The following is a 55,337-nucleotide window of genomic DNA, read 5'->3' on the forward strand; positions in this document are numbered from 1 at the left end:
CCGATCCGATTTCCTCGGCGCTTTCCAGGTTCTCGCTTTCGCGTTTCCCTTTCCGGCGGTTCCGACTCTATCAGATCCTTTCGGCCCTGATTCCCAGTCAGAGGGAGTTGCCGTGACCTTTGGGTTTTCGCCCGTTGGCCTTTCGGCATCCACTACTTTAGCCGATTCCTTCGTTGACTCATAATCGAGTCCTGCGAGTTTGAATTCGAGCGTGCGGACACGTCGAATTTACCCTCGCTAGAGGGGAAGTCGTAAGTAGTGGGTTGACCGCTTCCGGCTGCAGGCGATTGCCGTACCCGGGTCAAGCGGCTCGGGCTACATTACGTGTCTCCCCAGGGAGAGTCAACTGCGGCGTCGCCGCGGCACATGAGCCCGGTACGGACTGACCGTCGGATCGTCGGCGACCCAGTAGCGCCACGGCTGGACGGCGCCCTCGCCGCCCACGCCGGTGCGCGGACCGTTGCGTACCTGGTCGCGGGGGACCGGGGCGCCGGTCAGGATGCGCAGCGGGGTGTCCTCGGCCGTACAAGCGTCCGTGCCGTTCAGGGCGCGGTCCACACCCAGGGCGGTGGCCAGACGAGCGGGGCCTTTGGCCAGTTCCTTGTCATTGCGGGCGGAGAGCCGGCGGGAGCGGGCCAGTTCGGCGCCCTCGATGATCTCGCCGGCGCGGAGCAGAACAGCGCTCGCCCGGCCTTCAGGACCACACACCAGGTTCATGCAGAACCACATGCCGTAGGTGAAGTAGACGTACACGTGTCCGGGGGGACCGAACATCACGTCGTTGCGGGGTGTGCGACCGCGGTAGGCGTGGGAGCCGGGGTCGTTCTGGCCGTCGTAGGCCTCCACCTCCGTCAGGCGGAGGGCGATCGGACCGTCCGGGGTGTCACGGACCAGGATGCGGCCCAGGAGGTCCGGAGCCACCTCGAGGATGGGGCGGTCGAAGAAATCTCTGTGCAGAGGCGTACGGTCGGGGCTCGCGATCATGCCGTCCGAGCGTAACGCAGCCGGGATCGTGCACGGGGTGTTCAGAGGGCGTCCGCCTTGCCGGGCTGCGGGGCGCGGAACCGGCCACGGCCGAATCGCGTTTGTAGGGATCAAGGGTTCACACAATGCCTGGAGAGGGAGAGACATGCCGTTCAAGAAGCTGCTCGCGAGCCTGGGAGCCGGCGGGGCCTCGGTCGAGACCGTGCTGAGCGAGGTCAACGTCGTTCCGGGCGGTGTCGTCCAGGGCGAGGTGCGGATCCAGGGCGGGTCCGTAGACCAGCAGATCGAGGCGCTGTCGGTCGGTCTGCAGGCCAAGGTCGAGGTGGAGAACGGCGACCAGGAGTACAAGCAGGACATCGAGTTCGCGAAGAGCCGGCTCGGCGGTGCCTTCGAGCTGAAGGCGAACGCGGTGCACGCGGTGCAGTTCGGGCTCGAGATTCCGTGGGAGACGCCGATCACGACGATCGACGGGCAGTCGCTGCGCGGGATGAACATCGGCGTGACCACGGAGCTGGAGATCGCGCGCGCCGTGGACTCCGGTGACCTGGACGCGATCAACGTGCACCCGCTGCCGGCGCAGAAGGCGATCCTGGACGCGTTCATCCAGCTCGGCTTCCGCTTCAAGAGCGCGGACATGGAGCGCGGCCACATCCGGGGTACGCGGCAGAAGCTGCCCTTCTACCAGGAGATCGAGTTCCTCCCGCCTCAGCAGTACCGCGGGCTGAACCAGGTCGAGCTGAGCTTCGTGGCGGACGCGCAGGCGATGGACGTCGTGCTGGAGATGGACAAGAAGCCGGGGCTGTTCAGCGAGGGCAGCGACACGTTCCGTTCCTTCGAGGTGGGGCTGAACGACTACCAGGGCACCGACTGGGTCGCGTACCTCAACCAGTGGCTCTCCGAGGTCGGCAGCAAGCGCAACTGGTTCTAGGGGTTCTAGGCTCGGTCGTCTCTGCACCAAACGATCAGGAGGTACCGAGGTGACCGAGCTCAAGCGGCGTCCGCTCCCCCATGACTTCCACCCGCCCGTGCCGTCGTTCACGGTCACGAGCGAGGATGTCCAGGAGGGCGCGACGCTCAAGGACGCTCAGGTCCACGCGGCCGGCAACACCTCGCCGCAGCTGCGGTGGGAAGGCTTCCCCGCCGGGACCAAGAGTTTCGCCGTGACGTGCTACGACCCGGACGCCCCGACCGGCAGCGGGTTCTGGCACTGGGTGGTGTTCGACATCCCGGCCTCGGTGACCGAGCTGCCGGTGGGCGCGGGCAGCGGAGGGTTCGAGGGGCTGCCGGAGGGGGCCGTACAGGCGCGCAACGACTTCGGCAGCAAGGACTTCGGCGGTGCCGCGCCGCCGGCCGGTGACGGGCCGCACCGGTATGTGTTCACGGTGTACGCCGTGGACCAGGAGAAGCTGGGGCCGGACGCGGAGAGCACCCCGGCGTTCGTCGGTTTCAATCTGCGGTTCCACACGATCGGGCGCGCCCAGCTGATCGGCGAGTACGAGGTGCCCGCCGGGAGTTAGCGTTCCGGGCGTTCACGGAACGTTTGCCCGCCCCTGGTCTTGGAATGGATCAGGGGCGGGCATTTTTGTTGCGGGGGTGGTGGGGGCGTGTCCCCCGCAGGAGCAGCAGATATTGCGTTGTCCATCCCGGCGTGCCCGGCCAGAGTTGATCCCAGCCCGCCAGGGGGTGGGCCGGTGCGCACGGGAGGTGGGCTGGTATGCGGGACACGCTGGTACTCAACGCGAGCTTCGAGCCGTTGTCGACGGTGACGCTGAATCGAGCCGTCGTTCTGGTGCTCCAGGACAAGGCCGTCGTCGAACAGGCCCACCCCGAACTGCGGATGCGCGGAGCCGCCCTCGACATACCGGCGCCCCGGGTGATCAGGCTGTGCCAATACGTACGGGTGCCCTTCCGAAGACGCGCCCCGTGGTCGAGGCGTGGCGTGCTGGTCCGGGACCGGCACCGGTGCGCGTACTGCGGGCGGCGGGCGACGACCGTCGACCACGTGGTCCCGCGGTCGCACGGTGGGCAGGACACCTGGCTGAACACGGTCGCCTCGTGCGCGGAGGACAATCACCGCAAAGCGAACCGGACGCCGGAGCAGGCGGACATGCCGCTGCTCCGGGTGCCGTTCGAGCCGACTCCTGCTGACGCGATGTTGCTGGCATTGGGGCAGGACGACTTCAACGCTCTGCCGGAGTGGCTGGCCCAGCCGGCCGCGTAGCCCGCGTCCGCAGTCCGCCACGCGGGTGGGGGCGCACCTCCGGTGGGGAGTGCGCCCCCACCCGCGCAGTGGGTGATGCCGTCAGTCGATGGACGGCTTCTCGCGCCGCTCCTGGGCCGGGACGCTCGCGCCGCCGCCGCTGCCCGAACCGCCGCCCATGCCACCGAAGTTGCCCATGGCGCCGGACAGGCCCTTGAGGGCGTCGCCGATCTCGCTGGGGACGATCCAGAGCTTGTTGGCGTCGCCCTCGGCGATCTTCGGGAGCATCTGGAGGTACTGGTAGGACAGGAGCTTCTGGTCCGGGTCGCCGGCGTGGATGGCCTCGAAGACCGTACGGACGGCCTGCGCCTCGCCCTCGGCGCGCAGGGCGGCGGCCTTGGCCTCACCTTCCGCGCGCAGGATCTGGGACTGCTTCTCGCCCTCGGCGCGCAGGATCTCGGACTGCCGGACGCCCTCGGCCTGGAGGATCGCGGCGCGCTTGTCGCGGTCGGCGCGCATCTGCTTCTCCATCGAGTCCTGGATGGAGGTGGGCGGTTCGATGGCCTTGAGTTCGACGCGGTTGACGCGGATGCCCCACTTGCCGGTGGCCTCGTCGAGGACGCCGCGCAGGGCCGCGTTGATCTCCTCGCGGGAGGTCAGGGTCCGCTCCAGGTCCATGCCGCCGATGATGTTGCGGAGTGTGGTGACGGTCAGCTGCTCGATGGCCTGGATGTAGCTGGCCACCTCGTAGGTCGCGGCGCGGGCGTCGGTCACCTGGTAGTAGATGACCGTGTCGATGTTGACGACCAGGTTGTCCTGGGTGATGACCGGCTGCGGCGGGAAGGGGACGACCTGTTCGCGCAGGTCGATGCGGTTGCGGATGGTGTCGATGAACGGGACGACGATGTTGAGGCCCGCGTTCAGTGTCCGCGTGTACCGGCCGAAGCGCTCGACGATGGCGGCGCTCGCCTGTGGGATGACCTGGATGGTCTTGATCAGGGCGATGAAGACCAACACCACCAGGATGATCAAGACGATGATGACCGGTTTCATCGTGGTTGTCCGTCCCCTTCTCCGCCTCGGCGCTCTGGCAGATCCCGTTGGCCCTGACTGGCGACCCTGACTACTGCTGATCTTACGGCTGTTGAGGATCTTGCTGGTCGAGTCTGACAGACCGTCGCGTACCTCGGAGGGTGTTCGGTCCACTTTCGTCCGGCGCGGTCACATGATGATCGCCGTGGCCCCCTCGATGTCCACGACGTCCACTTCGTCGCCCGTCTCGTAGACGCGTCCGGTGTCGAGTGCGCGTGCCGACCAGACCTCCCCGGCGAGCTTGATCCGGCCGCCGGAGCCGTCGACCCGTTCCAGTACGACGGCCTGCCTGCCCTTCAGGGCTTCCGTTCCCGTGGCGAGTCGGGGCCGTTGGGAACGGTGCCGGGAGGCGATGGGCCGTACGACAGCGATGAGGGCGACCGAGACGACGACGAAGACCAGTACCTGGACGACGACGTCAGCACCGAACCCGGAGGCGACGGCGGCCGCGGCCGCGCCGACTGCGAGCATCCCGAACTCCGGCATCGCGGTCACGACGAGCGGGATTCCGAGCCCTGCCGCGGCGACGAGCCACCACACCCATGCGTCGATGTCGTTCACGTGGTCATGGTAGGTCCGCCGGACGTACCGGGGACAGGGCGCACGGGGGGCGGGTCAGGACAGAGGAAGCCCCTGAGCGGTCCAGCGGTCACCGACCTGCTCGACGACGAGCGGCAGCCCGAAGCAGAGGGACAGGTTGCGGGAGGTGAGTTCGAGCTCCAGCGGGCCTGCCGCCATCACCTTGCCCTGACGGATCATCAGGACGTGGGTGAAGCCCGGGGCGATCTCCTCGACATGGTGGGTGACCATGATCATCGAGGGGGCGATCGGGTCGCGGGCGAGGCGGCCGAGGCGGCGGACGAGGTCCTCGCGGCCGCCCAGGTCGAGGCCGGCGGCCGGCTCGTCGAGGAGGAGCAGCTCGGGGTCGGTCATCAGGGCACGGGCGATCAGCGTGCGCTTGCGCTCGCCCTCGGAGAGGGTGCCGAACTTCCGGTCCAGGTACTCGGTCATGCCGAGGCGGTCGAGGAAGGCACGGGCGCGCTGCTCGTCGATGTCCTCGTACTCCTCCTGCCAGCCGGCGGTCATGCCGTAGGCGGCGGTCAGTACGGTCTGCAGGACGGTCTGGCGCTTGGGCAGCTTGTCGGCCATGGCGATGCCGGCCATGCCGATGCGTGGGCGCAGTTCGAACACGTCGGTGCCGGGCTCGCCGAGGGTCTCGCCGAGGATGGTGGCCGTGCCCTTGCTGGGGTAGAGGTAGCTGGACGCGACATTGAGGAGGGTGGTCTTGCCGGCGCCGTTGGGGCCCAGGATGACCCAGCGCTCCCCCTCCTTCACCGACCAGGAGACCTGGTCCACCAGAGCCCGGCCCTCGCGGACCACGGATACGTCCTGAAGCTCCAGAACATCGCTCATGAGCGCGTTGTCTCCCCTTGCATTGTGGCCGGTCTCGGCTGTCGCGTACGCCTGTGGCTCGGGCCGCCGCGCCGGTGGGCGCAGGCCCTCCAGGAAATCTACGCCACCGGTCGGCTTCACCGTTCCATCGGTCCGGTCCTTAGGGTGGGGGCATGCTCTCGGAACCACGCGCAGGGCGCCTTGCCGCCTGGGGAAATGCCCTTATTGCCGGAATGGTCTCGCCGGACGACGCCGCGCTCGCCGTGGTCGGCGAGGACGCTGTGCACCGGGTGGAGGGGCTGCCCGGCGAATCGGCGCCGGTCGGTCTCACACTGGCGCTGGGGCGGCTGCGGGCGCTCGGGGCGACCGGGCTGCGGGTCGCGCTGCCCGCGCCCGGGCATCCGCTGGGGCTGAGCGGGCCGCCGGACTTCAACGCGCGGGCGTTGGAGGCCGAGGAGGCGGTGATCTGTCACGGTGCGGCGCTCGGGCTGGTGCCGGAGGTGTACGAGGCCGGGCCCGAGGGTGATGTCCACGTCGAGGTCGTCTGGCACTGCCTGCCGGTGCGGGAGGCGCCGCCGGCCGACGTGCCCTCGCTCGGGGAGGCGGAGCGGGAGCTGGCAGAGGCGTTGCGGGACGCGACGGAGGTGCTGACACGGCTGGATGTCGCCGGGTCGGGGCCGGTGGCGGAGGCGGCGATCGCGGCCTACCGGGCGCGAGTCGACGGGGCGGCGCGCAGCGCCTCGATGAGGGGCGGTGGCCGGGCGGCGGGCGGGCGGGGGCGCGAGGTTCTGGCGCCGGGGTATCCGCCGCGGGCGGTGCGGGTGCTGGAGTTGGCGCAGCGGGTGGGGGCGTTGGTGTCACTGGCGTACGAGAACGGGCACGGGGGTGCGGTGAGCGCGTCCGAGATGGCGGCGCGGGGGGAGGCGTTGCGGCCGGTGGAGCGGACGGCTCGGCGGGCGCAGGTCGCGGCGTACAACTCCGTCGTGGAGGAGCGGGAGCGGGGGGTGCGGTGACGTCCCTTGGTTGTACGGGGGCGTCGCTTGGTTGTGCGGGGCGATGTCGCTCGGGGTGCGGTGTCGTGGCTCGTAGGGGTGGCCGGCGTTTGCGTGGGCCGGGGGTGGGGCGCGCGGCCCGGCGCTGACGGGGTGCCGCTGCGCCCACCCGTGCCGCCCCAGCGGCACGACTGCCCGCAGCTGGGGGGCGGCGGGCGGCTGCACCCAGCCGGGGGCGGTTGGCCGTAGCTGGGGGGCTGGGAACGCGACCGGCCTCCCGGGGGAAGGCCCGGGAGGCCGTGGTTGGCTTGGTGGCCGGCCTGGGTCAGTGGTTGACGCCGAGGTTGCCGAAGGCCGGGTTCAGAAGGCCGACGACGTTGACGCTGTTGCCGACGGCGTTCACCGGGATGTGGACCGGCACCTGGACGACGTTGCCGGAGGCGACGCCCGGGGAGCCGATGGCCTCGCCGTGGGCGACGGCGCCGTCGGTGGCGGAGGCCATGCCCGCGCCGGCGACGATCAGTCCGCCGGCCACCATCGTCACGGCCGCTGCCTTCTTCAGGTTCTTCACTTACAAGCCCTCCTTGCGATTGCCGCGGCAGTCGCCGCAGCACGCACTGGAGAACGGCCGGACCCTTCGAAGGATGCGCCATATGGGGGACATTCCCACGACGGTATGAATCTCTGACCGGAGGGGAACCCTCCGGGTCGCCGCCGCGTACGGGGCGGCCCGTCACGGATCAGCCGGTCACACCGTGGCGCACCGCCCACAGCGCGGCCTGGGTACGGTCCGCGAGGTCGAGTTTCATCAGGATGTTCGAGACGTGGGTCTTGACGGTCTTCTCGGAGAGCACGAGCGCGCGGGCGATCTCCCGGTTGGAGCGGCCGTCCGCTATCAGGGCCAGTACCTCACGCTCCCGCTCCGTGAGGGCTCCGGCTCTCCCCTGGCCGGAATTGCCCTCGTCCTGGGAGAGCAGGGCGCCCGCGACCTCGGGCTGGAGCAGGATGTGGCCCGCGTGGACGGAGCGGATGGCGCCCGCCAGCGCGTCGGGATCGACGTCCTTGTAGACGTACCCGGCCGCACCCGCCCGCAGGGCCGGGACCACCGTGCGCTGCTCGGTGAAGCTGGTGACGACCAGCACCCGCGCGCGGTTGTCCAGCTCGCGGAGTCTGCGCAGCGCCTCGACGCCGTCCATGCCCGGCATCTTGACGTCCATGAGGATCACGTCGGGTTTCAGCTCCTCGGCGCGGTCGACCCCCTCGGCGCCGTCCGCCGCCTCGCCCACCACCTCGATGTCGTCCTGCACCTCCAAGAAGGTGCGCAGGCCCCGGCGGACCACCTGGTGGTCGTCGACGATCAGCACCTTGATTGCGTCAGCCACCGGGTACCTCCATCTCGATCGTGGTGCCCTTGCCGGGCGCCGATTGCACGCTCAGCCTGCCGCCCGCGCCCGCTGCCCGGTCCCGCATGGAGACGAGGCCCAGGTGGCGTCCCGCGCGGCGCACCGCGTGCGGATCGAAGCCGCCGCCGTCATCGGTGACGCGCAGCACGGCTCCGGTACCGCGCCGGTGCAGGGTCACGTCGACGTGTTCCGCCGCGGCGTGACGAAGAGCGTTGTGCAGCGCCTCCTGGGCGACGCGCAGCATCGCCTCCTCCTGCGCGGCGGGCAGGGCCTTGACCCCGTGGCCGGCGAAGGTCACGCGCGCGGTGTGGGCGCGGTCGAGTACCTGGATCTGGGTGCGCAGGGTGGCGACGAGTCCGTCCTCGTCCAGGGCGGCGGGGCGCAGCTCGACGACGGCGGCGCGCAGCTCCTCGGCGGCTTCCGCGGCGAGCGCGGCGACCTGTTGCAGCTCGCCCTTGGCGCGCGCGGGGTCGCGGTCGACCAGAGCGGTGGCGGCCTGGGCGGTCAGGCGCAGCGAGAACAGCTTCTGGCTGACCGCGTCGTGCAGTTCGTGGGCGAGGCGGGAGCGCTCCTCGGCGATGGTCAGTTCGCGGCTGCGTTCGTACAGGCGGGCGTTGGTGAGGGCGATCGCGGCGTGCTGGGCGAGGATGCCCAGCAGTTCCTCGTCGTCCGGGGTGAAACCGCAGGTGCCCTGCGGTTTCGGACACGGGGGGTGTGGGGGGCGTCCCCCCACAGGGCGCAGCTTGTTGGCGAGGAACAGGGCCCCGAGGACCTCGTCGCCGTCGCGGATGGGAAGGCCCAGGAAGTCGACCAGGTCGGGGTGGGCGGACGGCCAGCCGCCGAAGCGGGGGTCCTCGCGGACGTCGGCGAGGCGCTCGGGCGTGGCCTCGTGCAGCATCGCGGCGAGGATGCCGTGCTGGCGCGGCAGGGGGCCGATGGCCTTCCACTGCTCCTCGCTGACACCGTCGACCACGAACTGGGCGAAGCCACCGTGGTCGTCGGGGACGCCGAGCGCCGCGTACTGCGCGTCGAGCAGCTCGCGGGCCGAGGCGACGATCGTCTTGAGGACGTCGCGCACCTCGAGGTGCCTGCTCATGGCCAGCAGCGCGGAGCTCACCGCGGCGAGGCCGGACCGGGGGCCGTGACTCATGCCCTCACGGTACCGGCGGGGTGTGACACCGGGATCGGACCTGTGACCGCCGTTGCCTAGGGCGGCGGGCCTAGGACCGAGGTCCCGCCCGTCGGTCCTAGGGCGAAGGGCCCTGCCCGGTTGCGGCCCGTGCCCGAGGTGCCGGTGCGGCCCCGATTCCTACGTTGAGGACCACGCCGGGCCGATCAGGTGGCGTTGGACGACGAGGGGACGTGTGTCATGCCGGTTGCGATCATCACGGGGGCTTCGAAGGGACTGGGCCGGGCGCTGGCCGAGGCCCTGGCGGCACGGGGCTGGGACCTGGTGCTCGACGCCAGGACACCGGAGGTGCTCAAGGGGACCGCGGCGGCTGTGGGGGCGTACGGCACGCGCGTGACGGCGCTGGCCGGGGACGTCACCGACGCCGGGCACCGGGCCGGGCTGGTGGCGGCGGCCCGGCGGCTGGGTGGGGTGGACCTGCTGGTCAGTAACGCGAGCGCGCTGGGTGCGGAGCCGCTGGTGCGGCTGGAGGAGCTGCCGCTCGACGGCCTGCGGCGGGCACTGGAGGTGAACGTCGTGGCCGCGCTGGGCCTGGTCCAGGAGGCGCTGCCGTCGCTGCGGGCGGCTCCGGCGGGCGCGGTGCTGACGGTCAGCTCGGACGCCGCGGCGGAGGCGTACGAGACGTGGGGCGGCTACGGGGCGTCCAAGGCGGCTCTGGACCAGCTGGCGGCGGTGCTGGGCGCGGAGGAGCCGGGGCTGCGGGTCTGGGCGGTCGATCCCGGGGACATGGCCACGGACCTGTACGCGGCGGCCGTACCGGACGACGACGGTCCGCGGCCCGATCCGGTGAGCGTCGTCCCGGCGCTGCTCAGGCTCCTGGACGAGCGGCCGGCCGGCGGCCGCTACGGGGCTCCGGCGCTGCTGGAGGGAGTGCGATGACGCCGACGCTGCACGTTCCGAAGGAGCTGTCGGCGCGGGTGCCCGCCGAGCAGCGCGGGCCCGGACTGGACCGGGACGGCGTACGGCTGCTCGTGTCGCGTGGCACCGAGGTGTCGCATCACGTGTTCGGCGAGCTGCCGGGTCTGCTGCGGGCCGGCGATCTGCTGGTCGTCAACACGTCGGCCACGCTGGCGGCCGCCGTCGACGGGCGCGTCGGGCACGCGCGCGTGGTGGTGCACTTCTCCACGCGCGGGGACGACGGCCGGTGGGCGGTGGAGCTGCGGGATCCCGACGGGCGGGGCACCACGCGCGCGCGTGCGGAGACAGGGGAAGCGGTAGGGCGGGACGTGCTTCCTGCGAAGGGGGGCGGGAGACGGAGGGGAGGGCAGCAGGGGACCGGGGTGCGGCTGCCCGGCGGTGCGCGGCTGGTGCTGGAGGAGCCGCTGAGTACGCGCGGGGACCGGTTGTGGTGGGCACGGGTGTCGGGAGCGGAGGTGCCCGTGCTGCTGCGGGAGCACGGGCGGCCGATTCGCTACTCCTATACGGAGCGGGACCAGCCGTTGTCCGCGTACCAGACGGTGTTCGCGCTGCCGTCCGCGGACGGGTCGGGCAGCGCGGAGATGCCGAGCGCGGCGCGGCCCTTCACCGCGCGGCTGGTGGCGGAGCTGGTGAGCCGGGGGGTGCAGTTCGCGCCGGTGACGCTGCACACGGGGGTGGCTTCGGCTCAGGCGCACGAGCCGCCGTATCCGGAGCGGTTCTCCGTGCCGGAGGCGTCGGCGCGCCTGATCAACGCCGCCGGGGCCGGTGACGGGCGGGTGGTGGCGGTGGGGACGACGGCCGTGCGGGCGGTGGAGTCGGCGGCCGGTGCCGACGGGGTCGTACGGGCCCGGGCGGGGTGGACCGATCTGGTCGTGACTCCGGAGCGCGGGGTGCGGGTGGTGGACGGGCTGCTGACGGGGCTGCACGAGCCCGAGGCCTCGCATCTGCTGATGCTGGAGGCGGTGGCGGGGCGGGCGGCGATCGACCGTGGGTACGAGGCGGCGGTGCTCGGTCGCTACCTGTGGCACGAGTTCGGGGACGTCCATCTCCTCCTGCCGCAGTGCGGCACGCAGGCCCTCACGGATTGCATTGCTCCAGCAACCAACGGTGAGAACAGCGGGGGGTCGATGTGAGCCCCCGCATAGGGCGCACGTCACGTACGAAGAAGAGTAGGAGAACGACTCGTCCGTTTTGACCGGGGCAGACAGTCCTATCTGCCCCGTTTCACCCCTCCCTGATCCACTACCTCGGATCGTACGTCACACCTTTGCCTCCGGATTTTGCGGCCGCTAAGAATTGCTCTCGTCGCTCAACGCGGCGGGTGTCGTCCCGCGGCGTTTGTGCCGGAAGCACCAACTGTCCCCACCGGACGAGAGCGACCTCCGCGCTATCGAAGAGGTCTATCCCGCCATGCCCAAGAACATCTTCACCCGTGGTCACAGTCGTCCCCTGAACCGCACCCACAAGCTCGCGATCGCCGGTGTCGGCACGCTCGGCGCCGCCGCCGTCGCGCTCACCGCGGTCCCCGCCAGCGGCCAGACGACCACGAGCGAGGCCGCTCCGACGGCCAAGGTGGCGTACAGCACCGAGCAGATCCAGGACGTGCACGCCGGTGTCACCGGCCAGCTCGCCGGTGCCGGCCAGAAGGTCGCCTCCATCGAGGCGAAGCAGGAGGCGGCCACCAAGGCCACCGCCAAGAAGGCCACCGCCGAGAAGGCCGTGGAGAAGCGTGCGGCCAAGGAGACCGCGAGCCGGTCCGCCAAGCGCGTCGAGGCCAAGCAGGTCTCGACGAAGAGCTACTCCGACAACCTCGACGGCTGGATCCGCGAGGCCCGGGACATCATGAAGAAGCACGGCATCCCGGGTACCTACGAGGGCATCCACCGCAACATCATGCGGGAGTCCTCCGGCAACCCGAAGGCCATCAACGACTGGGACATCAACGCCATCAACGGCATCCCGTCCAAGGGCCTGCTCCAGGTCATCCCGCCGACGTTCGAGGCCTACCACGTGCCCGGCACCTCCAAGAACATCTACGACCCGGTCGCCAACATCGTCGCCGCCTGCAACTACGCCGCGGACAAGTACGGCACCATGGACAACGTCGACAGCGCGTACTGAGGTCAGCGCGGACCTCTTCACGCCGGCTCGAAGCCGAACGCCGAAGGGCGGCACCCTCCTGAGGGGGTGCCGCCCTTCGGGGCGTCTCGGCCGCGGGTCACTCGCGCACGCGCGGGCTACTTGCGCATGACCTCGGGCTCGTGGCGGCGCAGGAAGCGGGCCACGAAGAAGCCGCAGATCACGCCGAGGACGATCAGCGCGGCCATGTTCAGGCCCCAGGCGCCGACGGTGTGCTCCCACAGCGGATCCGCCTCGGCGCCCTTCTCCGGCGGACTGATCCTGTTGAAGTCCAGCGTGGCGCCGGCCGCGGCGACCGCCCAGCGCGACGGCATCAGGTACGAGAACTGGTTGACGCCGACCGCTCCGTGCAGGGCGAAGAGGCAGCCGGTGAAGACGACCTGGATGATCGCGAACATGACCAGCAGCGGCATGGTCTTCTCGGCGGTCTTCACCAGCGAGGAGATGATCAGGCCGAACATCATCGAGGTGAAGCCCAGCGCCATGATCGGCAGGGACAGCTCGAGGAGTGTCAGCCCTCCGAGGATCAGCCCCTCCTCCGGGATCTCCCGGTTGACGAAGCCGATGACGCCGACCAGCAGCCCCTGCAGCACGGTGATCACGCCGAGCACGAAGACCTTGGACATCAGGTACGCGGACCGGGACAGGCCGGTCGCGCGCTCCCGCTCGTAGATGACCCGTTCCTTGATCAGCTCACGGACGGAGTTGGCCGCGCCGGCGAAGCAGGCGCCGACCGCGAGTATCAGCAGGACCGTGGTGGCGGTGCCGTTGGGAATGATCCGGCCGGTCTGCGGGTTGGCGGGATTGGGCAGCAGGCCCTTGTCGGCGTCGATGAGCAGGCTCACCGCGCCGAGCACGGCCGGCAGGATCACCATCAGGGCGAGGAAGCCCTTGTCGGAGACGATCACCGAGGTGTAGCGCCGTACCAGCGTGACGAACTGGGACATCCAGCCCTGCGGCTTCGGCGGCTTCATCGCCTGCATCGCCGGCACCTGTACGGACTGCGGCGCGACGGCGTCGATGTCCGCGGCGTACATCTGGTAGTGCTGCGAGCCCTTCCAGCGGCCCGCCCAGTCGTAGTCGCGGTAGTTCTCGAAGGCGGAGAAGACGTCGGCCCAGGTGTCGTAGCCGAAGAAGTTCAGCGCCTCCTCCGGCGGGCCGAAGTAGGCGACCGAGCCGCCCGGCGCCATCACCAGCAGCTTGTCGCAGATCGCCAGCTCGGCCACCGAGTGGGTGACGACCAGGACGGTGCGGCCGTCGTCGGCGAGGCCGCGCAGCAGCTGCATGACGTCGCGGTCCATGCCCGGGTCGAGGCCGGAAGTCGGCTCGTCCAGGAAGATCAGCGACGGCTTGGTGAGCAGCTCCAGGGCGACGGACACGCGCTTGCGCTGACCGCCGGACAGGGAGGTGACCTTCTTGTCCTTGTGGATGTCCAGCTTGAGCTCGCGCAGCACCTCGTCTATGCGGGCCTCGCGCTCGGCGCCCGTGGTGTCGGCCGGGAAGCGGAGCTTGGCCGCGTACTTGAGGGCCTTCTTGACGGTCAGCTCCTTGTGCAGGATGTCGTCCTGCGGGACCAGACCGATGCGCTGGCGCAGCTCGGCGAACTGCTTGTACAGGTTCCGGTTGTCGTAGAGGACCTCGCCCTGGTCGGCGGGCCGGTACCCGGTGAGCGCCTTGAGCAGGGTCGACTTGCCGGAGCCGGACGGGCCGATGACCGCGATCAGCGACTTCTCGGGCACGCCGAAGGAGACGTCCTTGAGGATCTGCTTGCCGCCGTCGACCGTGACGGTCAGGTGGCGGGCGGAGAAGGACACCTCACCGGTGTCGACGAACTCCTCGAGCCGGTCCCCGACGATCTGGAACGTCGAGTGGCCGACGCCCACGATGTCGGTCGGGCCGAGCAGCTGGGAGCCGCCCTTGGTGATCGGCTGGCCGTTGACGTACGTGCCGTTGTGCGAGCCGAGGTCGCGGATCTCCATGCGCCCGTCGGGCGTCGAGTGGAACTCCGCGTGATGGCGGGAGACCTGGAGGTCGGAGACGACCAGGTCGTTCTCCAGGGCACGGCCGATGCGCATCACGCGGCCGAGCGAGAACTGGTGGAACGTGGTCGGGCTGCGATCGCCGTAGACCGGCGGCGCCCCCGCCGCGCCACCGGACCCCTGCTGCTGGGGGAAGTGCGGTGCACCCTGCTGCGGCTGTTGCTGCCAGCCGGCCTGCTGCTGCCCGTGCTGCGGTGCCTGCTGCGGCGGCGGCCCCTGTGCCGGTGCCTGTTGCCGCGGCGGCTCCTGGGCCGGTGCCTGTTGCGCCCAGCCCGGGTTCGCGCCCTGAGCGGCGTACGGCTGCTGCTGGGCGGCCTGCGGCGTGCCGGCGGCGGCCTGAGCGCCGGTCAGGTTCAGACGCGGTCCGTCGGTCGCGTTGCCCAGGTTCACCACCGTGCCTGCGCCGAGCTCCATCTGCTGGATGCGCTGCCCGTGCACGAACGTGCCGTTGGTACTGCCGTGATCCTCCACGACCCAACTGCGGCCGTTGAAACTGATCGTGGCATGCCGCCAGGAGACCCTGGCGTCGTCGAAGACAAGCTCCCCCTGCGGATCGCGTCCGAGCGCGTATGACCGGGACGGATCGAGCGTCCAGGTCCGTCCATTGGATTCCAGTACGAGTTCCGGCACTCCATGCCCCACTGAGTTGTCCCCCGATGTACCCCCGTCGCGGGGAGTCTAGGGATGTCGAACATCGGGGGGAACTATTTCAGGCTCGGCCCCCTGACCGAAAGTCGGGCCTTGTGAAAACCGCGTAGGCACCCATCGGCCGTTCCCGTTGACGAGGTTGAAACCTGCCCGGAGAGTGGTATTCCACGCGAGGGGGACATGCGCGGCAACTGGGCCGCGCAGCGGATCGGGGGGTCTGCCATGAGCGCGTCCACGAGCGTCGGATCCGAGGAGCACGGCCCCAAGGTGCCGTGGGGGGACGTCCTGTTGTCCGCGATCGCCTCCGTGAGCTGGGCGTTGATCGGCATGGCGGGAACGGCGGCGCTCGGTCTGCGTCTGCTCGACGCGGACGCGGCGGGCTCACTGGGCCCGATGACCGCGGCGGTCGTGGCGCTCGGCGCGGGCGGTTCGGTCACACCGGCCGGTGACGTGTCCGCGTTCGGGCTGAAGGGTGCGCAGGCGCACACGGCCATTGAGATCACGCCACTGGGCGTGGGGCTGGTCGGGGCGCTGCTGCTGTCGTTCTTCTTCCTGCGGTCCCTGCGGGCGGCCGGAGTCGTGGTCTCACCCGCCGAACTCCTCGCGCGCGCGGGCGCGGTGATCGCCCTGTTCGTGGGGATGATGGGCGGACTGGCCTGGGCGGGTCACGACGTCATCACGATCGACGGCGGCTCGCTCGGGCTCGACGACCTGCCTGGCGGCGGGGGCGGTGGTCTTGAGATTCCGGGGCTCGGCGACGTGGGCGACATCGGCGGGCTGCTGCCCGGCCGGATCGGTGACCTCGTCGAGGCCGAGGCCGCCGTCGGCTTCACGGTCGACACCGCGCCGACGCTGCTGGGCGGCCTGGTCTGGTCGGCCGGGGTCCTGCTGATCGCGCTGCTGGCATCGCGCCGCACTCCCCTGCCGCGCGGGTTCGAGGCCGTGCACCGGGTGGTCCGGCCGGCCGTGTCCGCCCTGGTCACGGTGGCGCTGACGGCGGTGGCGGCCGGCTTCGCGGCGGCGGCCTACGCGGCGATCGGCGACGACCATCCGCGGCGGATCGCGGGGGCCGCGCTGCTGGGCGCGCCGAACGGGGTGTGGCTCGGTGTTCCGATCGGACTGTTCGTGCCGTGGGACGGGCGGGCCACCGGTGAGCTGGTCGGGGTTCTCCCGGCTCCGCTGGACGAACTGCTGAGCGCCGGCGCCGAGGATCCGGTCACGCTCGGGCGGCTGGCGGAGCTGGACGAAAGGGTGTGGCTGCTCGGGGTGGCGGCGGCGCTGATGATGCTGCTGGCCGGGGTGCTGACGGCGGTACGGACACCCGTGGCGCGGGACGAGGCACGCTCTGCGGCCTTCGCCGGGCGGTGCGCCGTACGGCTGGGCGTCGTGACCGCGCTGTCGCTGTCCCTGCTGGTCCGGTTGACGGAGGTGTCCGTGGACGCCTCGCTGTCGGTGCTCGGCGTCGACGCCTTCGGTGCGGGCATCGACCTGCGCGGACACCTCGGTACGGCGCTGCTGCTGGGTGCCGTGTGGGGCGCGGGGGCGGGGGCCGCCGGGGCGTTGCTGGCGCGGGCGAGCGGGGCGGCCGGGTCGGGGGCGACGGCGTTGGCACGGGGTGCCGAGGCGGCGGGGGTGGGTGTCGCGGGCGGGGTCGACGAGAGCGCCGGCGGTACGGCGTACGCGGGGCCGCCGCCCTCGGGGCCGTACCGGCCGGGCGCGCCGCACCGGCCGCCCGGCCCCGGCACCAATCCGTACCTGCGACCGCGGGAAGGGGCGGCGGAGGCAGGAGCGGGACCGGCGGCGGGGACAGGAGCGGGGGAACCGGAGGATGCGCGGCCGGCGGGGTCGTGCCCTCCGCCACCGTCCGGTGCGGGGCGGGAGCCGGGCGCCGGGCGGCCCGATTCCGGCGCCCGGCCGCCCGGCGGCACGGGGCAGGGGGACGGGCGCGTGGGCCGGTGGCCCGAGAGCGCGGGGCAGCAGCCCGACAGCCACGAGCGGCAATCCGGCGACGACGTGTACGGCGCCCCTACGGTGGCCGGGCCGCTGGGGCCGCGGCCGGGACCGCCGCGGCGGCCTCCGCGGCCCGGGGAACGGCCAGGGGGCCGGCCGCCGTCCCGGTGGGGCGAAGGGCCTCCGCCTCCGCCTCCCCCGCCTCCGGCGCCACCGCGGCGGCCCAGGGACGGGCAGTAGGAAGGCCGTACGCGGACGGGGCCGGCCGCGTGGCCGCCCCAGCCCCGGATGCCACCGGACCTCGGGGGGCCGGAGCCGCCGTTCTTGAGCTCCCCGGCGACCTCCGCGCCCGGCACGGCCCTGGCCGCCGAACGGCCTCCCTCCGCGGACGGCCGTCCCCTCCCCCGCCGCCCGCGGCGCCGGAGCCGACGGTGAAGCGGTCGGACACGAAGCAGGCCACCGACCGCGACCCCACAAAGCGCCCGCTGGTTCCGTCTACGTGGGTACCGTGGAGCCCGACGTGCTCGCCGGAGGTGAGGGACCACCGATTTCACCGCCCTCGCTTCCAGTGCCACCTCGGGTGTCGTGTCCGTCAGGCGGACCTCGGGGGCGGGAGGCACCGAGTGCCGGATACGGTTGTAGGACCATGAGCGCTTCGCAGACCTCTGACGTTCCCACGCTTCTCGTCAAGATCTTCGGCAAGGACCGACCGGGCATCACGGCCGGCCTGTTCGACACCCTCGCCGCCTACTCCGTCGACGTGGTCGACATCGAGCAGGTCGTCACCCGTGGCCGGATCGTGCTGTGCGCGCTCGTGACCGAGCCGCCCCGGAGCCTGGAGGGCGGTCTGCGGGCGACCGTCCACAGCTGGGCGGAGTCACTGAAGCTGCAGGCGGAGATCATCTCCGGCATCGGCGACAACCGGCCGCGCGGTCTCGGCCGCTCCCTGGTCACGGTGCTCGGCCACCCGCTCACCGCGGAGGCGACGGCCGCCATAGCGGCCCGGATCACCGAGTCCGGCAGCAACATCGACCGCATCTTCCGGCTGGCCAAGTACCCGGTGACCGCCGTCGAGTTCGCGGTGTCCGGCGTGGAGACCGAGCCGCTTCGCACCGCGCTGGCCACCGAGGCCGCGGCGCTCGGTGTGGACGTCGCGGTCGTCTCGGCGGGGCTGCACCGGCGGGCGCAGCGCCTGGTCGTGATGGACGTGGACTCCACGCTGATCCAGGACGAGGTCATCGAGCTGTTCGCCGCGCACGCCGGCTGCGAGGACGAGGTCGCCGAGGTGACGGCGGCCGCGATGCGCGGGGAGCTGGACTTCGAGCAGTCGCTGCACGCGCGCGTGGCACTGCTGGCGGGGCTGGACGCCTCCGTGGTGGAGAAGGTACGCGGCGAGGTACGGCTGACGCCGGGTGCCCGCACCCTGATCCGTACGCTGAAACGGCTCGGCTACCAGGTGGGGGTCGTCTCCGGCGGCTTCACCCAGGTCACCGATGATCTGAAGGAGCGGCTGGGGCTGGACTTCGCCCAGGCCAACACGCTGGAGATCGTCGACGGCAGGCTGACCGGCCGGGTCACCGGGGAGATCGTGGACCGGGCGGGCAAGGCCCGGCTGCTGCGCCGCTTCGCGGCCGAGGCGGGCGTACCGCTGTCGCAGACCGTGGCGATCGGGGACGGCGCCAACGACCTGGACATGCTGAACGCGGCCGGGCTCGGGGTCGCCTTCAACGCCAAGCCGGTGGTGCGCGAGGCAGCGCACACCGCGGTGAACGTGCCCTTCCTGGACACGGTGCTGTATCTGCTCGGCATCACCCGCGAGGAGGTCGAGGCGGCGGACACGCTGGACGAGGGTCTCGGCGAGGCCGTGGGCCTGCCCCTCGACCGGATCTGACCCGCCCCGGCCCGGCGCGGATCTGACCCGCCCCGGCCCGGCGCCTCGTACGGCGAGGGCCCGGACCGTCCGGGTGCCGGGCCCTGTCGCGCGGAGCCGGATCAGTCGGTCGGCGCCCAGTAGTCGACCAGGGAGGCAGCGCCCGGCTCCACGTCCTTCCAGGAACCGGTGAAGGTCAGGACGGCGAAGGCCGCGGTCGGGAAGCCCCGGTGGCCCATCCGCTCCCGGACGTCGTCCTCGGCCGAGCCGGACAGGATCTCGGCGAGTGCTTCCATGCCCGGGTTGTGGCCGATCACCAGCACGTTCCGCAGGTCGTCGGGGGTCTCGTTGAGCAGGGCGATCAGCTCGCCGGGCGAGGCCTCGTAGATCCGCTCCTCGTAGACGGTTTTCGGCCGCTGAGGGAACTCCGCGACGGCGAGCTTCCAGGTCTCGCGGGTCCGGACCGAGGTGGAGCACAGGGCCTGGTCGAAGGGGACTCCGGTGTCCGCGAGCCTGCGCCCGGCCTCTGCGGCGTCCTTGCGGCCCCGATCGGCGAGCGGCCGCTCGTGGTCGGTCACCTGTGGCCAGTCGGCTTTCGCATGCCGGAAAAGGACAATCCTGCGGGGGTCTGCGACGCTCATGGCATCCAGCTTCGCATGAAACAGGCCACAGGGCGCAGGGAGTTGACATGCGGATTCACCGCCTGAAGCGGATCCGGGGCTCCGGTCCGGCCTCAGCGCGCGATCAGCTGCCGCACCCGCTCCAGGAGGTGGGCGATCTCGGGTTCGCCGGCGGTGGCGTGGGCCTCCACGGGATTGAGTATCAGCAGGAGCAGCGCCACGAAGGCGAGCACGGGAAGGGCGAGGGCCCACCAGGGAAGCCGGATCTCGACGCCGCCCCGGGTCGTCTGGGGAGGCCGGATGTGGGTAGGGGCCGACATGAGTGCCTCCGCTGGTCTTCGAACGTCCCTGGTCCGTGCTCCGCGGCCCGCCTGTGACGGGCACATCTCGAAACTACGGAATCCGCGGGCTCCAACCCATCCGGAGGTCCACCCACTTGACCCTGACCCTCACCCCCTAGGGGATGGGGGGGTTAACCCCACCATCGGGCGGACGAGGGGGGATCACGGTGAGGCGATCGTCGCGATGATGCCGATGATCACGAAGATCGCGAGGAAGCCACCGAAGACGTACAGCATCTTCTTCTGGCCGTGCTGGGGGTTCGGGTCGAGGACTGGCATGCCGCAAGTCTCGCATCCGTCACCCGCACCGGGGCGGGCGGGCCGCTTCAGGAGTCAGCGGGGCTCTGCCCGGGTCAGCGGGCCGCTTTCCGGAGTCAGCAAGCCCCTGCCGGAGTCAGCGGGCCTCCGCAGGCCTCAGCACGCCCCTGCCGGAGTCAGCGGGCCTGCGCAGGCCTCAGCACGCCTCTGCCGGGGTCAGCGGGCCGCCTCCTCCTCCACCGTGCGGTCGCGTCCCGCCAGGAAGCCCACCAGCATCTGCGGCACCATCAGGGCGCTCATCAGCGCGATCGGCAGGCCCCAGCCGCCGCTGTGCTGGTAGAGCACGCCCACCAGCAGCGGCCCCGGGATGGAGATCAGGTAGCCGGTGCTCTGCGCGAAGGCGGACAGCTGGGCGACGCCCGCTCCCGTCCTGGCCCGCATCCCGACCATGGTCAGCGCGAGCGGGAAGGCGCAGTTGGAGACGCCGAGCAGCAGGGCCCAGGCCCAGGCGCCGCCGGCCGGCGCGAAGTACAGGCCGGCGTATCCGGCGAGCCCGCACACGCCCAGTACCAGCACGATCGGGCCCTGGTGGGGCAGGCGGGTGGCCACGCGCGGGATGACGAAGGCGAGCGGCACGCCCATCATCATGATGACGGCGAGCAGCAGCCCGGCGGTGCCGGCGGACACACCCGCGTCCCGGAAGATCTGTGCCATCCAGCCCATCGTGATGTAGGCGGCGGTGGCCTGGAGACCGAAGAAGACGGCGAGGGCCCAGGCCGTGCGGCTGCGGGTGATCCGCAGCGGGGGCTGCTCGGCGGGCCGCTCCGCCGGCCGGTCCGCACGACGCGCGGCGGCATGCTCCCCAGCGCCCTCGTCGGCCTTGCCGGCCTCGTCGGCCCCGTCCGGGGCGGGCGCGAGCGTGGACGGTGTCCTGCGTTCGCGTACGAACGGGATCCACGGCAGGACGGCCGCCGCCGCCAGCACGGCCCACACCGCGAGGCCGGGCTGCCAGTTGCCGCCCAGCGCGTTCGTCACGGGCACGGTCGCCGCGGCGGCGATCGAGGTGCCGAAGGCGAGCGCCATCGAGTACAGGCCGGTCATGGAGCCGACCCGGTCGGGGAAGAAGCGCTTGACGATGACCGGCATCAGGACGTTGCTGACCGCGATGCCCATCAGCGCGAGGGCGGTGGCGGCGAGAAAGCCGGCCGTGCCGCCGGCGTACGGGCGTATGAGCAGGCCCGCGGCGATGGCCACCATGCCCGCGCAGACCACCGCGCCCGGCCCGAAGCGGCGGGCCAGCCGGGGGGCGGTGACCCCGAAGACGGCGAAGCAGAGCGGGGGCACGGAGGTCAGGAGCCCGGCCACGCTGCCGCTCATGCCGAGCCCGTCGCGGACCTCCTCCAGGAGCGCGCCCAGACTCGTGATGGCGGGGCGCAGGTTGAGCGCGGCCAGGACGATGCCGAGGAGCAGCAGGCGGGTCGTCCACGTCGTCCACGCGCGCGTGCCGGGCGCCCCGGACGCCTCGTGGGGTACCCGGGCGTCGTCGCGTGCGGCCGCCTCGCCGGGGGTCGTGGACTTCACGGTTTCCGTCCGAGTCCCCGTCCGGGTTTCGTCACTAGCCATGAGACCCATCATAGAATCATGGGATGATTGGTTGTCCATCCCGGCGTTCATCCGGTGGCTGTCCGTCCCCGGGACTCGCGTGCGAAGGTGAGCCATGCCCCTGAGCCATCCCCGCCGTTCGGCACTGTCCGAGCAGGTCATCGCGGCACTGCGTCAGCAGATCGCCTCGGGCGAGTGGCCGGTCGGGTCTCGCATCCCGACGGAGCCCGAACTGGTCGAACAGCTCGGTGTCGCCCGGAACACGGTCCGTGAGGCGGTCCGCGCGCTCGCCCACAACGGTCTGCTGGACATCCGCCAGGGCTCCGGCACGTACGTCGTGGCGACCAGCGAGCTGGCGGGCGTGATGCAGCGCCGTTTCGCCGAGGCCGACCCCCGGCACATCGCCGAGCTGCGTTCCACGCTGGAGTCCGCCGCCGCCCGGCTCGCCGCCGAGCGGCGCACGGAGAAGGACCTCAAGCAGCTCGACACGCTGCTGGTGCGTCGCGAGGAGGCCTGGGAGTCGGGCGACACGGAGGCGTTCGTGACGGCGGACGCGACTTTCCACCTGGCCGTCGTGGCCGCCTCGCACAACGACGTGATGACCGCGATGTACGCGGATCTGGGCGAGGTCATGCGGGACTGGCTGCGCGTGGACGTCGGCGGCGAGCTGACGCCGGAGACACACATGGACCACACGCGGCTGGTCGACGCGATCCGCGCGGGGGACACGGTGACGGCCGCCCAGGAGGCGGCCGGCTATCCGTTCCTGTGCCGTCCCGGCCGGATCAGCGCGCCCGCTGGTGGCTGACCCACGCCGCCTGGACCTCCTTCCAGCACCGCCCCTCCAGACGTACGGTCAGCGCGGGCGCCGCCAGAACCGCCGAGCCGTCGCTGTCGAGGTCCCACCAGCGGGCGCACTCGACGTGCAGGCGCACGTGGTCGGTCTCCGGGTACGGGTTGTGGCAGTGAGCGGTCACGTGGGAGTCGTCGACGCGGACCATGCACTCGGCGCCGAACGGCTCCACCGGCGCGGAGTCCCCGGAGTCCCCGGTGGGCACGAGCGCGTGGGACACCGCTTCGTACGGCAGGAACAGCACGCAGCCGAGGGCGGCGGTCACTGAGGCCAGGCGGGAAAGCAGACGCACAGGGGGACCTCCTCGGCCGTACGGGGAACTGGGGAGGGAAAGCGCGTGGTGAACCCGTACTCCAGCGTGTGCCGCCGGCCGCCGCGCCGCCCGGCCGACTGAGCCGAACGGGTGACACGCCAAGGGCCCGCACCCTGGTGGACGCGGGCCCTGGAGAGACGACCGGTCAGGCGCCGATGGCGTGCAGACCACCGTCGACGTGGACGATCTCGCCCGTGGTCTTCGGGAACCAGTCGCTCAGCAGTGCGACGACACCGCGGCCGGCGGGCTCCGGGTCCTTCAGGTCCCACTCCAGCGGGGAACGGCTGTCCCACACGGCGGCCAGGTCACTGAAGCCCGGGATGGACTTGGCGGCCATGGAGCCGAGCGGGCCCGCCGAGACCAGGTTGCAGCGGATGTTCTGCTTGCCCAGGTCACGGGCCATGTAACGGCTGGTGGCCTCCAGCGCGGCCTTGGCCGGGCCCATCCAGTCGTACTGCGGCCAGGCGAACTGCGCGTCGAAGGTGAGGCCGACGACCGAGCCGCCGTTCTGCATCAGCGGCAGGCAGGCCATGGTCAGCGACTTCAGGGAGTACGCCGAGACGTGCATGGCGGTGGCGACCGACTCGAACGGCGTGTTCAGGAAGTTGCCGCCCAGCGCGTCCTGCGGGGCGAAGCCGATGGAGTGGACGACGCCGTCGAGGCCGCCCAGCTCCTCGCCGACGATGTCGGCCAGGCGCCCGAGGTGCTCGTCGTTGGTGACGTCCAGCTCGATGACCTTGGCGGGCTTGGGCAGCTTCTTGGCGATGCGCTCGGTCAGCGTGGGCCGCGGGAACGCGGTCAGGATGACCTCGGCGCCCTGCTCCTGAGCCAGCTTGGCGGTGTGGAAGGCGATGGAGGCCTCCGTCAGCACACCGGTGATCAGGACACGCTTGCCCTCGAGAATTCCGCTCATGGTGATCAGTGACCCATTCCCAGTCCGCCGTCAACGGGGATGACGGCTCCAGTGATGTACGAGGCGTCGTCCGAGGCGAGGAACCGCACCGTCGCGGCGATCTCCTCCGCCTGCGCGTACCGGCCGAGCGGCACCTGCGCAAGGATCTTCGTCTGCTGCTCCTCGGTGAGCTCCCGGGTCATGTCGGTGTCGACGAAACCGGGCGCGACGACGTTGAAGGTGAGGTTGCGCGAACCCAGCTCACGGGCGAGGGAACGCGCGAAGCCGACCAGGCCCGCCTTGGAGGCGGCGTAGTTCGCCTGCCCCGCGGAGCCGAGCAGTCCGACCACCGACGAGATGAGCACGACGCGGCCCTTCTTGGCGCGCAGCATGCCGCGGTTGGCACGCTTGACGACGCGGAAGGTGCCGGTGAGGTTGGTGTCGAGGACGGAGGTGAAGTCCTCCTCGGACATGCGCATCAGGAGCTGGTCCTTGGTGATGCCGGCGTTGGCGACCAGGACCTCGACGGGACCGTGGGTTTCCTCGATCTCCTTGTAGGCCTGCTCCACCTGCTCGCTGTCGGTGATGTCGCACTTGACGGCGAGGAAACCCTCAGGGGGCTCACCCGAGCGGTACGTGATCGCGACCTTGTCGCCGGCGTCGGCGAAAGCGCGGGCGATGGCGAGGCCGATGCCCCGGTTGCCTCCGGTGACGAGAACCGAGCGGCTCAACGGATCACCCTTTCGATAGCGGTCTGGTACCCGCCCGAACACCCGGTTGACGGGCGGCGATGACAGGCGGCTTCCTCGGAAACCTATCGGTCCCCGCCCCTGCGCAAAGACTCGGGCACCCACAGTGGCTCACGGGGCTGACTGTCAGGTCCCTACAGTCGACGCCCCTTGGGCACACCCCTGATTCAGTCGGGTCTCACGCCCGCAGGCATCACTTTTTCCGAGGGCCCGTTGAGTGAGACGTGGTTCACTGCCAGTTCATTGCCACCGATGGTCACCACAGGCAAGCGCCCGAAGGGATCTCCCCCGTGCCTCATAGCATCGACGAAGCCTTCACGGCACTCCCCCTACGCGCCCTCGCCGACGCCGCGCTCGCCCGCGCGCGTGCGCTCGGCGCCGAGCACGCCGACTTCCGGCTGGAGCGGGTGCGCAGCGCCTCCTGGCGCCTCAGGGACGCCAGGCCCGCCGGGTCCTCCGACACCACCGACCTCGGGTACGCGGTGCGCGTGGTGCACGGCGGAACCTGGGGGTTCGCGTCCGGTGTGGACCTGACGATGGACGCCGCCGCCAAGGTGGCGTCCCAGGCGGTGGCGATGGCGAAGCTGTCCGCGCAGGTGATCAAGGCTGCGGGGTCCGACGAGCGCGTCGAGCTCGCCGACGAGCCCGTGCACGCCGACCGGACGTGGGTCTCGTCGTACGAGGTCGATCCCTTCACCGTGCCGGACCCGGAGAAGTCGGCCCTGCTGGCCGACTGGAGCGCGCGGCTGCTGGCGGCCGACGGGGTCGACCACGTCGACGCCTCGCTGCTCACCGTGCACGAGAACAAGTTCTACGCCGACACCGCCGGGAGCGTGACCACGCAGCAGCGGGTGCGGCTGCACCCGGTGCTCACCGCCGTTTCGGTGGACGGCTCCAGCGGCGAGTTCGACTCCATGCGCACCCTCGCGCCGCCCGCCGGACGCGGCTGGGAGTACCTGACCGGCACCGGCTGGGACTGGGACGCCGAGCTGGCCGAGATCCCGGAGCTGCTGGCCGAGAAGATGCGGGCGCCGAGCGTCGAGGCGGGCCTGTACGACCTGGTCGTCGACCCCTCGAACCTGTGGCTGACCATCCACGAGTCCATCGGGCACGCCACCGAGCTGGATCGCGCCCTCGGCTACGAGGCCGCCTACGCCGGCACCTCCTTCGCCACCTTCGACCAGCTCGGCAGGCTGCGCTACGGCTCGGAGCTGATGAACGTCACCGGCGACCGCACCGCCGAACACGGCCTGGCCACCATCGGGTACGACGACGAGGGCGTCGAGGGACAGTCCTGGGACCTGGTGAAGGACGGCACGCTGGTGGGCTACCAGCTGGACCGGCGGATCGCGAGGCTCACCGGGTTCGAGCGGTCCAACGGATGCGCCTACGCCGACTCCCCCGCCCATGTGCCCGTGCAGCGCATGGCCAACGTGTCGCTGCGGCCGGATCCGGGCGGGCTGTCCACCGAGGACCTGATCGGGGGCGTGGAGCACGGGATCTACGTCGTCGGTGACCGGTCCTGGTCCATCGACATGCAGCGCTACAACTTCCAGTTCACCGGGCAGCGGTTCTTCCGGATCGAGAACGGGCGGCTCGCCGGTCAGCTGCGGGACGTGGCCTACCAGGCGACGACCACCGACTTCTGGGGATCCATGGCGGCCGTCGGCGGCCCTCAGACGTATGTCCTGGGCGGCGCCTTCAACTGCGGCAAGGCCCAGCCGGGGCAGGTCGCGGCCGTGTCGCACGGCTGCCCGTCCGCCCTCTTCAAGGGAGTCAACATCCTCAACACCACTCAGGAGGCCGGTCGATGAGCGCGCGCACGGGCAAGCCGCACGAGATCGTCGAGCGGGCGCTGGAGCTGTCCCGGGCGGACGGGTGTGTCGTCATCGCCGACGAGGAGTCCACCGCCAACCTGCGCTGGGCGGGCAACGCGCTCACCACCAACGGCGTCACGCGCGGGCGCACGCTCACCGTCGTCGCCACCGTGGACGGGCGCGAGGGCACGGCGTCCGGGGTCGTGTCGCGCTCGGCGGTGACCGTGGACGAGCTGGAGCATCTGGTGCGGGCCGCGGAGGCCGCCGCGCGCGGCGCCGGACCGGCCGAGGACGCGCAGCCGCTGGTCACGGACGTGCCGGCCTCGCCCGACTTCACCGACGCGCCCGCCGAGACCTCGTCGGCCGTGTTCGCCGACTTCGCGCCGGCCCTCGGAGAGGCCTTCGCACGCGCGCGGGCGGGCGGCCGGGAGCTGTACGGCTTCGCCAACCACGAGCTGACGTCGACGTACGTGGGTACGTCGGCGGGGCTGCGGCTGCGGCACGACCAGCCCACCGGCACGCTGGAGCTGAACGCCAAGTCGCCGGACCGCACCCGGTCGGCGTGGGCGGGGCGCTCCACCCGGGACTTCAAGGACGTCGACCCGGCCGCGCTCGACGCCGAACTGGCCGTACGGCTCGGCTGGGCCGAGCGGCGGGTGGAGCTGCCCGCGGGCCGGTACGAGACGCTGCTGCCGCCGACCGCGGTCGCGGACCTGCTGATCTACCAGTTCTGGTCGTCCTCGGGCCGGGACGCGGCCGAAGGACGCACGGTGTTCTCCAAGCCGGGCGGCGGCACGCGCGTCGGCGAGCGGCTCGGCGAGCTGCCGCTGACCCTGCGCAGCGATCCGCACGAGCCGGGTCTGGAGAGCGCGCCGTTCGTGGTCGCGCACTCCTCGGGCGGTGACCAGTCCGTGTTCGACAACGGGCTGCCGGTGGCGGCCACCGACTGGGTCCGCGCGGGCGAGCTGCACCGGTTGACGACCACCCGGCACAGCGCCGGGCTGACCGGGCTGCCGGTGGCCCCGGCGATCGGCAACCTGATCCTGGACGGCGGCACCGACCGCTCCCTGGAGGAGATGGTCGCGTCCACCGAGCGCGGGCTGCTGCTGACCTGCCTCTGGTACATCCGCGAGGTCGACCCGGCCACGCTGCTGCTGACCGGGCTGACCCGGGACGGCGTCTATCTCGTCGAGAACGGCGAGGTCGTCGGCGAGGTGAACAACTTCCGTTTCAACGAGTCGCCGGTGGATCTGCTGGGCCGGGCCTCGGAGGCCGGGCGCACGGAGAAGACGCTGCCCAGGGAATGGGGCGACTGGTTCACCAGGGCCGCGATGCCGGCGCTGCGCGTCCCCGATTTCAATATGAGCTCTGTCAGCCAGGGCGTATAACCTCGTAGTCGGCTGTCACCCGACTGCCGAAGATCATGAGCACGTAGGAGACACGAGAACCGTGACGGACATCGTCGACGAGCTGAAGTGGCGCGGGCTGTTCGCCCAGTCCACCGACGAGGACGCTTTGCGCAAGGCTCTCGCGGACGGTCCCGTCACGTTCTATTGCGGCTTCGACCCGACCGCGCCGTCCCTGCACGTGGGGCACCTGGTGCAGGTGCTCACCGTGCGCCGGCTCCAGCAGGCCGGTCACCGGCCGCTGGCGCTGGTCGGCGGCGCGACGGGCCAGATCGGCGACCCGCGCCCGACCGCCGAGCGCACGCTGAACTCGCCGGAGACCGTCGCGGGCTGGGTCGAGCGGCTGCGCGGCCAGATCGAGCCGTTCCTGTCCTTCGAGGGCGAGAACGCGGCCGTGATGGTCAACAACCTCGACTGGACCGAGGGGCTCTCCGCGATCGAGTTCCTGCGGGACATCGGCAAGCACTTCCGGGTCAACAAGATGCTGACCAAGGACTCCGTCGCCCGGCGCCTGGAGTCCTCCGAGGGCATCAGCTACACGGAGTTCAGCTACCAGCTGCTCCAGGCGATGGACTTCCTCCAGCTCTACCGGAGGTACGGCTGCACGATGCAGCAGGGCGGCAGCGACCAGTGGGGCAACCTCACGGCCGGCCTGGACCTGCTCCACCGCCTGGAGCCGGACGCCACCGCGCACGCCTACGCGACGCCGCTGATGACCAAGGCGGACGGCACCAAGTTCGGCAAGACCGAGGGCGGCGCCGTCTGGCTCGACCCGGAGATGACCACGCCGTACGCGTTCTACCAGTTCTGGCTGAACGTGGACGACCGGGACATCTCGACGTACTCGCGCATCCTGTCGTTCCGGTCCCGCGAGGAGCTGGAGGAGCTGGAGCGGCAGACCGAGGAGCGTCCGCAGGCCCGGGCCGCGCAGCGCGCGCTGGCCGAGGAGCTGACGACGCTGGTGCACGGCGCCGACCAGACCGCCGCCGTGATCGCCGCGTCCAGGGCCCTCTTCGGCCAGGGCGACCTGGCGGAGCTGGACGACCGGACGCTGGCCGCTGCCCTCTCCGAGGTGCCGCGCGTCGAGGTCACCGAGCTGGGCCCGGTCGTCGACCTGTTCGCCGAGGTCGGCCTGGTCGCCAGCAAGTCCGCCGCGCGCCGGACGGTCAAGGAGGGCGGCGCCTACGTGAACAACGCCAAGGTCACCGGCGAGGACGCCGTCCCCGCCGAGGAGGACCTGCTGCACGGGCGCTGGCTGGTGCTGCGCCGCGGCAAGAAGAACCTGGCCGCGGTGGAGGTCACCGGCGCCTGAGCGCGCGTAGCGGCCCGCGCCTGAGCGCGCGTACGGCCCGCGCCTCGGCGCGTGTACGAGGGGCGGTTTCCGGTGCCTTGCGGCTGCCGGGGGCCGCCCCGTCGGCGTACTGGGGTCGCGCGGGCCGTAGGGCCCGTCCGGCCCGTTCGCGCCCGGGGACCGTAGGGCCCGTCCGGCCGTCAGGCCCGTTCGCGCCGCTTGTTGCCCCGCACCGCCATGTAGATCGCGTCGCCCACGGCGACGATGATGATCGCGGCCACCAGCTGGAAGACGTGCCGCCACCAGTCGATGCCGGAGGTCGCGTCCACGCCGGCCGCCCGCGCGATCGCGTTGCCCGCGATGGCGCCGAGCATGCCGAAGATGGTGGTCAGCCACAGAGGGCTGTGCTGCTTCCCGGGAATGATCGCCTTGGCTATCAGACCGAGCACGAATCCGACGATGATGGCCCACAACCAGCCCATGACTGCCTCCTCATACGGCTCTACGCGAGCATTACCGCCAGTCTTCGGCCGCACCGCGTACGGCGCATGCCGGGTACGGCCGAACGGGGTACCGGACTACGCGGTCGGGCGCAGTCCGTGCGCGCGGCACCAGGGTGCCCCGGTCTCGTAAGCGGCGCAGGTGCGGCGTAACGTGAGAGCTGTCCGGGACCGGAGTCCCCGAGCGGCCGCGGACGGGAGCGGGGCGGGGAGAGTCCGATGCGGGCGGATGGTGGAACCAGATGCGGAAGCAGAGTGCCGGCGGCAGTGCCGAGGTGTTCCGGATCACCGGGGCCCGGACGGGCCTCCAGGAGGATGTGCGCGGGCGGCAGCGCCGGTACATCATCTCGATGTCGGTCCGTACGCTGGCGGTGATCCTCGCGGTCTGTCTGTGGAACGTGGAACGGCACGTCGCGATCGTGGCCCTGATCCTCGGGGCTGCCCTGCCGTACATCGCGGTCGTGATCGCCAACGCCGGACGTGAGAACGCGCCATCGTTGCCGTCGACGTTCGTGACGGCGCCGACGCCCCCGATGATCATGCCCCCGCGGGCCGGCGACGGCCCGGCGGAATCCGTCCCGGAGGACGCCGTGGCCGATCCGGCGCCGGGCGCGGCCGGTGAGTCGCACGGCCGGACGTGACCGCGGGGGGAGCGTCGGTTCCGCGCCAGGCGCCGAAGAAATGCTCAGATGAATCGTGTTGTTCCGGTGCCGGGCCATGGGTGACCCGTGACATACTTCGTACTCGCTCCGCATCCCCCGTCGGAGCGACGGACCGACGCCGGGCAGCTCCCCCCGTGGCTGCTCGGCGTCGCCTTTTTCCGTGGTTGTCCCGCGGTCGTATCCGCGGTTGTTCCGTAGGTTTTTCCGGTAGTTGTGAGACGAAGCTGTGAGTGACGAAACCACCCCGATCTGCTCCGCCAAGGGCTGTCGCACCGCCGCCGGGTGGGTGCTGGCATGGAACAACCCGAAGATCCACACGCCGGAGCGCCGCAAGACGTGGATCGCGTGCGACGAGCACCGGGAGCATCTGTCCCAGTTCCTCGGAGTACGGGGCTTCCTGAAGGACGTGGTCCCGCTGGCCGACTGGGAAGCCCCCGCGGGCTCCTAGTGCCTGACTGCGGGGTTGCCGCGGGCCTGCCCTAGCCTCCGATCGCCGACATCGGCCGGTCGGGCTGGACGAAGGCCGGGTCGTCGAGGCCGGCGCCGGCCTTCTTGCCCCACATGGCCAGTCGCCAGAGGCGGGCGATCTCCTCGTCGGGGGCGTCGGAGCGCAGGGCGGCGCGCAGGTCGGTCTCCTCGCGGGCGAAGAGACAGGTGCGCACCTGGCCGTCGGCGGTCAGGCGGGTGCGGTCGCAGGCCGAGCAGAACGGGCGGGTGACGGAGGCGATGACGCCGACGCGGTGCGGGCCGCCGTCCACGAGCCAGCGCTCGGCGGGGGCGGAGCCGCGCTCGTCGGATCCCTCGGCTGTCAGCTCGAAACGGGTGCGCAGGGAGGTCAGGATGTCACCGGCGGTGACCATGCCCTCGCGCTTCCAGCCGTGCTGGGCGTCCAGCGGCATCTGCTCGATGAAGCGCAGCTCGTAGTCGTGCTCGACGGCCCAGGCCAGCAGGTCGGGGGCCTCGTCGGCGTTGAGTCCCGGCATCAGGACCGAGTTCACCTTGACCGGGGTCAGCCCGGCCTCGCGGGCGGCTTCCAGTCCCTCCAGGACGTCCTTGTGGCGGTCCCGGCGGGTGAGGGTCTTGAAGACGTCCGGGCGCAGGGTGTCCAGCGAGACGTTGACCCGGTCCAGGCCCGCGGCCTTCAGGGCCGGCGCCGTGCGGCGCAGGCCGATGCCGTTGGTCGTGAGGGACATCTGGGGGCGCGGCCCCAGGGCGGCGACGCGCTCGACGATGCCGACCAGGCCCGGACGCAGCAGGGGCTCCCCGCCGGTGAAGCGGACCTCCTCGATACCGAGGGAGGTGACGGCGATGCCGATGAGGCGGACGATCTCGTCGTCGGTGAGCAGGTCGGGCTTGGCCAGCCACTGCAGGCCCTCTTCGGGCATGCAGTAGGTGCAGCGCAGATTGCAGCGGTCGGTCAGCGAGACCCTCAGGTCGGTGGCCACTCGGCCGTAGGTGTCGATGAGCACGTGGGCCCCCTCCCTCGACGTGGATCGGCGGAGCACTTCTCCCCTCCGACACCTGCGAGCCTACGTGACGGGTCCGACATCGACAGCGGCCCGATCCCACGACGTGCGACGCGGCCGCGTCGTAGAGATCTACGAGCGGCCGCGTCCACAGTGGCCCGGTGCGGGGCCCGGTGCGGGGCTCAGTGCGCTCCGGTGCCGGTCAGGGACCGGACCTCCAGCTCCGCGTACTTGGCCTCGTCGGCCTTCTCCTTGGACAGGACCGTGCCGAGCCAGCCCATGAGGAAGCCGAACGGGATGGAGATGATGCCCGGGTTCTTCAGCGGGAACCAGGCGAAGTCGACGTCGGGGAACATCGCCTTGGGGTCGCCGGAGACCACGGGCGAGAACAGCACCAGGCCGACGGCGACGATCAGACCGCCGTAGATCGACCACAGGGCGCCCTGGGTGGTGAACCGCTTCCAGAACAAGCTGTAGAGGATGGTCGGCAGGTTGGCGGACGCGGCGACGGCGAAGGCCAGGGCGACCAGGCCGGCCACGTTCAGGTCGCGGGCGAGGGCGCCGAGCGCGATGGAGACGATGCCGATGAAGACGGTCGCCCAGCGGGCGGCCCTCATCTCCTCCTTGTCGGTGGCCTGGCCCTTGCGGATCACGTTGGCGTAGATGTCGTGCGCGAAGGACGAGGACGAGGCGAGGGTGAGGCCTGCGACCACGGCGAGGATGGTCGCGAAGGCCACCGCCGAGATGGTGGCCAGCAGGATCGCGCCCCAGGCCGAGTCGACGCCGCCCACGTGCAGGGCGAGCAGTGGCGCGGCCGTGTTGCCGGACGGGTTGGACGCGATGATCTCGTCCTTCCCGACGAGCGCCGCCGCGCCGAAGCCGAGGGCGATGGTCATCAGGTAGAAGGCGCCGATGATGCCGATCGCCCAGTTCACGGACTTACGGGCGGCCTTGGCGTTGGGCACCGTGTAGAAGCGGATCAGGATGTGCGGCAGGCCGGCGGTGCCGAGGACCAGGGCGATGCCCAGGGAGATGAAGTCGAGCTTGGTGGTGCCGCTCGCGCCGTACTGGAGGCCGGGCTCCAGGAAGGCGGCGCCCGCGCCGCTGTTCTCGGCGGCCTTGCCGAGCAGGTCGGAGATGTTGAAGTCGAACTTCAGCAGCACCAGGAAGGTGATCAGGAGGGTGCCGCCGATCAGCAGCACGGCCTTGACCATCTGGACCCAGGTGGTGCCCTTCATGCCTCCGATCGTGACGTAGACGATCATCAGGACGCCGACGAGCGCGACGATGAGGATCTTGCCCGCGTCGGAGGTGATGCCGAGCAGCAGCGAGACCAGGACGCCCGCGCCCGCCATCTGGGCCAGCAGGTAGAAGATCGAGACGACGATCGTGGAGGTGCCGGCGGCGGTGCGGACCGGGCGCTGGCGCATGCGGTACGCGAGGACGTCGCCCATGGTGTACCGGCCGGAGTTCCTGAGCGGTTCGGCGACCAGCAGCAGGGCGACCAGCCAGGCGACCAGGAAGCCGATGGAGTAGAGGAAGCCGTCGTAGCCGAAGAGGGCGATGGCGCCCGCGATACCGAGGAAGGAAGCGGCGGACATGTAGTCGCCGGAGACGGCGAGGCCGTTCTGGAAGGCGCTGAACGACCGGCCGCCCGCGTAGAAGTCGGCGGCGTCCTTGGTCTGGCGGCCCGCCCAGACGGTGATGCCGAGCGTCGCGAGGACGAAGACCGCGAAGAGCGTGATGATGAGCGGGCGGTGCTCGCTGGCCTCGTTGGCGGCGAGTTCGGCCGCGAGAACGGTCTGTGCGGGGCTCATGCGCCGCCCTCCATCCGGGACTTGATGGCCTCTGCCTTGGGGTCGAGCTTCGCGGCGGCGTACCGCGAGTACCACCAGGCGATGAGGAACGTGGTGACGAACTGGGCGATGCCGAAGACGAAGGCGACGTTGATGTTGCCGAACAGCTTGGTGCCCATGAAGCCGCCGGCGTAGTTCGACAGCAGCACGTACAGCAGGTACCAGGCCACGAAGGCGATCGTCAGCGGGAAGGCGAAGGAGCGGAAGGAGCGGCGCAGTTCGGCGAACTCAGCGCTCTGCTGCACTTCGGAGAACTCCTCGGCGGAGGGAAGTGGGCGTTCCTCTTTCGAGGGGGGCGGTGCGTCGGTGGCCACGGAGTCTCCTCGTACGACGGACATGACGGCTTGGACCTCGGTGTTCTCACGGGGGCCTGATCGTGCTCGGGCTCCCTGTCCAACGACACGGCGCCCCACGGGGACCGGTTCAACACCCGGAGCACTTTCCGAAGTCGTGCGTGGCGGGTCATTGCTGGCCAGGGACTGCGGGGGATAGCTTCGCCCTGCACCACTCCGTCATGTACCTGCCCGAGCACCACCTGTGTCTCGGGCCGGTTTCGTTTCCGGATGATGTGGAGACCCCATGGATCATTCGCATGCGCCGCGTTCGTCGCGTTCCCCGCGTCCGTCGCGGTCCTCGCGTCCCAGACGGCGACTCGCCCTCGCCGTGCCCGTCGTGCTGTCGCTGACCGCGTCGCTCGGCTTCCTGCCGGCGGCCGCCTCTGCCGCACCGCGGGCGGGAGCCGCCGCGGAGGCCGCGCGGGCCGGGGACGCTCCGAGCCTGGCGTACGTCGTCAACACGAAGACGGACCACCGCACGATCGCGTCGGTGAAGCGCGCGATAGCCGAGGCCGACGGCAGCGTCGTGGCCACGTACCAGAAGATAGGCGTCATCGTCGTCCACTCGGCGAACCCGGGCTTCGGTGAGCGGATACGGAAGGCGCGCGGGGTCCAGTCGGCGGGCGCGACCCGCACCGCGCCGCTGACCGCCGCCGGGACGACGGACGAGGGCGCCGCCCGGATGCTCACCGGCGAGCAGGCCGCGAGGACCGCGCGGGCGTCCGAGGCCGCGGGGGCCGGCGAGCCGCTGGAAGCGGACCAATGGGACCTGCGCGCGATAGGCGCCGACAAGGCCGCGAAGATCAACCCGGGCAGTTCCAGGGTCACCGTCGCCGTGATCGACACCGGCGTCGACGACACCCACCCCGACCTCGCCCCGAACTTCTCCGCCTCCCAGTCCGCCAACTGCGTCGGCGGCAAGGCCGACACCAGTGAGGGCGCCTGGCGGCCGTACACCGCCGAGGACTACCACGGCACCCATGTGGCCGGTGAGATAGCCGCCGCCCGCAACGGCATCGGCGTCGCCGGCGTCGCGCCGGGCGTGAAGGTGTCGAGCATCAAGGTGAGCGACCCGGACAACGGGCTCTTCTACCCCGAGAACGTCGTGTGCGCGTTCATGTTCGCCGCCGACCGCGGCGTCGAGATCACGAACAACAGCTACTACGTGGACCCCTGGCTGTACAACTGCATGGACGACCCCGACCAGCGCGCGATCGTCGACGCGGTCAACCGGGCCCAGCTGTACGCCCAGCGCAAGGGCACCCTGCACCTCGCCTCCGCGGGCAACTCCAACCACGACCTGGACGCGGACGCGATCGTCGACGACTCCAGCCCGAACGACACCACTCCGGTGACGCGGACCATCGACCCGCACGAGTGCTTCGACGTGCCGACCCAGCTGCCGGGCATCGTGACGGTCAGCGCGACGGGCGTGGACGAGGAGAAGTCGTACTACTCCACGTACGGAAACGGTGTCGTCGACATCGCGGCGCCGGGCGGCGACGCGCGCTACCAGATCCCGGACACGCCGTCGAAGAACGGCCGCATCCTGTCGACCATGCCGAACAACGAGTACGCCTGGCTCCAGGGCACCTCGATGGCCTCGCCGCACGCCGCGGGCGTCGCCGCGCTGCTGAAGTCGAAGCACCCCTGGGCGTCCCCGGCGCAGTTGCAGTGGCTGCTGAAGGCCCAGGCGGACAACCCCGGTTGCCCGGCCTCCTACGACCAGGACGGCGACGGCGCGCAGGACGCCACGTGCGAGGGCGGCAAGCGGGTCAACGGCTTCTACGGCTTCGGCATCGTCAACGCGCTGCGCGCGGTGAAGTGATCCGCCCGCCCGGCTCCGCGGGCCCGCTCCCGTGTCCTCGCCAGGTCCACGAAGTCCCTCGAAACAACTGGAGACATCGCACATGACAGCGCTCCACCCGCGTCACCGCCGCGCCCTCGCGATCCCGGCCGGCATGGCCGTGGCCGCGTCCCTCGCGTTCCTGCCGGGTGTCCCGGCCTCCGCCGCCCAGGCCGCCCAGGCCGCCCCCGCGGTCGCGGCCGACTCGTCGTCGTCACTCAGCTACGTCGTCAACGTCCGCCCCGGGCACGCTCCCCCGGCGCACGTGAAGCGGGCGATAGCCAAGGCCGGCGGCACGATCGTGACGTCGTACGACCGGATCGGCGTGATCGTCGTCCACTCCTCGAACCCGGACTTCGCCAAGACCGTCCGCACGGTGCGCGGCGTGCAGTCGGCCGGTGCCACCCGCACGGCGCCGCTGCCCTCGGCCGCCACGACCGACACGGGCGCGCCGAAGGTGCTCAGCAGCCAGGAGATCGCCGCGGCCGAGGCCGCCGAGGGGCAGGACCCGCTGCAGCCCCTCCAGTGGAACCTGCCCGCCGTCAAGGCGGACAAGGCGCACGAGAAGTCGCTGGGCAGCGAGAAGGTGACCGTCGCCGTCATCGACACCGGCGTCGACGACACCCACCCGGACATCGCCCCGAACTTCGACCGGGACGCCTCCGTCAACTGCGTCTCCGGCAAGCCGGACACCAGCGACGGCGCCTGGCGGCCGGGCGCGGCGGAGAGCCCGCACGGCACGCACGTGGCGGGGGAGATAGCCGCCGCCAAGAACGGCGTCGGCATGACCGGCGTGGCCCCCGGGGTGAAGGTCTCCGGCATCAAGGTGTCCAACCCAGACGGCTTCTTCTACACCGAAGCCGTGGTCTGCGGCTTCATGTGGGCGGCCGAGCACGACGTCGACGTGACGAACAACAGCTATTACACCGACCCCTGGTACTTCAACTGCAAGAACGACCCGGACCAGAAGGCGCTCCTGGAAGCCGTCACCCGCGCCTCGCGGTACGCGGAACGCAAGGGCACGGTCAACGTCGCGGCGTCCGGCAACGAGAACTACGACCTGGCGGCCGACGAGATCACCGACCCGTCGTCCCCGAACGACACCACGCCCGGCGACCGGGTGGTCGACCCGTCCGAGTGCCTCGACATCCCGACCCAGCTGCCCGGCGTCGTGACGGTCGCCTCGACCGGCGCCAAGGGTCTCAAGTCGTCCTTCTCCAACCACGGTCTCGGCGTCATCGACATCGCCGCGCCCGGCGGTGACTCGACGGCGTACCAGAAGCCGGAGCCGCCCGCCACCAGCGGTCTGATCCTGGGCACGCTGCCCGGCGGCAGGTGGGGCTACATGGCCGGTACGTCGATGGCGTCGCCGCACGTCGCGGGCGTCGCCGCCCTGATCAGGTCGACGCACCCGTACGCCTCCCCGGCCATGGTCAAGGCCCTGCTGTACGCCCAGGCCGACGCCACGCCGTGCACCAAGCCGTACGACATCGACGGCGACGGCAAGGCCGACGCGGTGTGCGAGGGCTCGAAGAACCGCAACGGCTTCTACGGCTGGGGCACGGCCGACGCGCTGGACGCGGTGACCCGGTAACCGGCACGCGCGCGTGGAGCGGGCCTGGGGCAGCCTCCCGGCCCGCTTCGCGCGTGCGGCAGGATGCGCGTGTACGAGGGATACAAGACCTGGACGCCCGAACCGGTCCGGCCGCGGTGGCAGTCGGCCCTGCGGTTCGCCGCGTGGTGGGCTTGTTCACCGATGCGGTCACGGCGCTCTGGCAGGGTTTCGGGGACGGCTGCATGAGGTTCATGGACGACACCCTGGGCGCGATCGCGCGGCTGGGCTCCTGGTGCGTGACCTGGCCGGAGCTGCGGCACGAGGGGCGACACCGAGTACTACAGGGCGCGCGTCGACAAGAGGGTCGCCCACTGGACCGCCCAGGCCTCGGCTCCGCAGGAGACTGAGGAACCGCAGGAGACGAAAGAACTGCAGAAGGCGAAGGGACCGCAGGAGCCGAAACCCCCCTGGAGTGCTCGATACCGCGTCGTGACTACCGCGGCGTGGGTGGGCGGTACGTCGCCGAGGCGGCCCTCGCCCAGGGGTGGGAGCTGCGGCCCACCGACGTGCGCAGGAAGGTGCGGCTGAGGTGGTCGGCGACCTCTGGTGCCGGCGGAGCCGACGCCGCAGAGTGATCCCATGAGAGGCATCGAGCAGGTGTGGTCGGCGTTGGGGGGCGATCCCGCGCTGGTGTCCCGGGTGTCGGAGGTCGTGCGCCGTGGGGCGCTCGACGCGCGGCTCGAGGTGCGGGAGTCGGCGAGGGCCTGTGTCGGCGCGTGTGCGCTGGCCGCGGCCGAGCTGGGGGCGCGGCGGGCCGGGCTCGCGGAGGTGCCCGGGGTGCGGGTGGACGACGGGGCTGTCGCCACGGCCTTCACCAGTGAGCGGCACCTGCGGATCGGCGGGCGCGAGCCGGTGTCGTTCGCACCGCTGTCGCGGCTGTGGCGGACGGCCGACGGGTGGGTGCGGACACACGCGAACTACCCCCATCACCGGGAGCGGCTGCTCGGCGCGCTGGGCGTGCCCGAGGACGTGGGCGCGGTGGAGTCGGTGCTCGCCGGGCGGTCCGCGTGGGAGGTCGAGGAGACCGTGTACGCGGCCGGCGGGCTGGCCGTCGCGCTGCGGACGCCCGAGCAGTGGGCGGCGTCCGGGCAGGGCGGGGCCGTGGCCCGGCGGCCGTTGGTGGAGCGGGGACGGCTGGACGCGTCGCACGCGCGCGTGTGCACGCCGGTTCCCGCCTCCTCCTCGTCGTCTCCGCTGCTGCCCGCCGCCGGGCTGCGTGTCCTGGACCTGACCCGGGTCATCGCGGGCCCGGTCGCCACCCGCACGCTCGCCCTGCTCGGTGCGGACGTGCTGCGCGTGGATCCGCCGGGGCTTCCGGAACTGTCCGACCAGCATGCCGACACGGGCTTCGGGAAGCGGTCCACGACGCTGGACCTGGCGGACGGTCACGGCCGGGAGACGTTCGAGGAGCTGCTCGGCGCGGCCGACGTCGTCGTCACCGGGTACCGGCCGGAGGCCCTGGACCGCTTCGGGCTCTCCCCGGAGGCGCTCGCCGCGCGCAGGCCGGGGCTGGTCGTGGCGCAGCTGTCGGCGTGGGGCGCGTACGGGCCGTGGGCCGGGCGGCGCGGCTTCGACAGCCTGGTGCAGGTGGCCACCGGGATCGCCGCGGTGGAGGGGACGTCCGAGCGGCCGGGCGCGCTACCCGCCCAGGCCCTCGACCACGGCACCGGATACCTGCTGGCGGCCGGGGTGCTGCGGGCGCTGACCGAGCAGACGTACGAGGGCGGCAGCCGGTACGTCCGGGTGGCGCTGGCGCGGACCGCTCGCTGGCTGACGGACGGGATCCGGCCGGACGCCGCGGACGGCGCCGGGGATGCGGCGTACCCGGGGCCGGAGCCCTGGCTCGCCGAGCGGGACAGCCGGCCGGGGCGGTTGCGGTACGCCCTGCCGCCGGTGTCCTTCACGGGCGGCCCGGCCGACTGGGCCCGGCCGCCGGGGCCGTGGGGCGCGGACGCCGCGCGATGGGTGTGACGCGTTACTCACCCCTTCCCCGGCCTTCCCGAACCGTAGGGCGGCCGAAAACGTCCTCATGTACGGAATGCCGGTCCGCCAGTTGTTTTCCGGAACTTGCCCGGATCTGGGGGAGCTGGTGAAGATCTCGAGGTGACCTTGACAAGACCTCCGTCCCGGACCGCCGACACCGGACGGCACGCGCGGCCCTCCGGTACCGGCCGGACCGCGGCCGTGATCGTGCTGGTGGTGCTGGCCGCGCTGATACCCGTCCTCGGTCCGTCCCCCGCCCTGCACGGCACCGGGGAGGCCGAAGCACCCGGCACCGGCGGCATAGCCCTGCTGCGCACGGTGCTCTTCGCCGCGCTGAGCGTTCCGGCCGGCGAGCTCTTCGTGAACCGGCTGGCCCGGTCGCTCCCCGGCGCGCCGCCCGAGCGGCCCCGCAGCTGGTCGCCGTACGCGGCCGCCGCCGGCTTCGTCGCGGCGCTCGGTCTGGCGTCGGTCGTGGCCACGGGCAATCTGGTGCCGGACAGCGTCGCCGACATCGACGTCGGCGGCCTCTACGAGTCCCGTGACGGCAAGCTCGCGCTCCTGGAGGTCAACGCGTTCCTCGCGGCCGGCCTGTGCGCCACCTCGCGCAGGCCGGGCCTCCAGGTCTGGCCGCTGGCCGCCGTGGTCGTCGCGGAGGCGCTGCGCGCGCACCCCACGACCGAGTACAGCCCGCTGATCGGCTCCGGCCTGACCCTCGTCCATCTGACGTGCGCGTCGCTGTGGGTGGGCGGTCTGCTGTACGCGCTGCGGGCCCTGCGGCAGTGGCGGGGCTCCGAGGCGGGTCCGGCTCTGCTGGGTCTCTACGCGCGCGTGGCGGCCGTTCTGCTGGCGGCCATCACGGCGACGGGGGTGTGCAGTTCGCTGCGCCGGATGCCGCCGGGCACGATCGTCGACCAGCTGACGGACACGGCGTACGGGCGGGTCCTGCTCGCCAAGGTGATTCTCGTGGCCGCCGTCGCGGCGCTCGCCCTGTGGGCCAGGATCCGGCTGAGCCGCGCGGCCGATCCCCTGGCCGCCTGCTCCCCCGCGCGCGCGGAGGTCGTCGCCCTGGGGGTGGTCGTCGCGGTGTCCGGACTCCTGACGGCCCTTCCGGTACCGATCCGGTGGTGACCCCGCGCCCGTGACCCGCCGGGCGGCCGGCGGCTCCACGGCCGGCCAGGGCTCGTCGTGCGTGGGTTGCGTCACACGCGGGAAGGCGCCGTCCGGCATGTCACCCGCCCCGTACCGACGCACCGCGGCCGTCCCCTCGCGCGTTCTCCTCGCAACCCCTGCCCGTCGTGCGGAACTTGGCGGAGGAACCGTTTCGCCGGGATGGCGCGGGGCACCTGCCGGACCGGAGTGTCAGTCGCGGCCCGTATCCTCATGGACCATGCTCGAAGACCACACGACCGCAGCGTCGTCCGCCACGACGTGGCCGGCCGCGTATCCGCAGGGGTACGCGGTCGTTGACGTGGAGACCACCGGCCTGGCCCGCGACGACCGCATCATCTCCGCGGCCGTCTACCGGCTGGACGCCCGCGGCGAGGTCGAGGACCACTGGTACACCCTGGTCAATCCGCAGCGGGACCCGGGCCCGGTGTGGATACACGGCCTGACGAGCGAGGTGCTCCGGGGGGCGCCGCTCTTCCCGGACGTCGCCGAGGAGTTCGCGGCCCGGCTCGACGGGCGGGTACTCGTCGCGCACAACGCCGTCTTCGACTGGCAGATGATCGCCCGCGAGTACGCGCGCGCGAAGCGCGAGGCACCCGTGCGTCAACGGCTGTGCACCATCGCGCTCTCCAAGGAGCTGGGCCTGCCCCTGCCCAACCACAAGCTGGCGTCGCTGGCCGCCCACTTCGGCGTCGTACAGCAGCGGGCGCACCACGCGCTGGACGACGCACGGGTGCTGGCGGAGGCGTTCCGGCCGAGCCTGCTCGCCGCGGCGGCGGGCGGCGTGCGGCTGCCGCTGCACGAGTGCCGGCCGCTGACCGAGTGGGCGGACCGGCCCGCGCCCGTGATCGGGCAGCAGGCGGGCTACGGCGGCTACCGGCAGACCAGTTGGCGCCCCTCCCGCAAAAGGCCCGCATGCCCCCATCCCAACCCCGGCCGATACGAAGAGGGCAAACGCCTCAAACAGGGCATGCGGATCGCCTTCTCGGGTGACACCTCCGTCGAGCGGGACCTGCTGGAGGACCGCGCGACCGAGGCCGGACTGCATGTCGCCACCAGCCTGTCCCGGCTGACCAGCCTGCTGGTCACCAACGATCCGGACTCGGGCACGTCGAAGGTGGTCAAGGCCCGCCAGTACGGCACGCCGGTGGTGGACGAGGCCGCGTTCGGGCAGCTGCTCGCGGACGTCGAGCCCGCCGACGGCCGAGCGGGTACGTGAGCCGTCCATGAGCCGTGGCCGAGCCGTACGGACGGGTGATTCCGGGCGACTCGCCCGGCGTCCGCTCGCCCACGTCGCGGCGACGGCTCACCCTGTGGCGCATGGCGACATGTGAAGTCTGCGGCAACAACTACGGAATGACCTTCGAGGTCCACGCCCAGGGAGCGGTGCACGTCTTCGACTGCTTCGCCTGCGCGATCCACCGGATGGCCCCCATCTGCGAGCACTGCCGGGTCCAGATCATCGGCCAGGGCGTCGAGGTCGAGGGCCACTGGTACTGCGGCGCCCACTGCGCCCGCGCCGAGGGGAGGGTGGGGGTCGTCGACAAGGTCTGAGCGCTTCGGCAAGGCCCGCGGGCCTCGCGTGGCAGCCGGGCGAAGCCGTCGCTGAACCCGCGCCGCGGCATTGATGTCGAACGTGCTCCCCGCCGACGCGGGATCGGCCCTCGCGGGGACCTCCCCGCGAGGGCCGATCCCGGCCGAGGTACCGTCGACGCGTGTACCGCTTCCTGTTGTCCCGCCAGTGGGTGATCCTCACGCTGGTCGCCGTGCTGCTCATCCCCACGATGATCTGGCTGGGCTTCTGGCAGATGGACCGCTACGAGGAACGCACCGCCCGGAACGACCTGGTCGCGCGGGCACTCGACGCGGCCCCGGTGCCCGCTCAGTCGCTGACCGCCCCCGGCAAGAAGATCACCACGCGTGAGCGGTACCGCACCGTCACCGCGAAGGGGCACTTCGACACGGACCGCGAGGTCGTCGTACGCCGCCGCACCGACTCCGACGACAACATCGGCTACCACGTGCTGACCCCGTTCGTACTGGACGACGGCAGGGTCCTGCTGGTCAACCGGGGCTGGATCCCCGCGGACGGCCCGAGCCAGACCGCGTTCCCCGAGGTCCCCGCGCCGCCCCGGGGAGAGATCACCGTCACCGGACGGCTGATGCCCGACGAGACGACCGAAGCAAGCGGCATCAAGGACCTCGAGGGCCTGCCGGACCGGCAGATCATGCTCATCAACAGTGAGCAGCAGGCCGAGCGCCTGCACGCCCCGGTGCTCGGCGGGTACGTCGTCCTGATCGAGCCGGAGCCGAAGGACAACACCCCGGAGCGGATCGGCAGGCCCGGCAACGAGGACGCCGCGCTGAACTTCGCGTACGCGATCCAGTGGTGGCTGTTCGCCGCGGCCGTGCCGGTCGGCTGGTGGTTCCTGGTCCGTCGCGAGAAGCGCGACCGTGAGACCGCCGAGGACGTCGAACCGGCGCGGGCGGAACCCGCCACGGTGTAGCCGCCCGACGGGGAGCTCACGGGCGGTTCCGATTGCTTGGCTTCCCGTCGGGAAGACGGAATGCCGTGCACCCCCACATCGAGGACTACGCGCTCATCGGCGACCAGCAGACCGCGGCCCTGGTCGGCACGGACGGCTCCGTGGACTGGCTCTGCCTGCCCCGCTTCGACTCCGCCGCCTGCTTCGCCAAGCTGCTCGGCGACGAGGACAACGGTCACTGGCGCATCGCGCCCAAGGGCGCCGAACGCTGCACACGGCGCGCCTACCGGCCGGACACCCTCGTCCTGGACACCGAGTGGGAGACCGGGGGCGGCGCGGTACGGGTCACCGACTTCATGCCCCAGCGCGACCGCGCCCCGGACCTCGTACGCGTCGTGGAGGGCCTGAGCGGTGAGGTCACCGTGCACAGCGTGCTCCGGCTGCGCTTCGACCACGGCTCGATCGTGCCGTGGATGCGCAGGGCCGACGGGCACCGGGTCGCCGTCGCCGGGCCGGACTCGGCGTGGCTGCGCAGCGAGCCCGAGGTCCCCAGCTGGGGGCAGGACTTCGGGACCCACGCGGAGTTCACCGTCGCCGCGGGCGAGAAGGTCGCGTTCGTCCTGACCTGGCACCCCTCGCACGAGCCCCGCCCGCCGCTCATCGACCCGTACGTGTCGCTGGAGCACAGCGTCGAGGACTGGCGGGCCTGGGCCGCCCACTGCGGCTACGACGGCCCGCACCGGGACGCCGTCGTCCGTTCCCTGATCACCCTCAAGGCGCTCACCTACAAGCCGACCGGCGGAATCGTCGCCGCCCCCACCACGTCGCTGCCCGAGGAACCGGGCGGCGTACGCAACTGGGACTACCGCTTCTGCTGGCTGCGCGACTCCACCCTCACCCTGGGCGCCTTGCTGTCGGCCGGATACCTGGAGGAGGCCGAGGCCTGGCGCGACTGGCTGCTGCGCGCGGTCGCGGGCAACCCGGCGGACCTGCAGATCATGTACGGCCTGGCGGGCGAGCGGCGGCTGCCGGAGTTCGAGCTGCCGTGGCTGTCCGGCTTCGCCGGGTCCACACCGGTACGGGTCGGCAACGACGCGGTGAACCAGCTCCAGCTGGACGTGTACGGCGAGGTCATGGACTCGCTGTCGCTGGCCCGGCTGGCGGGCATGCACCCCCAGCCGCAGATGTGGGAGCTGCAGTGCGCCCTGATGGACTTCCTGGCCGAGGCATGGCGGCAGCCCGACGAAGGGCTGTGGGAGGTGCGCGGCGGGCGCCGGCAGTTCGTGCACTCGAAGGTGATGACGTGGGTGGCTTTCGACCGGGCGGTGCGCACGCTGGAGGAGCATCCCGAGCTGAGCGGTGGGGACCCGGACCGGTGGCGCGCGCTGCGCGAGGAGGTGCACCGCGAGGTGTGCGAGAAGGGCTACGACCCGGAGCGCAACACCTTCACCCAGTCCTACGGCTCGCCGGAGCTGGATGCCTCACTGCTGCTCATCCCGCGCCTGGGCTTCCTGCCGCCGGACGATCCGCGGGTCGTCGGCACGGTCGACGCGATCGGTGAGGAACTGACCAGAGGCGGCCTGGTGCGCCGGTACAGCACCGAAGGGGACCCCGTGGACGGGTTGCCGGGCAGCGAGGGGACCTTCCTGGTGTGCTCCTTCTGGTACGCGGACGCGCTGCACGCGACCGGTCGGACGAAGGAGGCCCGGGAGCTGTTCGAGCGGCTGGTGGGGCTCGTCAACGACGTGGGGCTGCTGGCCGAGGAGTACGACCCGGTCTCCGGCCACCAGCTCGGCAACTACCCTCAGGCGTTCAGCCACATCGGCCTGGTGAACACCGCCCTCGCCCTGTTCGGGGACGAGGGGGCAGGATAGGGCCATGGATCTTGGACTGAAGGACCGCGTGTACGTCGTCACGGGAGCCACCCGGGGTTTGGGCAACGCCGCCGCGCGCGAGCTGGTCGCCGACGGCGCGAAGGTCGTCGTCACGGGGCGGGACGAGCGGAGCGTCGCCGAGGCGGCGGCCGCGCTGGGTCCGGACGTGGTCGGGGTGGCCGCGGACAACGCCGACCCGGAGGCCGCCGGCCGGCTGGTCGCGACCGCCCGTGAGCGCTTCGGCCGCTTCGACGGCGTACTGGTCAGTGTGGGCGGACCGCCGCCCGGGTTCGTCGCCGACAACTCGGACGAGCAGTGGCAGGCGGCGTTCGAGTCGGTGTTCCTCGGTGCGGTGCGGCTGGCCCGGACGGCGGCGGCGGAGCTGGAGCCGGGCGGTGTCATCGGCTTCGTGCTGTCGGGCTCGGTGTACGAGCCGATTCCCGGCCTGACCATCTCCAACGGCCTGCGGCCGGGGCTGGCCGGCTTCGCCAAGTCCCTCGCCGACGAGCTGGGCCCGCGCGGCGTCCGTGTCGTCGGCCTCCTCCCGGGCCGCGTCGACACGGACCGGGTGCGTGAGCTGGACGGCATGTCCGCCGACCCGGAGGCGACCAGGGCAGCCGCCGAGTCCCGCATCCCGCTGCGCCGCTACGGCGCCCCGGAGGAGTTCGGCCGCGCGGCGGCGTTCCTGCTGTCCCCCGCGGCGTCGTACGTGACGGGCGTGATGCTGCCGGTGGACGGCGGGGTACGGCAGGGGTTCTAGGCGTCCGGCGCCGGCACGAGGGGCCCGCGCGGGGTCAGCTGACCCGCTCGGCCCCGTGCTGGACGCCCTGGAGGTGGACCTCCGCCGGAAGGGCCGTGAGGTTCGCGGAATCGCGGGCGTGGGCCAGCGCATGGGTGGTGAGCTCGTCCAGCGCGGTGCCGGGGTCCACGTGGGGTGCCAGCAGCAGCCGGACGCGGGCCGCCGGGGCGCCGCGCCGGCCGGTGAGCCGGACCTTGGCCCGTTCGACCCCGTCCGTCCGTTCCGCCTCCTGGGCGAGGGCGGCCTCCAGGGCCCGGCCGCGCAGGACCGCGCCGTCGCCGTCGCCGGTGTCGACGAGGATCTCGGCGAGCCGGCGGCGGCGCACCACCGCGACCAGCCACCACAGGGCGAACAGCAGGAGGACGGCGAGTACGGCGATGACGGCCGGCCACCACCAGCCGAAGTCCCGCCACCGGGTCCGCTCGGCCGCGCTGAGCAGCACGTCGTGCGGCCCGTCGTGGATCCACCAGGACGGCGCGGAGGCACCCAGGCCGATGACCAGTACCGAGCCGCCGAGGGCGAACAGGACCAGGCCCACGAGCCCGAGCAGCACACGGTCGACGGTCCTGAGCACCGCCCTCACCCCTTCCGTCCTGGCCGCGCCACCCGCACGGTCACGGCAGGCTGCCTGGCCAGTCCCAGCCCGCGCGCCGCGTCGTGGAGCACGCCGTCCAGATCGGCCCGTACGTCGTCCAGTTCCCGGAAGTGCGACCGCGCGCGCACGCGTGCCTCGCGCCGGCGCACCCGTACCCGCGCCGACTGCACCCCGGCGACCTCCATGGCCCGGTCGCGCAGCACCGTCGCGGCGGCGTCCCGGTGGAGGCCCGCGCGTACGTCCGGGTGCGTGCGCCGCATCGGGAGCACCTTGCGCAGGCCGGGGGTGAGGGCCAGGACGAGCAGCCAGAGCCCGAGGACCGCGGCGACTCCCGCACCGGCGAGGACCCACGTGTCGTCGAGGGGCCGGTCGGCGAGCTGCCGGGCCAGTTCGCGGCGCCATCCGAGGGCGGACCGGCCGGCGCGCACGGCGGCGACGTCGTAGAGGAAGGCGCCCGCGACGAACAGGAGCAACAGGGCGACGATGCCCGCGGGGACGCGGCGCGGGGACCAGAAACGGCCGGCCGGTCCGATGCCGGGGCCGGGCCCGGACGGCGGCCCGGTGCCGGGCTCCATGACGGTCAGACGCCGCGTGCCGCCCTCGGGGCCCCGGGGTTCTCGGGGATCGCTCATCGGGTCCTCCCCCGTCGCGCGCCGTACTCCACCGCCAGGTGCAGTCGCTCCACCTCGACCACGACCTCCGGCACCGCCATGCCCACCAGCGTGCGTACCCGCTGGACGACTTGGTGACGCACCTGTCCGCAGCGGGCGCCGACGTCGCACGGGTAGTCCAGTTCGAGGTGGACCCGGACGTGAGCGGTGTCGTGGTGGACGACGACGGTGGCGTAGGGGCGTGCCGCGTCCGGGTGGAGCGGGCCGACCGCCTCGCGTGCCGCCCGGGCGGCGATCTTGGCGACGACCCGGTCGGCGATCCGGGTGGCACCGCGCCCTCCCGGCTCCACGACGGCCGGGGTTTCGGGGAGCTCACCGGCCCCACCGCTCACGCCGGTCACCGTCGCCGGTCGTCGCGGGAGCGGAGGAAGTCACCGAGGTCCATGTCCCCCTCCAGAAAGCGGCCGACGACGAACCCGACGGCGCCCAGGGCCGCCACCAGCAGGAAGGCGCCGAACCCGCCGAAATACCCGGCGAAACCCAGCGCCATGCCGACGATCATGCCGACCACGGCCATGCTCATGGTGTGCTCCCCTCAGTCCGCTCCCGGATCACTTGATCCGGGGCTCCGGCTCCTCGTCCTCCTCGTCGGGCAGCTTCACGTCGCTCACCGCGATGTTGACCTCGACGACCTCCAGGCCGGTCATCCGCTCCACCGCCGCGACCACGTTCTCCCGCACGTCCCGGGCGACGTCCGCGATGGCCACGCCGTAGTCGACGACGATCTCCAGATCGAGCGCGGTCTGCTTCTCGCCGACCTCCGCCTTCACCCCGCGCGTGACCCCTGACCTGGTCCCGCCGGGCACCCGGTCGCGCACGGCGCCGAAGGTGCGCGACATCCCGCTGCCCATGGCGTGCACACCGACGACGTCGCGTGCGGCCATCCCGGTGATCTTCTCCACGACGCCGTCGGCGATGGTGGTCCGCCCTCTGGTCCCGGGGTCTCCACCGCCCCGCCTAATCGTCTGGGCCTTGACCGTCCCAGAGGTCTCGATCGTTTCCTGCCCGGCCCGGTGGCTCTCCGTGTCGCTCATCGTCGTACGTCCCTTTCGGTCGTAGTCCTGTGACCACGGTAGGTGGGGTCGCGGCGGTGCGCGCCGTGGATACGGCAGGCTGGAGGAATGACCACGGCGGACGAGTGGACGCGGACGGTGCGGGAGCGGCTGGGGCTCGGCAGGCTGCTGCCGCTGGGAGGGCCGCGGGACGGCGCGTGGATCGCCGAGCGTGCGGCACGGGAGGTACTGCTGGCCGCGGCCCGGGGTGTGACGGGTGTGCGTCCCGGCGGCCTGCGCATCGCGCCCGCAGGCCCGGAGGGCGCGGGCGAACCGGTCGTACCGTCGCCGCCCGGCGCCCTGTCGCCCGGCCCGCTGCGGGTGACGGCCGACTTCGCGGCGACCGTCGAGGGCGCGGCGGCGCCGGCCGAGCCGCTGCCGGTGACGGCCGCCCGGCTGCGTGCGGCACTCGCGGCAGCGGCGACGCGGGGGCTCGGTCTGACGGTGACCGACGTGGACCTGCGGGCGACGGCCTTGCTGGACGCGGCCACCGGACCGGGGCCGGACCCGGATCCCGGGCGCGAGCCGCGGCACCCTCCGGCCGTTGTGCCTGGGGACGGCGACGAGGGCCGTGCGGCCGGCGCCGCGCTGGCGGTACCGGGCGTGGCCCGGCTGACGGCGACGCTGGGCCGTCCGGTCCACGTCACGGAGGTGCCGCTGGGGCCGGCCCTGCCGCGTCGCCATGTGCGGGTGGAGCTGGCCGTCGACGCGGACCACCGGGCCGTGGAGGTGGCCCGGCGGGTCCGTGCCGCGGTGGCCGAGGCCCTGCCGGACCGCCCGTCGGTGGCGGTACTGGTGACGGAAGTCGGCTGAGCGGGCCGGCTCTGGACCGTTCCCGGGCTCGGACCGGCGGATCGACGCGGTGGGCCGCAACGCGCCGAGCGGATGGCGGCCACGCCGTTCGCCCTCCTGCACGGGTCGGCGCCGGCGGGCCACCGGCCGCCCGTCGGCCGCGGCGCCGGTGACGGCCGTCGCGGTCCGCGCCCGGATTACTCCCCGAGCCCGGCCAGGTCGCGCAGCCGGCGTCCCTGCGCGGCCCGCTCGGCGGCGCGCTGGGCCTCGTAGTCCCGGCTCCGGGCGCCCTGGAGGAGCGCCTTGGTCTCGATGACCGCGTCGCGCGGTGCGGCCAGGACCGCCGATGCCAGGTCGTGCACGGCAGCGTCGAGCTGGTCCGCGGGCACGGCGAGGTTGGCCAGCCCGGTGTTCACCGCCTCCTCGGCCGTGACGAAGCGGCCCGTCGCACAGATCTCCAGTGCGCGGGCGTAGCCGACCAGGGACACCAGGGGGTGCGTGCCCGTCAGGTCCGGTACGAGGCCGAGGCTGGTCTCGCGCATGGCGAACTGCACGTCGTCGGCGACGACCCGCAGGTCACAGGCGAGGGCCAGCTGGAAGCCCGCCCCGATGGCGTGTCCCTGCACGGCGGCGACCGACAGGATGTCGCTGCGCCGCCACCAGGTGAACGCCTCCTGGTACTCGGCGATGGTCGCGTCGAGCTCGGTGTCGCCGCCCCGTGCGAGGTCGATGAACGACGGTTCGCCGTCGAAGCCCTCGGGCGTGAACGCCTGCCGGTCGAGCCCGGCCGAGAAGGACTTGCCCTCGGCCCGCAGCACCACGACCCGGACGGAGCCCGGCAGCAGCCGGCCGGCCTCGGTGAGCGCCCGCCACAGGGCGGGGCTCTGCGCGTTGCGCTTGGCCGGGTTGGTCAGCGTCACCGTGGCGATCGCGTCGTCGACGGTGAGCCGCACGCCGTCCTTGTCGAGCGCGGGAGCGGGGTCGTGGGCGGGCGAAGCCATGGGGCGCCTCCGGAAGGTGCGGTCGTCGTCTCCGCCGTGCGCCGGCTTGAGCGCCGTACGACGGCAGAGCTAAGTGACTGCACAGTAACCACCCGGACGGTCTGACGACCGACCGGGTGACCACCTTCACTTTCGGAGCCGAGGGGTCGCCCGGGACGTCAGGCCGATGTGGCCTTTTTGCCCCGGGTAGCCCCGCCACGCCCTCGCAGCGTGACACCCGACTCACTGAGCATGCGGTGCACGAAGCCATACGAGCGGCCGGTTTCCTCGGCCAACGCCCGGATGCTCGCACCGGCGTCGTACTTCTTCTTCAGGTCTGCCGCGAGCTTGTCGCGCGCGGCGCCGGTCACCCGGCTGCCCTTCTTCAGAGTCTCGGCCACCCGTGCCTCCTCATGGGAAGTGCGCTCTGGTCTCCTCATGATCACCCCTTCAGGGCTTCATGGCCACCCATTCGGCAAGGTCGATGAGACAAGGTTGTGACGACAGGAGCGAGTCCCCACATACGGAATCCCTTATTCCAGAGGATCGCGCCCGTACGGCCGAACGGGTTTTTCCGCGAAGCACCAGGTCAGAACGGTGTCGCGGCCGGGCCCCCGGCAATGGGGGCCCGGCCGCGAAATCGATGTAGGACACACCTCGTGATGAGGAGATCTCACACAGATGGTGGATCGTGGATCGGCCGAATGATCCATACCCAGTGGATCATCCGTTCGATCAAGCCAGGGCGACGAGGTCCGCGTAGTCGGCGCCCCACAGGTCCTCGACGCCGTCCGGAAGCAGGATGATCCGTTCCGGCTGGAGCGCCTCGACAGCGCCCTCGTCGTGGGTGACCAGGACGACCGCGCCCTTGTAGGTGCGCAGGGCACCGAGGATCTCCTCGCGGCTGGCGGGGTCGAGGTTGTTGGTCGGTTCGTCGAGGAGCAGCACGTTCGCCGAGGACACGACGAGGGTGGCCAGCGCGAGGCGGGTCTTCTCACCGCCGGACAGGACGCCGGCCGGCTTGTCGACGTCGTCGCCGGAGAACAGGAACGAGCCCAGCGTCTTGCGGACCTCGACGAGGTCGAGGTCGGGGTTGGCCGAGCGCATGTTCTCCAGGACGGTGCGCTCGGGGTCGAGGGTCTCGTGCTCCTGCGCGTAGTAGCCGAGCTTGAGGCCGTGGCCCTCGACGACCCGGCCGGTGTCGGGCTTCTCGACGCCGCCGAGGAGCCGCAGCAGGGTGGTCTTGCCGGCGCCGTTGAGGCCGAGGATGACGACCCGGGAGCCCTTGTCGATGGCCAGGTCGACGTCGGTGAAGATCTCCAGGGAGCCGTACGACTTGGACAGGCCCTCGGCGGTCAGCGGGGTCCTGCCGCAGGGCGCCGGCTCGGGGAAGCGGAGCTTGGCGACCTTGTCGGACTTCCGCTCCGCCTCCAGACCGGCCAGCAGCTTGTCCGCGCGGCGGGCCATGTTCTGCGCGGCGACGGTCTTGGTGGCCTTGGCGCGCATCTTGTCGGCCTGCGAGTGCAGCGCGGAGGCCTTCTTCTCCGCGTTCTGCCGCTCGCGCTTGCGGCGCTTCTCGTCGGCCTCGCGCTGCTGCTGGTAGAGCTTCCAGCCCATGTTGTAGACGTCGATCTGGGAGCGGTTGGCGTCCAGGTAGAACACCTTGTTGACGACCGTCTCGACCAGGTCGACGTCGTGGGAGATCACGATGAAGCCGCCGCGGTAGGTCCTGAGGTAGTCGCGCAGCCAGACGATCGAGTCGGCGTCGAGGTGGTTGGTCGGCTCGTCGAGCAGCAGGGTGTCCGCGTCCGAGAACAGGATCCGGGCCAGCTCGATACGGCGGCGCTGGCCGCCGGAGAGCGTGTGCAGGGGCTGGCCGAGCACCCGGTCGGGCAGGTTGAGCGCGGCGGCGATGGTGGCGGCCTCGGCCTCGGCGGCGTATCCGCCCTTGGTGAGGAACTCCGTCTCCTGGCGCTCGTACTGCTTGAGCGCCTTCTCACGGGTGGTGCCCTGGCCGTTGGCGATGCGCTGCTCGTTCTCGCGCATCTTGCGGATCAGGACGTCCAGGCCGCGCGCGGACAGGACGCGGTCGCGGGCGAGCACGTCGAGGTCCCCGGTGCGCGGGTCCTGCGGGAGGTAGCCGACCTCACCGGAGCGGGTGACGGCGCCTGCGGCGGGCTGGCCCTCGCCTGCGAGGACCTTGGTGAGGGTGGTCTTGCCGGCGCCGTTGCGGCCGACCAGGCCGATGCGGTCGCCCTTGGCGATGCGGAAGGTGGCGCTTTCGATGAGGACGCGGGCACCGGCGCGCAGCTCGATGCCGGAGGCGGAGATCACGGTCAGACTCCTGGGCGGGTGGTTGGCGGGATGGGCGGCGAGGGAGGTGCCGCGCGCAGCGCGCCGTTGAAAGGGTGGTGGCGGGCGACGGGCGGGCGTTCCCGCCGTCTAATGCGCGAGGAGAATGGCCATGGGGGCCAGTCTAACGGGGCCGTGCAAACGCTTTTCACGGGTTCCGGTGTCCGGCGGTCGCTTGTTCGGGGCTCCGGTGTTCGGGAGCGCGGGTCAGGGCCGTTGTCAGTGGGCGGTGCAAGACTGGGCGCCAGGGCTGAATCCGGTGATTTTTCCGGGCTTCGGGATCTTCGCGGCGTTCGGCCTCCGGCACCGGCTGACACCGGCTCGCACCGGTTCACAAGGGAGTGATCGGCATGGCAGGCATGGACGGCGACCGCCCGAGCGTCTACCCGACGCTGCTGTACGCGGACGCCAAGGCGGCGGTCCGGCAGCTCACCCAGGCCTTCGGCTTCAGGGAACTGGCCGTGTACGAGGGCGAGGACGGTTCGGTGGCCCACGCCGAGCTGGCCCAGGGCAACGGCGGGGTCATGCTCGGCTCGAAGGGCACGGGCAGCCGCTTCGACGAGGCGATGAAGAACGCCGGCACGACGGGGGTGTACGTCGTGGTGGAGGACGTCGACGCCCATCACCGGCGGGCCGTGGAACACGGCGCGGAGATCCTGATGCCGCCCACGGACCAGGACTACGGCTCGCGGGACTACATGGCCCGGGACCGGGAGGGCAACATCTGGAGCTTCGGGACGTACGCGCCGGAGATCCGCGGGTAGCCTCCGGCGGATCGGCGGGCGGGGCCGAGCGGTGCGGGTGCGCCACGGACCGCGTGCCGGCGCGTCCTGTCGGCAGAGCCGGGGTGGCGGGACCGCGGTGGGGTTGTCCGCCCACCGCGCCCGGGCGTGGTCAGCTGCCTCCGGTGTGGACCTGGAAGGCCGCCCTGCGTACGGCCTTGGCCAGGGCGGGGTCGGGGTGTGCGGCGGCCAGGGCGACCAGCACCTGCACGGTGCGGGGGTGGCCGACGGCCCGGACCTCGTCCAGCAGGGCCGGGACGGTGGGCTGCACGGCGGACTCCAGGTGCCTGACGAGCAGCGGGGCCTCGCCGTGGTCCGCGACGGCGGCCGCGGTGTCGACCCACAGCCACGTGGCCTCCTGGCGGGTGAGGACCTCGTGGGCGTCCTCGGGGTCGGCGCCGTCGTGCTCGGCCAGCCACAGCAGGGCGTAGGGCCGCAGCGTCGGCTCGTCGAGGACGGCGCGGACGTCGGGCTCGGCGGGGGCGCCGACGACGCGCAGCGCGTCGAAGGCGAGGCCGCGCAGCAGGGCGTCCTCACCGCGGGCGCCGCCGAGCAGTTCGGCGACGGCGCTGCCGACGGGGCGCGCGGCGAGCCAGGCCCGGTACTCGGCGCGGGCGGCGTTGGGGCGGAGCTGGGCGCAGCCGCGGAGCATGTCCTCGGCCGACTGCTCGATGTTGCCGGCGGGGCTCTGCGCGGCGACGCAGATCTGCTCCAGCTTGACCCACACCGCCCAGCTGCCGAGCGGGGTGAGCGTGGCGTGTCCGTCGCCGCAGGTGAGGGCGCCGACGGAGGCGAGGGCGTGCAGGGCCCAGTCGAGGAGGGGGGCGAGCGGGGTGTCGGCGGTGGCGTCCGGGAGCGGCACGGCCCCGGCCGTCTGCGGCGTTCCGGGCTCGAGACGGGGGCCGTAGGGGACCTCGCAGCGCTCGGTGCGCAGCTCGGTGACGCGCTGCTCCAGCAGGTCCAGGAGCTGCGCCACCGGGACGGGCCCGGCGGACAGCTGGAGGAAGGAAAGTATCTGGGGCATGGCGGAGATGACCTCGGCCACGGCGGCCGGCTCCTGCCCGGCGGGCTCGGGGTGGGCCAGTGACCAGGCGTCGAAGAGGGCGACCCAGCCGCGCAGTACGGCGCTGTCGTCGCGGTTCCAGGCGCGCAGCCGCCAGCCGGGGCGGGCGCTGCCGCCGTGCACCTCGACCAGTCCGGCGAGACGGGCGGTGTCCCAGTCGGCGCGGACCTTGGCCTCCGTCAGGCCCAGTTCCCGGGCCGCGTGGCCGGCGGTCGCGTCGGAGAGGGTGGCCTTGCCGTCGGCGGTCGCGCTGCCCCGGCCGGGGCCGAGGGCGGTGTCGGCCCAGCGGGCGACACGGGCCGCGTCGGCCAGACCGGAGCGCGCCATTCTGGCCAGCTCCGACCGGGCCGGTGTGCCCTCCGGGGGTCGCGGCGCGGCGCGGCGCGGACGCCGCTGGTTCATCGCTGGAGGGGCGGCGGCCAGGGGTCGCGGGCGGACGAGTCGAAGCCTGGAGTCGCGCGGGATACGGGACGTCACGGGTGCAGTCTTCCGGTTGACGGTCCGAAAACCCAAACGGAATGCCGCGACCGACGCCGGGGACGGCGGACGCGCGGGTCCGGCGCGCCGTCCGGGGTCAGAACAGGCCAGCGGTACGGCGCTAAACGGAACCGGAGGCACCGCGGCGGAGCGTGGGTGCGGCGGGGCGGCTCGGCGGGGTCACACCAGGGGGGTCATGAAGCGGCGCAGGGTCTCTTCGTAGTCGTCGGGGTCGGCGTTCCACATGGCGCCGTGCGGGGCGCCCTCGACCGTGTGCAGGGCGACCATGCGCGGGTGTGTGTCGGCGAGGCGGCGGGACAGCCGCCAGGGGGCCACCGTGTCGCCGGGGCCGTGGAAGATCAGGGTCGGGACCGCCGGGCGGTGGAGGCCGGCGGTGCCGGCGTCATGGTCGGCGCGCAGCCCGGCGCGGCCCTGGGCGGCGCGGACGGCGAGCGGCAGGAGCGCGCCCGGTGTGCGGCGGGCGGCGGCCAGGGCACGCAGGGTGGTCTCCCAGCTGAGCACCGGGGAGTCGAGGACGAGTCCCGCGATGCGCTCGCGCACGCCGGAGAGCGCGGCGGTGCGCAGGGCCATGGCGGCGCCGGTGGACCAGCCGAGCAGGACGACCTGGCGGGCGCCGTGGCCGAGGGCGTAGCGGACGGCCGCGTCCACGTCGCGCCACTCGGTCTCGCCGAAGTGGTGCAGGCCGTCCGGCGAGGGCGGGGCGCCGACGTCGCCGCGGTACGCGAGGGCGAGCACCGGGACGTTCCGGCGGCGCAGGGGCGTCATCAGGTTCATGGCGTGTTCGCGGGTCGCGCCCAGGCCGTGCACGGCGATGATCCAGGTCGGGCGGGCACCGGGCAGGAACCAGGCCGGGAGGGGGCCGAGTTCGCCGGGGACCTCGACGTCGGCGTGGTCGAGGTCGAGGGCGGCGCCCGGATCGCCGACGTACAGGTTCGGGGTGAACCACGCCCGGTCGCCGGCCGTGAGGGTGCCGTGCGTGACGCGTTCGAGGCGGCGTACGACGGT

At 72.0% G+C, this 55,337-nt stretch carries 55 protein-coding genes (1 of these 55 running past the window's edge); 26 read left to right on the forward strand and 29 right to left on the reverse strand.

Annotated elements, in window-relative coordinates:
- Positions 1-342: 342 nt before the first annotated feature.
- Complete coding sequence (locus ACH4F2_RS27365; protein WP_398135406.1) at positions 343-984, reverse strand: DNA-3-methyladenine glycosylase; 642 nt, start codon at positions 982-984, stop codon at positions 343-345.
- A 145-nt stretch (positions 985-1,129) separates the two neighbouring features.
- Between ACH4F2_RS27365 and ACH4F2_RS27370 the strand changes: the two genes are divergently transcribed.
- From ACH4F2_RS27370 to ACH4F2_RS27380, 3 genes are all read left to right on the forward strand, one after another.
- Positions 1,130-1,912 carry a sporulation protein gene (locus ACH4F2_RS27370; RefSeq protein ID WP_398135407.1) on the forward strand — a complete coding sequence of 261 codons (783 nt, stop codon included), beginning with the start codon at positions 1,130-1,132 and terminating at the stop codon, positions 1,910-1,912.
- A gap of 49 nt (positions 1,913-1,961) precedes the next feature.
- A complete protein-coding gene (locus ACH4F2_RS27375) occupies positions 1,962-2,501 on the forward strand; it encodes a YbhB/YbcL family Raf kinase inhibitor-like protein (RefSeq protein WP_398135408.1) in 540 nt (179 codons plus the stop codon).
- Positions 2,502-2,698: 197 nt separating this feature from the next.
- Positions 2,699-3,205, forward strand: a complete 507-nt coding sequence (locus ACH4F2_RS27380; protein WP_398135409.1) for an HNH endonuclease — start codon at positions 2,699-2,701, stop codon at positions 3,203-3,205.
- 81 nt (positions 3,206-3,286) lie between these two features.
- Here the strand turns inward: ACH4F2_RS27380 and ACH4F2_RS27385 are convergent, their stop codons facing one another.
- The 3 genes from ACH4F2_RS27385 to ACH4F2_RS27395 form a co-directional block, all read right to left on the reverse strand.
- A complete protein-coding gene (locus tag ACH4F2_RS27385; protein WP_398135410.1) occupies positions 3,287-4,237 on the reverse strand; it encodes an SPFH domain-containing protein in 951 nt (316 codons plus the stop codon).
- A 168-nt stretch (positions 4,238-4,405) separates the two neighbouring features.
- Positions 4,406-4,837 carry an NfeD family protein gene (locus ACH4F2_RS27390; protein ID WP_398135411.1) on the reverse strand — a complete coding sequence of 144 codons (432 nt, stop codon included), beginning with the start codon at positions 4,835-4,837 and terminating at the stop codon, positions 4,406-4,408.
- A 54-nt stretch (positions 4,838-4,891) separates the two neighbouring features.
- Positions 4,892-5,689 (reverse strand): ABC transporter ATP-binding protein, encoded by a 798-nt coding sequence (locus ACH4F2_RS27395; RefSeq protein WP_279566094.1) that lies wholly within the window; start codon positions 5,687-5,689, stop codon positions 4,892-4,894.
- A 152-nt stretch (positions 5,690-5,841) separates the two neighbouring features.
- Between ACH4F2_RS27395 and ACH4F2_RS27400 the strand changes: the two genes are divergently transcribed.
- Positions 5,842-6,681 (forward strand): hypothetical protein, encoded by an 840-nt coding sequence (locus tag ACH4F2_RS27400; protein WP_398135412.1) that lies wholly within the window; start codon positions 5,842-5,844, stop codon positions 6,679-6,681.
- Positions 6,682-6,985: 304 nt separating this feature from the next.
- Here ACH4F2_RS27400 and chpE read toward each other — a convergent pair whose 3' ends face one another.
- The 3 genes from chpE to ACH4F2_RS27415 all read right to left on the reverse strand — a co-directional run bounded on the left by chpE (position 6,986) and on the right by ACH4F2_RS27415 (position 9,213).
- Entirely contained in the window at positions 6,986-7,231 is a 246-nt protein-coding gene (gene chpE / locus ACH4F2_RS27405) for a chaplin ChpE (protein WP_398135413.1), read from the reverse strand.
- 169 nt (positions 7,232-7,400) lie between these two features.
- Positions 7,401-8,042: a response regulator gene (locus ACH4F2_RS27410; RefSeq protein ID WP_398135414.1), complete on the reverse strand. Its 642-nt coding sequence runs from the start codon at positions 8,040-8,042 to the stop codon at positions 7,401-7,403.
- Positions 8,035-9,213: a GAF domain-containing sensor histidine kinase gene (locus ACH4F2_RS27415; RefSeq protein ID WP_398135415.1), complete on the reverse strand. Its 1,179-nt coding sequence runs from the start codon at positions 9,211-9,213 to the stop codon at positions 8,035-8,037. Before ACH4F2_RS27415 ends, ACH4F2_RS27410 begins: the two co-directional genes overlap by 8 nt.
- Before the next feature lie 219 nt (positions 9,214-9,432).
- On the opposite strand from ACH4F2_RS27415, the gene ACH4F2_RS27420 reads away from it, so the two are divergent.
- The 3 genes from ACH4F2_RS27420 to ACH4F2_RS27430 all read left to right on the forward strand — a co-directional run bounded on the left by ACH4F2_RS27420 (position 9,433) and on the right by ACH4F2_RS27430 (position 12,291).
- Positions 9,433-10,131 carry an SDR family NAD(P)-dependent oxidoreductase gene (locus ACH4F2_RS27420; protein WP_398135416.1) on the forward strand — a complete coding sequence of 233 codons (699 nt, stop codon included), beginning with the start codon at positions 9,433-9,435 and terminating at the stop codon, positions 10,129-10,131.
- A complete protein-coding gene (locus ACH4F2_RS27425; protein ID WP_398135417.1) occupies positions 10,128-11,303 on the forward strand; it encodes an S-adenosylmethionine:tRNA ribosyltransferase-isomerase in 1,176 nt (391 codons plus the stop codon). Before ACH4F2_RS27420 ends, ACH4F2_RS27425 begins: the two co-directional genes overlap by 4 nt.
- Positions 11,304-11,580: 277 nt before the next feature.
- Positions 11,581-12,291, forward strand: coding sequence for a transglycosylase SLT domain-containing protein (locus tag ACH4F2_RS27430; RefSeq protein WP_398135418.1), 711 nt, complete (start codon positions 11,581-11,583; stop codon positions 12,289-12,291).
- A gap of 116 nt (positions 12,292-12,407) precedes the next feature.
- Here the strand turns inward: ACH4F2_RS27430 and ACH4F2_RS27435 are convergent, their stop codons facing one another.
- Entirely contained in the window at positions 12,408-14,978 is a 2,571-nt protein-coding gene (locus ACH4F2_RS27435; RefSeq protein ID WP_398135419.1) for an FHA domain-containing protein, read from the reverse strand.
- A 240-nt stretch (positions 14,979-15,218) separates the two neighbouring features.
- Between ACH4F2_RS27435 and ACH4F2_RS27440 the strand changes: the two genes are divergently transcribed.
- Together ACH4F2_RS27440 and serB are read left to right on the forward strand one after the other, a co-directional pair.
- Entirely contained in the window at positions 15,219-17,186 is a 1,968-nt protein-coding gene (locus ACH4F2_RS27440; protein WP_398135420.1) for a streptophobe family protein, read from the forward strand.
- Between the two features lie 406 nt (positions 17,187-17,592).
- On the forward strand, positions 17,593-18,837 hold the full coding sequence (gene serB, locus ACH4F2_RS27445; protein WP_398135421.1) for a phosphoserine phosphatase SerB: 1,245 nt from the start codon (positions 17,593-17,595) through the stop codon (positions 18,835-18,837).
- 101 nt (positions 18,838-18,938) lie between these two features.
- Here serB and ACH4F2_RS27450 read toward each other — a convergent pair whose 3' ends face one another.
- The 4 genes from ACH4F2_RS27450 to ACH4F2_RS27465 form a co-directional block, all read right to left on the reverse strand.
- Positions 18,939-19,457 carry a SixA phosphatase family protein gene (locus ACH4F2_RS27450; protein ID WP_398135422.1) on the reverse strand — a complete coding sequence of 173 codons (519 nt, stop codon included), beginning with the start codon at positions 19,455-19,457 and terminating at the stop codon, positions 18,939-18,941.
- Positions 19,458-19,549: 92 nt separating this feature from the next.
- Positions 19,550-19,756 carry a hypothetical protein gene (locus tag ACH4F2_RS27455; protein WP_398135423.1) on the reverse strand — a complete coding sequence of 69 codons (207 nt, stop codon included), beginning with the start codon at positions 19,754-19,756 and terminating at the stop codon, positions 19,550-19,552.
- Between the two features lie 183 nt (positions 19,757-19,939).
- A complete protein-coding gene (locus ACH4F2_RS27460) occupies positions 19,940-20,056 on the reverse strand; it encodes an SGM_5486 family transporter-associated protein (protein WP_121746300.1) in 117 nt (38 codons plus the stop codon).
- Positions 20,057-20,251: 195 nt separating this feature from the next.
- The gene (locus ACH4F2_RS27465) at positions 20,252-21,670 is read right to left on the reverse strand and encodes a CynX/NimT family MFS transporter (protein WP_398135424.1); all 1,419 of its coding nucleotides are present in this window, start codon (positions 21,668-21,670) and stop codon (positions 20,252-20,254) included.
- A gap of 82 nt (positions 21,671-21,752) precedes the next feature.
- Between ACH4F2_RS27465 and ACH4F2_RS27470 the strand changes: the two genes are divergently transcribed.
- Entirely contained in the window at positions 21,753-22,445 is a 693-nt protein-coding gene (locus ACH4F2_RS27470; RefSeq protein WP_398135425.1) for a FadR/GntR family transcriptional regulator, read from the forward strand.
- Here the strand turns inward: ACH4F2_RS27470 and ACH4F2_RS27475 are convergent.
- The 3 genes from ACH4F2_RS27475 to fabG form a co-directional block, all read right to left on the reverse strand.
- Positions 22,423-22,782: a hypothetical protein gene (locus ACH4F2_RS27475; protein ID WP_398135426.1), complete on the reverse strand. Its 360-nt coding sequence runs from the start codon at positions 22,780-22,782 to the stop codon at positions 22,423-22,425. The two genes, ACH4F2_RS27470 and ACH4F2_RS27475, sit on opposite strands and share 23 nt — an antisense overlap.
- A gap of 166 nt (positions 22,783-22,948) precedes the next feature.
- Positions 22,949-23,716 carry an enoyl-ACP reductase FabI gene (fabI, locus tag ACH4F2_RS27480; protein WP_398135427.1) on the reverse strand — a complete coding sequence of 256 codons (768 nt, stop codon included), beginning with the start codon at positions 23,714-23,716 and terminating at the stop codon, positions 22,949-22,951.
- A gap of 5 nt (positions 23,717-23,721) precedes the next feature.
- On the reverse strand, positions 23,722-24,426 hold the full coding sequence (gene fabG / locus ACH4F2_RS27485) for a 3-oxoacyl-[acyl-carrier-protein] reductase (RefSeq protein ID WP_398135428.1): 705 nt from the start codon (positions 24,424-24,426) through the stop codon (positions 23,722-23,724).
- 308 nt (positions 24,427-24,734) lie between these two features.
- Here fabG and ACH4F2_RS27490 point away from each other — a divergent pair, with 308 nt between their 5' ends.
- The 3 genes from ACH4F2_RS27490 to tyrS all read left to right on the forward strand — a co-directional run bounded on the left by ACH4F2_RS27490 (position 24,735) and on the right by tyrS (position 28,979).
- Entirely contained in the window at positions 24,735-26,258 is a 1,524-nt protein-coding gene (locus tag ACH4F2_RS27490; protein WP_398135429.1) for a TldD/PmbA family protein, read from the forward strand.
- A complete protein-coding gene (locus ACH4F2_RS27495) occupies positions 26,255-27,649 on the forward strand; it encodes a metallopeptidase TldD-related protein (RefSeq protein WP_398135430.1) in 1,395 nt (464 codons plus the stop codon). Before ACH4F2_RS27490 ends, ACH4F2_RS27495 begins: the two co-directional genes overlap by 4 nt.
- A 61-nt stretch (positions 27,650-27,710) precedes the next feature.
- Positions 27,711-28,979, forward strand: a complete 1,269-nt coding sequence (gene tyrS, locus ACH4F2_RS27500; protein ID WP_398135431.1) for a tyrosine--tRNA ligase — start codon at positions 27,711-27,713, stop codon at positions 28,977-28,979.
- A gap of 179 nt (positions 28,980-29,158) precedes the next feature.
- On the opposite strand, the gene ACH4F2_RS27505 is transcribed toward tyrS, so the two are convergent.
- Positions 29,159-29,440, reverse strand: a complete 282-nt coding sequence (locus ACH4F2_RS27505) for a GlsB/YeaQ/YmgE family stress response membrane protein (RefSeq protein ID WP_219186398.1) — start codon at positions 29,438-29,440, stop codon at positions 29,159-29,161.
- A 260-nt stretch (positions 29,441-29,700) separates the two neighbouring features.
- On the opposite strand from ACH4F2_RS27505, the gene ACH4F2_RS27510 reads away from it, so the two are divergent.
- Entirely contained in the window at positions 29,701-30,099 is a 399-nt protein-coding gene (locus ACH4F2_RS27510) for a DUF3099 domain-containing protein (protein WP_398135432.1), read from the forward strand.
- Between the two features lie 247 nt (positions 30,100-30,346).
- Positions 30,347-30,568, forward strand: a complete 222-nt coding sequence (locus ACH4F2_RS27515) for a hypothetical protein (protein WP_398135433.1) — start codon at positions 30,347-30,349, stop codon at positions 30,566-30,568.
- A 31-nt stretch (positions 30,569-30,599) separates the two neighbouring features.
- Here ACH4F2_RS27515 and moaA read toward each other — a convergent pair whose 3' ends face one another.
- The 3 genes from moaA to ACH4F2_RS27530 form a co-directional block, all read right to left on the reverse strand.
- Positions 30,600-31,589, reverse strand: coding sequence for a GTP 3',8-cyclase MoaA (gene moaA / locus ACH4F2_RS27520; RefSeq protein WP_398135434.1), 990 nt, complete (start codon positions 31,587-31,589; stop codon positions 30,600-30,602).
- 179 nt (positions 31,590-31,768) lie between these two features.
- The gene (locus ACH4F2_RS27525; RefSeq protein WP_398135435.1) at positions 31,769-33,403 is read right to left on the reverse strand and encodes a cation acetate symporter; all 1,635 of its coding nucleotides are present in this window, start codon (positions 33,401-33,403) and stop codon (positions 31,769-31,771) included.
- Positions 33,400-33,756 (reverse strand): DUF485 domain-containing protein, encoded by a 357-nt coding sequence (locus tag ACH4F2_RS27530; RefSeq protein ID WP_375922535.1) that lies wholly within the window; start codon positions 33,754-33,756, stop codon positions 33,400-33,402. The genes ACH4F2_RS27525 and ACH4F2_RS27530 overlap by 4 nt, the downstream gene beginning before the upstream one ends.
- A 265-nt stretch (positions 33,757-34,021) precedes the next feature.
- Here ACH4F2_RS27530 and ACH4F2_RS27535 point away from each other — a divergent pair, with 265 nt between their 5' ends.
- The 9 genes from ACH4F2_RS27535 (at position 34,022) to ACH4F2_RS27575 (ending at position 45,508) form a co-directional block, all read left to right on the forward strand.
- A complete protein-coding gene (locus ACH4F2_RS27535) occupies positions 34,022-35,605 on the forward strand; it encodes a S8 family peptidase (RefSeq protein ID WP_398135436.1) in 1,584 nt (527 codons plus the stop codon).
- Positions 35,606-35,687: 82 nt separating this feature from the next.
- Entirely contained in the window at positions 35,688-37,217 is a 1,530-nt protein-coding gene (locus ACH4F2_RS27540) for a S8 family peptidase (protein WP_398135437.1), read from the forward strand.
- Positions 37,218-37,817: 600 nt separating this feature from the next.
- Positions 37,818-39,209, forward strand: a complete 1,392-nt coding sequence (locus ACH4F2_RS27545; protein WP_398135438.1) for a CoA transferase — start codon at positions 37,818-37,820, stop codon at positions 39,207-39,209.
- Positions 39,210-39,341: 132 nt separating this feature from the next.
- Entirely contained in the window at positions 39,342-40,349 is a 1,008-nt protein-coding gene (locus ACH4F2_RS27550; protein WP_398135439.1) for a CopD family protein, read from the forward strand.
- 259 nt (positions 40,350-40,608) lie between these two features.
- A complete protein-coding gene (locus ACH4F2_RS27555) occupies positions 40,609-41,607 on the forward strand; it encodes a DEDDh family exonuclease (RefSeq protein ID WP_398135440.1) in 999 nt (332 codons plus the stop codon).
- A 101-nt stretch (positions 41,608-41,708) separates the two neighbouring features.
- A complete protein-coding gene (locus ACH4F2_RS27560) occupies positions 41,709-41,942 on the forward strand; it encodes a hypothetical protein (protein ID WP_398135441.1) in 234 nt (77 codons plus the stop codon).
- Between the two features lie 161 nt (positions 41,943-42,103).
- Positions 42,104-42,895 (forward strand): SURF1 family protein, encoded by a 792-nt coding sequence (locus tag ACH4F2_RS27565; RefSeq protein WP_398135442.1) that lies wholly within the window; start codon positions 42,104-42,106, stop codon positions 42,893-42,895.
- Positions 42,896-42,960: 65 nt separating this feature from the next.
- A complete protein-coding gene (locus tag ACH4F2_RS27570) occupies positions 42,961-44,748 on the forward strand; it encodes a glycoside hydrolase family 15 protein (RefSeq protein WP_398135443.1) in 1,788 nt (595 codons plus the stop codon).
- A 4-nt stretch (positions 44,749-44,752) separates the two neighbouring features.
- Complete coding sequence (locus ACH4F2_RS27575; protein WP_398135444.1) at positions 44,753-45,508, forward strand: SDR family oxidoreductase; 756 nt, start codon at positions 44,753-44,755, stop codon at positions 45,506-45,508.
- A 34-nt stretch (positions 45,509-45,542) separates the two neighbouring features.
- Here the strand turns inward: ACH4F2_RS27575 and amaP are convergent, their stop codons facing one another.
- The 5 genes from amaP to ACH4F2_RS27600 are packed head-to-tail and all read right to left on the reverse strand — an operon-like array spanning position 45,543 to position 47,847.
- Positions 45,543-46,130: an alkaline shock response membrane anchor protein AmaP gene (gene amaP, locus ACH4F2_RS27580; RefSeq protein WP_398135445.1), complete on the reverse strand. Its 588-nt coding sequence runs from the start codon at positions 46,128-46,130 to the stop codon at positions 45,543-45,545.
- Positions 46,127-46,774: a DUF6286 domain-containing protein gene (locus ACH4F2_RS27585; protein WP_398135446.1), complete on the reverse strand. Its 648-nt coding sequence runs from the start codon at positions 46,772-46,774 to the stop codon at positions 46,127-46,129. The genes amaP and ACH4F2_RS27585 overlap by 4 nt, the downstream gene beginning before the upstream one ends.
- Entirely contained in the window at positions 46,771-47,154 is a 384-nt protein-coding gene (locus tag ACH4F2_RS27590) for a hypothetical protein (protein WP_398135447.1), read from the reverse strand. Before ACH4F2_RS27590 ends, ACH4F2_RS27585 begins: the two co-directional genes overlap by 4 nt.
- Positions 47,151-47,336, reverse strand: coding sequence for a hypothetical protein (locus ACH4F2_RS27595; RefSeq protein ID WP_398135448.1), 186 nt, complete (start codon positions 47,334-47,336; stop codon positions 47,151-47,153). Before ACH4F2_RS27595 ends, ACH4F2_RS27590 begins: the two co-directional genes overlap by 4 nt.
- 28 nt (positions 47,337-47,364) lie before the next feature.
- Entirely contained in the window at positions 47,365-47,847 is a 483-nt protein-coding gene (locus ACH4F2_RS27600; RefSeq protein ID WP_398135449.1) for an Asp23/Gls24 family envelope stress response protein, read from the reverse strand.
- Between the two features lie 87 nt (positions 47,848-47,934).
- On the opposite strand from ACH4F2_RS27600, the gene ACH4F2_RS27605 reads away from it, so the two are divergent.
- Positions 47,935-48,678, forward strand: a complete 744-nt coding sequence (locus tag ACH4F2_RS27605; protein ID WP_398135450.1) for a nucleopolyhedrovirus P10 family protein — start codon at positions 47,935-47,937, stop codon at positions 48,676-48,678.
- 176 nt (positions 48,679-48,854) lie between these two features.
- Here the strand turns inward: ACH4F2_RS27605 and ACH4F2_RS27610 are convergent, their stop codons facing one another.
- From ACH4F2_RS27610 to ACH4F2_RS27620, 3 genes are all read right to left on the reverse strand, one after another.
- On the reverse strand, positions 48,855-49,658 hold the full coding sequence (locus ACH4F2_RS27610) for an enoyl-CoA hydratase/isomerase family protein (RefSeq protein ID WP_398135451.1): 804 nt from the start codon (positions 49,656-49,658) through the stop codon (positions 48,855-48,857).
- 158 nt (positions 49,659-49,816) lie between these two features.
- Positions 49,817-50,038: a helix-turn-helix domain-containing protein gene (locus tag ACH4F2_RS27615; RefSeq protein ID WP_003976983.1), complete on the reverse strand. Its 222-nt coding sequence runs from the start codon at positions 50,036-50,038 to the stop codon at positions 49,817-49,819.
- 334 nt (positions 50,039-50,372) lie between these two features.
- Complete coding sequence (locus ACH4F2_RS27620) at positions 50,373-51,971, reverse strand: ABC-F family ATP-binding cassette domain-containing protein (protein WP_398135452.1); 1,599 nt, start codon at positions 51,969-51,971, stop codon at positions 50,373-50,375.
- Positions 51,972-52,339: 368 nt separating this feature from the next.
- On the opposite strand from ACH4F2_RS27620, the gene ACH4F2_RS27625 reads away from it, so the two are divergent.
- On the forward strand, positions 52,340-52,753 hold the full coding sequence (locus ACH4F2_RS27625) for a VOC family protein (RefSeq protein WP_398135453.1): 414 nt from the start codon (positions 52,340-52,342) through the stop codon (positions 52,751-52,753).
- A gap of 130 nt (positions 52,754-52,883) precedes the next feature.
- Here ACH4F2_RS27625 and ACH4F2_RS27630 read toward each other — a convergent pair whose 3' ends face one another.
- Together ACH4F2_RS27630 and ACH4F2_RS27635 are read right to left on the reverse strand one after the other, a co-directional pair.
- Entirely contained in the window at positions 52,884-54,311 is a 1,428-nt protein-coding gene (locus ACH4F2_RS27630) for a hypothetical protein (protein ID WP_398135454.1), read from the reverse strand.
- Positions 54,312-54,491: 180 nt separating this feature from the next.
- Positions 54,492-55,337: the 3' portion of an alpha/beta hydrolase gene (locus ACH4F2_RS27635; protein WP_398135455.1), read on the reverse strand. It continues 282 nt past the right edge of the window; only the last 846 of its 1,128 coding nucleotides appear in the window; its start codon lies off the right edge, out of view; the stop codon is at positions 54,492-54,494.

The organism is Streptomyces sp. NPDC017890, from assembly GCF_044328675.1.
GTDB lineage: Bacteria > Actinomycetota > Actinomycetes > Streptomycetales > Streptomycetaceae > Streptomyces.

What these genes read in the sequence shown, in the direction of transcription:
- ACH4F2_RS27365 (WP_398135406.1), bottom strand. Translation starts at nt 984, where the DNA reads ATGATCGCGAGCCCCGACCGTACGCCTCTGCACAGAGATTTCTTCGAC.
- ACH4F2_RS27370 (WP_398135407.1), top strand. Translation starts at nt 1,130, where the DNA reads ATGCCGTTCAAGAAGCTGCTCGCGAGCCTGGGAGCCGGCGGGGCCTCG.
- ACH4F2_RS27380 (WP_398135409.1), top strand. Translation starts at nt 2,699, where the DNA reads ATGCGGGACACGCTGGTACTCAACGCGAGCTTCGAGCCGTTGTCGACG.
- ACH4F2_RS27385 (WP_398135410.1), bottom strand. Translation starts at nt 4,237, where the DNA reads ATGAAACCGGTCATCATCGTCTTGATCATCCTGGTGGTGTTGGTCTTC.
- ACH4F2_RS27395 (WP_279566094.1), bottom strand. Translation starts at nt 5,689, where the DNA reads ATGAGCGATGTTCTGGAGCTTCAGGACGTATCCGTGGTCCGCGAGGGC.
- ACH4F2_RS27400 (WP_398135412.1), top strand. Translation starts at nt 5,842, where the DNA reads ATGCTCTCGGAACCACGCGCAGGGCGCCTTGCCGCCTGGGGAAATGCC.
- ACH4F2_RS27415 (WP_398135415.1), bottom strand. Translation starts at nt 9,213, where the DNA reads ATGAGTCACGGCCCCCGGTCCGGCCTCGCCGCGGTGAGCTCCGCGCTG.
- ACH4F2_RS27420 (WP_398135416.1), top strand. Translation starts at nt 9,433, where the DNA reads ATGCCGGTTGCGATCATCACGGGGGCTTCGAAGGGACTGGGCCGGGCG.
- ACH4F2_RS27425 (WP_398135417.1), top strand. Translation starts at nt 10,128, where the DNA reads ATGACGCCGACGCTGCACGTTCCGAAGGAGCTGTCGGCGCGGGTGCCC.
- ACH4F2_RS27430 (WP_398135418.1), top strand. Translation starts at nt 11,581, where the DNA reads ATGCCCAAGAACATCTTCACCCGTGGTCACAGTCGTCCCCTGAACCGC.
- ACH4F2_RS27440 (WP_398135420.1), top strand. Translation starts at nt 15,219, where the DNA reads ATGAGCGCGTCCACGAGCGTCGGATCCGAGGAGCACGGCCCCAAGGTG.
- serB (WP_398135421.1), top strand. Translation starts at nt 17,593, where the DNA reads ATGAGCGCTTCGCAGACCTCTGACGTTCCCACGCTTCTCGTCAAGATC.
- ACH4F2_RS27450 (WP_398135422.1), bottom strand. Translation starts at nt 19,457, where the DNA reads ATGAGCGTCGCAGACCCCCGCAGGATTGTCCTTTTCCGGCATGCGAAA.
- ACH4F2_RS27455 (WP_398135423.1), bottom strand. Translation starts at nt 19,756, where the DNA reads ATGTCGGCCCCTACCCACATCCGGCCTCCCCAGACGACCCGGGGCGGC.
- ACH4F2_RS27460 (WP_121746300.1), bottom strand. Translation starts at nt 20,056, where the DNA reads ATGCCAGTCCTCGACCCGAACCCCCAGCACGGCCAGAAGAAGATGCTG.
- ACH4F2_RS27465 (WP_398135424.1), bottom strand. Translation starts at nt 21,670, where the DNA reads ATGATGGGTCTCATGGCTAGTGACGAAACCCGGACGGGGACTCGGACG.
- ACH4F2_RS27470 (WP_398135425.1), top strand. Translation starts at nt 21,753, where the DNA reads ATGCCCCTGAGCCATCCCCGCCGTTCGGCACTGTCCGAGCAGGTCATC.
- fabI (WP_398135427.1), bottom strand. Translation starts at nt 23,716, where the DNA reads ATGAGCGGAATTCTCGAGGGCAAGCGTGTCCTGATCACCGGTGTGCTG.
- ACH4F2_RS27495 (WP_398135430.1), top strand. Translation starts at nt 26,255, where the DNA reads ATGAGCGCGCGCACGGGCAAGCCGCACGAGATCGTCGAGCGGGCGCTG.
- ACH4F2_RS27505 (WP_219186398.1), bottom strand. Translation starts at nt 29,440, where the DNA reads ATGGGCTGGTTGTGGGCCATCATCGTCGGATTCGTGCTCGGTCTGATA.
- ACH4F2_RS27510 (WP_398135432.1), top strand. Translation starts at nt 29,701, where the DNA reads ATGCGGAAGCAGAGTGCCGGCGGCAGTGCCGAGGTGTTCCGGATCACC.
- ACH4F2_RS27525 (WP_398135435.1), bottom strand. Translation starts at nt 33,403, where the DNA reads ATGAGCCCCGCACAGACCGTTCTCGCGGCCGAACTCGCCGCCAACGAG.
- ACH4F2_RS27535 (WP_398135436.1), top strand. Translation starts at nt 34,022, where the DNA reads ATGGATCATTCGCATGCGCCGCGTTCGTCGCGTTCCCCGCGTCCGTCG.
- ACH4F2_RS27540 (WP_398135437.1), top strand. Translation starts at nt 35,688, where the DNA reads ATGACAGCGCTCCACCCGCGTCACCGCCGCGCCCTCGCGATCCCGGCC.
- ACH4F2_RS27545 (WP_398135438.1), top strand. Translation starts at nt 37,818, where the DNA reads ATGAGAGGCATCGAGCAGGTGTGGTCGGCGTTGGGGGGCGATCCCGCG.
- ACH4F2_RS27555 (WP_398135440.1), top strand. Translation starts at nt 40,609, where the DNA reads ATGCTCGAAGACCACACGACCGCAGCGTCGTCCGCCACGACGTGGCCG.
- ACH4F2_RS27560 (WP_398135441.1), top strand. Translation starts at nt 41,709, where the DNA reads ATGGCGACATGTGAAGTCTGCGGCAACAACTACGGAATGACCTTCGAG.
- ACH4F2_RS27575 (WP_398135444.1), top strand. Translation starts at nt 44,753, where the DNA reads ATGGATCTTGGACTGAAGGACCGCGTGTACGTCGTCACGGGAGCCACC.
- ACH4F2_RS27585 (WP_398135446.1), bottom strand. Translation starts at nt 46,774, where the DNA reads ATGAGCGATCCCCGAGAACCCCGGGGCCCCGAGGGCGGCACGCGGCGT.
- ACH4F2_RS27595 (WP_398135448.1), bottom strand. Translation starts at nt 47,336, where the DNA reads ATGAGCATGGCCGTGGTCGGCATGATCGTCGGCATGGCGCTGGGTTTC.
- ACH4F2_RS27600 (WP_398135449.1), bottom strand. Translation starts at nt 47,847, where the DNA reads ATGAGCGACACGGAGAGCCACCGGGCCGGGCAGGAAACGATCGAGACC.
- ACH4F2_RS27605 (WP_398135450.1), top strand. Translation starts at nt 47,935, where the DNA reads ATGACCACGGCGGACGAGTGGACGCGGACGGTGCGGGAGCGGCTGGGG.
- ACH4F2_RS27610 (WP_398135451.1), bottom strand. Translation starts at nt 49,658, where the DNA reads ATGGCTTCGCCCGCCCACGACCCCGCTCCCGCGCTCGACAAGGACGGC.
- ACH4F2_RS27625 (WP_398135453.1), top strand. Translation starts at nt 52,340, where the DNA reads ATGGCAGGCATGGACGGCGACCGCCCGAGCGTCTACCCGACGCTGCTG.